At 68.8% G+C, this 55,208-nt stretch carries 57 protein-coding genes and 1 tRNA gene (2 of these 58 cut by a window edge); 36 read left to right on the plus strand and 22 right to left on the minus strand.

Annotated elements, in window-relative coordinates:
- The 8 genes from ACFSVL_RS13665 to ACFSVL_RS13700 form a co-directional block, all read left to right on the plus strand.
- On the plus strand, nt 1-686 hold the 3' portion of the coding sequence (locus ACFSVL_RS13665; RefSeq protein ID WP_378303994.1) for a glycosyltransferase family 2 protein. Its footprint begins 73 nt before the window's first position; 686 of the gene's 759 nt are visible here — the last part of the coding sequence; its start codon lies beyond the left edge, outside the window; the stop codon is at nt 684-686.
- A gap of 11 nt (nt 687-697) precedes the next feature.
- Nucleotides 698-1,135, plus strand: a complete 438-nt coding sequence (locus ACFSVL_RS13670; RefSeq protein ID WP_378303996.1) for a DUF2304 domain-containing protein — start codon at nt 698-700, stop codon at nt 1,133-1,135.
- 44 nt (nt 1,136-1,179) lie between these two features.
- A complete protein-coding gene (locus ACFSVL_RS13675; RefSeq protein WP_378303997.1) occupies nt 1,180-1,656 on the plus strand; it encodes a uridine kinase family protein in 477 nt (158 codons plus the stop codon).
- A gap of 426 nt (nt 1,657-2,082) precedes the next feature.
- The gene (locus tag ACFSVL_RS13680) at nt 2,083-3,765 is read left to right on the plus strand and encodes an ABC transporter substrate-binding protein (RefSeq protein WP_378303999.1); all 1,683 of its coding nucleotides are present in this window, start codon (nt 2,083-2,085) and stop codon (nt 3,763-3,765) included.
- Nucleotides 3,766-3,852: 87 nt separating this feature from the next.
- Complete coding sequence (locus ACFSVL_RS13685; protein WP_378304001.1) at nt 3,853-4,854, plus strand: ABC transporter permease; 1,002 nt, start codon at nt 3,853-3,855, stop codon at nt 4,852-4,854.
- Nucleotides 4,851-5,786 carry an ABC transporter permease gene (locus ACFSVL_RS13690; RefSeq protein WP_378304003.1) on the plus strand — a complete coding sequence of 312 codons (936 nt, stop codon included), beginning with the start codon at nt 4,851-4,853 and terminating at the stop codon, nt 5,784-5,786. The genes ACFSVL_RS13685 and ACFSVL_RS13690 overlap by 4 nt, the downstream gene beginning before the upstream one ends.
- Before the next feature lie 4 nt (nt 5,787-5,790).
- Nucleotides 5,791-6,786, plus strand: a complete 996-nt coding sequence (locus ACFSVL_RS13695) for an ABC transporter ATP-binding protein (protein ID WP_378304005.1) — start codon at nt 5,791-5,793, stop codon at nt 6,784-6,786.
- Complete coding sequence (locus tag ACFSVL_RS13700) at nt 6,783-7,895, plus strand: ABC transporter ATP-binding protein (protein ID WP_378304007.1); 1,113 nt, start codon at nt 6,783-6,785, stop codon at nt 7,893-7,895. Before ACFSVL_RS13695 ends, ACFSVL_RS13700 begins: the two co-directional genes overlap by 4 nt.
- A 61-nt stretch (nt 7,896-7,956) precedes the next feature.
- On the opposite strand, the gene ACFSVL_RS13705 is transcribed toward ACFSVL_RS13700, so the two are convergent.
- Nucleotides 7,957-8,379: a YybH family protein gene (locus tag ACFSVL_RS13705; RefSeq protein ID WP_378304009.1), complete on the minus strand. Its 423-nt coding sequence runs from the start codon at nt 8,377-8,379 to the stop codon at nt 7,957-7,959.
- A gap of 103 nt (nt 8,380-8,482) precedes the next feature.
- On the opposite strand from ACFSVL_RS13705, the gene ACFSVL_RS13710 reads away from it, so the two are divergent.
- The 4 genes from ACFSVL_RS13710 to ACFSVL_RS13725 all read left to right on the plus strand — a co-directional run bounded on the left by ACFSVL_RS13710 (nt 8,483) and on the right by ACFSVL_RS13725 (nt 11,944).
- A complete protein-coding gene (locus ACFSVL_RS13710; protein WP_378304010.1) occupies nt 8,483-8,863 on the plus strand; it encodes a YciI family protein in 381 nt (126 codons plus the stop codon).
- Nucleotides 8,860-10,053: an RNA polymerase sigma factor gene (locus ACFSVL_RS13715; protein WP_378304012.1), complete on the plus strand. Its 1,194-nt coding sequence runs from the start codon at nt 8,860-8,862 to the stop codon at nt 10,051-10,053. Before ACFSVL_RS13710 ends, ACFSVL_RS13715 begins: the two co-directional genes overlap by 4 nt.
- Before the next feature lie 109 nt (nt 10,054-10,162).
- Nucleotides 10,163-10,807, plus strand: coding sequence for a DedA family protein (locus ACFSVL_RS13720; protein ID WP_378304014.1), 645 nt, complete (start codon nt 10,163-10,165; stop codon nt 10,805-10,807).
- Between the two features lie 108 nt (nt 10,808-10,915).
- A complete protein-coding gene (locus ACFSVL_RS13725; protein WP_378304016.1) occupies nt 10,916-11,944 on the plus strand; it encodes an IS630 family transposase in 1,029 nt (342 codons plus the stop codon).
- 216 nt (nt 11,945-12,160) lie between these two features.
- Here the strand turns inward: ACFSVL_RS13725 and ACFSVL_RS13730 are convergent, their stop codons facing one another.
- Nucleotides 12,161-13,060 (minus strand): EamA family transporter, encoded by a 900-nt coding sequence (locus ACFSVL_RS13730; protein ID WP_378304017.1) that lies wholly within the window; start codon nt 13,058-13,060, stop codon nt 12,161-12,163.
- Between the two features lie 86 nt (nt 13,061-13,146).
- Between ACFSVL_RS13730 and ACFSVL_RS13735 the strand changes: the two genes are divergently transcribed.
- On the plus strand, nt 13,147-14,052 hold the full coding sequence (locus ACFSVL_RS13735) for a LysR family transcriptional regulator (protein WP_378304019.1): 906 nt from the start codon (nt 13,147-13,149) through the stop codon (nt 14,050-14,052).
- Here the strand turns inward: ACFSVL_RS13735 and ACFSVL_RS13740 are convergent.
- Nucleotides 14,049-14,603, minus strand: coding sequence for a TetR/AcrR family transcriptional regulator (locus ACFSVL_RS13740; protein ID WP_378304021.1), 555 nt, complete (start codon nt 14,601-14,603; stop codon nt 14,049-14,051). The genes ACFSVL_RS13735 and ACFSVL_RS13740 overlap by 4 nt on opposite strands.
- A gap of 64 nt (nt 14,604-14,667) precedes the next feature.
- Between ACFSVL_RS13740 and ACFSVL_RS13745 the strand changes: the two genes are divergently transcribed.
- Both ACFSVL_RS13745 and ACFSVL_RS13750 read left to right on the plus strand, forming a co-directional pair.
- The gene (locus ACFSVL_RS13745; RefSeq protein WP_378304023.1) at nt 14,668-15,777 is read left to right on the plus strand and encodes a serine hydrolase domain-containing protein; all 1,110 of its coding nucleotides are present in this window, start codon (nt 14,668-14,670) and stop codon (nt 15,775-15,777) included.
- Nucleotides 15,778-15,854: 77 nt separating this feature from the next.
- The gene (locus ACFSVL_RS13750) at nt 15,855-16,772 is read left to right on the plus strand and encodes an SDR family oxidoreductase (protein WP_378304025.1); all 918 of its coding nucleotides are present in this window, start codon (nt 15,855-15,857) and stop codon (nt 16,770-16,772) included.
- A gap of 55 nt (nt 16,773-16,827) precedes the next feature.
- On the opposite strand, the gene ACFSVL_RS13755 is transcribed toward ACFSVL_RS13750, so the two are convergent.
- Both ACFSVL_RS13755 and leuA read right to left on the minus strand, forming a co-directional pair.
- Complete coding sequence (locus ACFSVL_RS13755; protein ID WP_378304027.1) at nt 16,828-17,796, minus strand: helix-turn-helix transcriptional regulator; 969 nt, start codon at nt 17,794-17,796, stop codon at nt 16,828-16,830.
- A gap of 120 nt (nt 17,797-17,916) precedes the next feature.
- The gene (gene leuA, locus ACFSVL_RS13760) at nt 17,917-19,701 is read right to left on the minus strand and encodes a 2-isopropylmalate synthase (protein WP_378304029.1); all 1,785 of its coding nucleotides are present in this window, start codon (nt 19,699-19,701) and stop codon (nt 17,917-17,919) included.
- A gap of 246 nt (nt 19,702-19,947) precedes the next feature.
- Here leuA and ACFSVL_RS13765 point away from each other — a divergent pair, with 246 nt between their 5' ends.
- Entirely contained in the window at nt 19,948-20,325 is a 378-nt protein-coding gene (locus ACFSVL_RS13765; protein ID WP_378304031.1) for a hypothetical protein, read from the plus strand.
- A gap of 7 nt (nt 20,326-20,332) precedes the next feature.
- Here the strand turns inward: ACFSVL_RS13765 and ACFSVL_RS13770 are convergent, their stop codons facing one another.
- The 3 genes from ACFSVL_RS13770 to ACFSVL_RS13780 form a co-directional block, all read right to left on the minus strand.
- Nucleotides 20,333-20,950 carry a hypothetical protein gene (locus tag ACFSVL_RS13770; RefSeq protein ID WP_378304033.1) on the minus strand — a complete coding sequence of 206 codons (618 nt, stop codon included), beginning with the start codon at nt 20,948-20,950 and terminating at the stop codon, nt 20,333-20,335.
- Between the two features lie 70 nt (nt 20,951-21,020).
- Nucleotides 21,021-21,683, minus strand: a complete 663-nt coding sequence (locus tag ACFSVL_RS13775) for a hypothetical protein (RefSeq protein ID WP_378304035.1) — start codon at nt 21,681-21,683, stop codon at nt 21,021-21,023.
- 107 nt (nt 21,684-21,790) lie between these two features.
- Nucleotides 21,791-22,381 (minus strand): nitroreductase family protein, encoded by a 591-nt coding sequence (locus tag ACFSVL_RS13780; protein ID WP_378304036.1) that lies wholly within the window; start codon nt 22,379-22,381, stop codon nt 21,791-21,793.
- A gap of 236 nt (nt 22,382-22,617) precedes the next feature.
- Here ACFSVL_RS13780 and ACFSVL_RS13785 point away from each other — a divergent pair, with 236 nt between their 5' ends.
- Both ACFSVL_RS13785 and ACFSVL_RS13790 read left to right on the plus strand, forming a co-directional pair.
- Nucleotides 22,618-23,883 carry an aspartate kinase gene (locus ACFSVL_RS13785; protein WP_037808437.1) on the plus strand — a complete coding sequence of 422 codons (1,266 nt, stop codon included), beginning with the start codon at nt 22,618-22,620 and terminating at the stop codon, nt 23,881-23,883.
- Nucleotides 23,883-24,923 carry an aspartate-semialdehyde dehydrogenase gene (locus ACFSVL_RS13790; protein ID WP_378304039.1) on the plus strand — a complete coding sequence of 347 codons (1,041 nt, stop codon included), beginning with the start codon at nt 23,883-23,885 and terminating at the stop codon, nt 24,921-24,923. The genes ACFSVL_RS13785 and ACFSVL_RS13790 overlap by 1 nt, the downstream gene beginning before the upstream one ends.
- A 49-nt stretch (nt 24,924-24,972) precedes the next feature.
- Here the strand turns inward: ACFSVL_RS13790 and ACFSVL_RS13795 are convergent, their stop codons facing one another.
- From ACFSVL_RS13795 to ACFSVL_RS13805, 3 genes are all read right to left on the minus strand, one after another.
- Nucleotides 24,973-25,467 carry a hypothetical protein gene (locus tag ACFSVL_RS13795; RefSeq protein WP_378304041.1) on the minus strand — a complete coding sequence of 165 codons (495 nt, stop codon included), beginning with the start codon at nt 25,465-25,467 and terminating at the stop codon, nt 24,973-24,975.
- Nucleotides 25,468-25,524: 57 nt separating this feature from the next.
- On the minus strand, nt 25,525-26,541 hold the full coding sequence (locus tag ACFSVL_RS13800) for a DUF4034 domain-containing protein (protein WP_378304043.1): 1,017 nt from the start codon (nt 26,539-26,541) through the stop codon (nt 25,525-25,527).
- A 96-nt stretch (nt 26,542-26,637) separates the two neighbouring features.
- Nucleotides 26,638-28,080 carry a M48 family metallopeptidase gene (locus ACFSVL_RS13805; protein ID WP_378304045.1) on the minus strand — a complete coding sequence of 481 codons (1,443 nt, stop codon included), beginning with the start codon at nt 28,078-28,080 and terminating at the stop codon, nt 26,638-26,640.
- A gap of 177 nt (nt 28,081-28,257) precedes the next feature.
- On the opposite strand from ACFSVL_RS13805, the gene ACFSVL_RS13810 reads away from it, so the two are divergent.
- Both ACFSVL_RS13810 and ACFSVL_RS13815 read left to right on the plus strand, forming a co-directional pair.
- Nucleotides 28,258-29,448, plus strand: coding sequence for an RtcB family protein (locus tag ACFSVL_RS13810; protein WP_378304046.1), 1,191 nt, complete (start codon nt 28,258-28,260; stop codon nt 29,446-29,448).
- A 58-nt stretch (nt 29,449-29,506) separates the two neighbouring features.
- Nucleotides 29,507-29,884 carry a hypothetical protein gene (locus ACFSVL_RS13815; RefSeq protein ID WP_378304048.1) on the plus strand — a complete coding sequence of 126 codons (378 nt, stop codon included), beginning with the start codon at nt 29,507-29,509 and terminating at the stop codon, nt 29,882-29,884.
- Between the two features lie 156 nt (nt 29,885-30,040).
- On the opposite strand, the gene ACFSVL_RS13820 is transcribed toward ACFSVL_RS13815, so the two are convergent.
- Nucleotides 30,041-31,189 (minus strand): MFS transporter, encoded by a 1,149-nt coding sequence (locus ACFSVL_RS13820; protein ID WP_378304273.1) that lies wholly within the window; start codon nt 31,187-31,189, stop codon nt 30,041-30,043.
- 674 nt (nt 31,190-31,863) lie between these two features.
- On the opposite strand from ACFSVL_RS13820, the gene ACFSVL_RS13825 reads away from it, so the two are divergent.
- Complete coding sequence (locus ACFSVL_RS13825) at nt 31,864-32,421, plus strand: hypothetical protein (RefSeq protein WP_378304050.1); 558 nt, start codon at nt 31,864-31,866, stop codon at nt 32,419-32,421.
- A 96-nt stretch (nt 32,422-32,517) separates the two neighbouring features.
- Here ACFSVL_RS13825 and ACFSVL_RS13830 read toward each other — a convergent pair whose 3' ends face one another.
- Entirely contained in the window at nt 32,518-33,570 is a 1,053-nt protein-coding gene (locus ACFSVL_RS13830; protein ID WP_378304052.1) for an alpha/beta hydrolase, read from the minus strand.
- Between the two features lie 129 nt (nt 33,571-33,699).
- Between ACFSVL_RS13830 and ACFSVL_RS13835 the strand changes: the two genes are divergently transcribed.
- From ACFSVL_RS13835 to ACFSVL_RS13855, 5 genes are all read left to right on the plus strand, one after another.
- Entirely contained in the window at nt 33,700-34,272 is a 573-nt protein-coding gene (locus tag ACFSVL_RS13835; protein ID WP_378304054.1) for an NADPH-dependent FMN reductase, read from the plus strand.
- A gap of 132 nt (nt 34,273-34,404) precedes the next feature.
- Nucleotides 34,405-34,827: an organic hydroperoxide resistance protein gene (locus tag ACFSVL_RS13840; RefSeq protein WP_354747490.1), complete on the plus strand. Its 423-nt coding sequence runs from the start codon at nt 34,405-34,407 to the stop codon at nt 34,825-34,827.
- 25 nt (nt 34,828-34,852) lie between these two features.
- Complete coding sequence (locus ACFSVL_RS13845; RefSeq protein ID WP_378304055.1) at nt 34,853-35,329, plus strand: Dps family protein; 477 nt, start codon at nt 34,853-34,855, stop codon at nt 35,327-35,329.
- A gap of 84 nt (nt 35,330-35,413) precedes the next feature.
- Nucleotides 35,414-36,805, plus strand: a complete 1,392-nt coding sequence (locus tag ACFSVL_RS13850) for a glutamate decarboxylase (RefSeq protein WP_378304057.1) — start codon at nt 35,414-35,416, stop codon at nt 36,803-36,805.
- Between the two features lie 21 nt (nt 36,806-36,826).
- Nucleotides 36,827-37,453, plus strand: a complete 627-nt coding sequence (locus ACFSVL_RS13855) for a TIGR03085 family metal-binding protein (protein ID WP_378304059.1) — start codon at nt 36,827-36,829, stop codon at nt 37,451-37,453.
- A gap of 39 nt (nt 37,454-37,492) precedes the next feature.
- Here the strand turns inward: ACFSVL_RS13855 and ACFSVL_RS13860 are convergent, their stop codons facing one another.
- Nucleotides 37,493-39,340 (minus strand): S9 family peptidase, encoded by a 1,848-nt coding sequence (locus ACFSVL_RS13860; protein ID WP_378304061.1) that lies wholly within the window; start codon nt 39,338-39,340, stop codon nt 37,493-37,495.
- Between the two features lie 39 nt (nt 39,341-39,379).
- Here ACFSVL_RS13860 and ACFSVL_RS13865 point away from each other — a divergent pair, with 39 nt between their 5' ends.
- Nucleotides 39,380-40,123, plus strand: a complete 744-nt coding sequence (locus tag ACFSVL_RS13865; RefSeq protein ID WP_378304063.1) for a methyltransferase domain-containing protein — start codon at nt 39,380-39,382, stop codon at nt 40,121-40,123.
- Between the two features lie 212 nt (nt 40,124-40,335).
- Here the strand turns inward: ACFSVL_RS13865 and ACFSVL_RS13870 are convergent.
- The 3 genes from ACFSVL_RS13870 to ACFSVL_RS13880 form a co-directional block, all read right to left on the minus strand.
- Nucleotides 40,336-40,409 (minus strand) — tRNA-Pro (locus ACFSVL_RS13870).
- A gap of 29 nt (nt 40,410-40,438) precedes the next feature.
- Complete coding sequence (locus tag ACFSVL_RS13875) at nt 40,439-41,356, minus strand: metallophosphoesterase (RefSeq protein WP_449224378.1); 918 nt, start codon at nt 41,354-41,356, stop codon at nt 40,439-40,441.
- A gap of 396 nt (nt 41,357-41,752) precedes the next feature.
- Nucleotides 41,753-43,906, minus strand: coding sequence for a transglycosylase domain-containing protein (locus ACFSVL_RS13880; RefSeq protein ID WP_378304066.1), 2,154 nt, complete (start codon nt 43,904-43,906; stop codon nt 41,753-41,755).
- Nucleotides 43,907-44,242: 336 nt separating this feature from the next.
- Between ACFSVL_RS13880 and ACFSVL_RS13885 the strand changes: the two genes are divergently transcribed.
- Nucleotides 44,243-44,536: a WhiB family transcriptional regulator gene (locus tag ACFSVL_RS13885; RefSeq protein ID WP_020664154.1), complete on the plus strand. Its 294-nt coding sequence runs from the start codon at nt 44,243-44,245 to the stop codon at nt 44,534-44,536.
- Between the two features lie 46 nt (nt 44,537-44,582).
- Here the strand turns inward: ACFSVL_RS13885 and ACFSVL_RS13890 are convergent, their stop codons facing one another.
- Genes ACFSVL_RS13890 through ACFSVL_RS13900 form a run of 3 tightly spaced genes read right to left on the minus strand, consistent with a single transcriptional unit; the run spans nt 44,583 to nt 46,976 of the window.
- Nucleotides 44,583-45,701, minus strand: a complete 1,119-nt coding sequence (locus tag ACFSVL_RS13890) for an ArsA family ATPase (protein WP_378304068.1) — start codon at nt 45,699-45,701, stop codon at nt 44,583-44,585.
- A complete protein-coding gene (locus tag ACFSVL_RS13895) occupies nt 45,701-46,705 on the minus strand; it encodes an ArsA-related P-loop ATPase (RefSeq protein ID WP_378304070.1) in 1,005 nt (334 codons plus the stop codon). The genes ACFSVL_RS13890 and ACFSVL_RS13895 overlap by 1 nt, the downstream gene beginning before the upstream one ends.
- Nucleotides 46,706-46,727: 22 nt before the next feature.
- Nucleotides 46,728-46,976 (minus strand): hypothetical protein, encoded by a 249-nt coding sequence (locus tag ACFSVL_RS13900; protein ID WP_378304072.1) that lies wholly within the window; start codon nt 46,974-46,976, stop codon nt 46,728-46,730.
- 141 nt (nt 46,977-47,117) lie between these two features.
- Here ACFSVL_RS13900 and ACFSVL_RS13905 point away from each other — a divergent pair, with 141 nt between their 5' ends.
- The 7 genes from ACFSVL_RS13905 (at nt 47,118) to ACFSVL_RS13935 (ending at nt 51,573) form a co-directional block, all read left to right on the plus strand.
- Nucleotides 47,118-47,279 (plus strand): DUF4177 domain-containing protein, encoded by a 162-nt coding sequence (locus ACFSVL_RS13905; protein WP_020664158.1) that lies wholly within the window; start codon nt 47,118-47,120, stop codon nt 47,277-47,279.
- A gap of 10 nt (nt 47,280-47,289) precedes the next feature.
- Entirely contained in the window at nt 47,290-47,745 is a 456-nt protein-coding gene (locus ACFSVL_RS13910; protein ID WP_116205785.1) for a RidA family protein, read from the plus strand.
- The gene (locus tag ACFSVL_RS13915; protein ID WP_037808399.1) at nt 47,745-48,374 is read left to right on the plus strand and encodes a hypothetical protein; all 630 of its coding nucleotides are present in this window, start codon (nt 47,745-47,747) and stop codon (nt 48,372-48,374) included. Before ACFSVL_RS13910 ends, ACFSVL_RS13915 begins: the two co-directional genes overlap by 1 nt.
- 38 nt (nt 48,375-48,412) lie before the next feature.
- A complete protein-coding gene (locus ACFSVL_RS13920) occupies nt 48,413-49,597 on the plus strand; it encodes a hypothetical protein (protein WP_378304075.1) in 1,185 nt (394 codons plus the stop codon).
- A gap of 123 nt (nt 49,598-49,720) precedes the next feature.
- Nucleotides 49,721-50,545 (plus strand): NUDIX hydrolase, encoded by an 825-nt coding sequence (locus ACFSVL_RS13925; protein WP_378304076.1) that lies wholly within the window; start codon nt 49,721-49,723, stop codon nt 50,543-50,545.
- On the plus strand, nt 50,546-51,322 hold the full coding sequence (locus tag ACFSVL_RS13930) for an MBL fold metallo-hydrolase (protein ID WP_378304078.1): 777 nt from the start codon (nt 50,546-50,548) through the stop codon (nt 51,320-51,322).
- Nucleotides 51,319-51,573: a glutaredoxin domain-containing protein gene (locus ACFSVL_RS13935; RefSeq protein ID WP_378304079.1), complete on the plus strand. Its 255-nt coding sequence runs from the start codon at nt 51,319-51,321 to the stop codon at nt 51,571-51,573. Before ACFSVL_RS13930 ends, ACFSVL_RS13935 begins: the two co-directional genes overlap by 4 nt.
- Before the next feature lie 495 nt (nt 51,574-52,068).
- Here the strand turns inward: ACFSVL_RS13935 and dnaN are convergent, their stop codons facing one another.
- Both dnaN and ACFSVL_RS13945 read right to left on the minus strand, forming a co-directional pair.
- Entirely contained in the window at nt 52,069-53,142 is a 1,074-nt protein-coding gene (dnaN, locus tag ACFSVL_RS13940) for a DNA polymerase III subunit beta (RefSeq protein WP_378304081.1), read from the minus strand.
- Between the two features lie 202 nt (nt 53,143-53,344).
- On the minus strand, nt 53,345-54,604 hold the full coding sequence (locus ACFSVL_RS13945; RefSeq protein WP_378304083.1) for an MFS transporter: 1,260 nt from the start codon (nt 54,602-54,604) through the stop codon (nt 53,345-53,347).
- A gap of 93 nt (nt 54,605-54,697) precedes the next feature.
- Here ACFSVL_RS13945 and ACFSVL_RS13950 point away from each other — a divergent pair, with 93 nt between their 5' ends.
- Nucleotides 54,698-55,208: the 5' portion of a glycosyltransferase gene (locus ACFSVL_RS13950; protein ID WP_378304085.1), read on the plus strand. The gene runs 632 nt beyond the window's last position; 511 of the gene's 1,143 nt are visible here — the first part of the coding sequence; its start codon is at nt 54,698-54,700; its stop codon lies beyond the right edge, outside the window.

A 55,208-nucleotide genomic window follows, 5' to 3' on the forward strand; every position in this document is an offset into this window, starting at 1 on the left:
AGGACAGCGTTTCGTCGGTGCTCGCCCAGGTCAAGCAGTCCTTGCCCGGGATGGACGTGCTCGTCGTCGACGACGGCTCGCACGACCGCACCGCCGAACTCGCGCGTGCCGCGGGCGCCAAGGTGGCCCGGCTGTCGGTGAACCTCGGCGTTGGCGGCGCGATGCGCACCGGGTTCCGTTATGCCGTCGCGCGCGGTTACGACGCGGTGGTCCAGGTCGACGCCGACGGGCAGCACGATCCCGACGAGGTCGGCGCGCTGCTGCGGCTGCTCGACGAGGGCGCCGACATCGCGATCGGCTCGCGGTTCGCGGGCAAGGGCGCGTACCGGGCCGTCGGTCCGCGCAAGTACGCGATGGTCGTGCTGTCCCTGGTGTTCAGCAAGCTGGCCGGGAACAAGCTCACCGACGTCACGTCCGGGTTCAAGGCGATGGGGCCGCGCGCGATCCGGCTGTTCGCCGCGTACTACCCGGCCGAGTACCTCGGCGACACGGTCGAGGCGCTCGTGATGGCGATCCGGGCGAAGCTCCGGATCGAGGAAACTCCGGTCCTGATGCGGGAGCGGGCGGGCGGCACGCCGAGCCATTCGCCGGTGAAATCCGCCGTGTACCTGGGCCGCGCCGGGCTCGCGCTGCTGCTGGCGCTGGTCCGCCGTCGTCCGTCCGTCGATTCTTCCGACGCCGCGTAGGGAGGTCCCGCATGGCAGGCTGGCGCGTACTGAGCATCGTCATCGCGTGTCTGGTGCTGTTCGTCGTCATCGAGATGATGCGGCGGCGCAAGCTGCGCGAGAAGTACGCCGGCATCTGGCTCGTGGTGGCCATCGGCGTAGTGATCCTCGCCGTGGTGCCGTCGGTCGCGGACTTCGTGGCGCATCTGACCGGCGTCGAAACCCCGTCGAACTTCGTCTTCTTCCTGTCCGGAGTGGTCCTCGCACTGGTTTCGCTGCAGCTGTCGACCGAGGTCGGGCACCTGGAGGAAGAGGTGCGCACCGCGGTCGAGGAGACCGCGTTGCTGCGCTGCGAACTGGAAGACACCCAGCGCGACCTCGAAGCACGCATCGCCGAGCTGGAGAAGCGCACGTCCGCACCCGACAATGTGGACGGCCTGCCCGAAGCGAGCCCAGCACGCGTTCGCTGATCTCCGCGCTGCTCGCCGCTCCGCCCCGGCTCGGCGGCGTCCGGGTGCTCGCCATCGACGGCCCGTCCGGGGCCGGAAAGTCCACTCTCGCCGCCGAAGCGGTCGAAGCACTGGGGCCGCGTGCCGAGCTGGTCAGCACGGACGCATTCGCCACTTGGAACGATCCTGTCGCGTGGTGGCCGCAGCTGGAGACCGGCGTGCTGGGTCCACTGGCGCAAGGTCGTCCCGGGGAGTATCGCCGGATGGACTGGACCTCTGGCACGCCGCAACCGGGCGAGCTGGTGGCCGTCGAGGTGCCCGAGGTGCTGGTGCTGGAAGGCGTGTCGAGCGGACGCCGGGCGGTGCGGTCCCGGCTGTCTCAGCTGTGCTGGATCGAGGGCGGTACTGAGGCTGAACGGTTGTCCAGGGCAGTCGCCCGGGACGGCGAGGAGGCGCGCGCCGAGCTGCGGCGCTGGCAGTTGTTCGAACGCGGCTGGTTCGCGGTCGACGGCACTCGCGAAGCGGCGGACAAGCTGGTCTGAACAACCGGAATCCCGGCTCGACCTCGGTTTGCCACCAGCGAAAACGGCTATTGCGCGGAATGCGCGAGCACTGGAAACTCGAGTACATTCGGGCTGTTTCCGTGCCCTTCCCGGGCAGTGCGGCGAGGGCCCGGACGAGTTCCGGAACATCCACGGCACCCGGAACGGACAACCCGCCCGCTTAGGCCAAGTGGGTGAGCAAACCGCCACTCAACGTACCAAACCGGCGGATTTCGCTACGCAGAGCGCACAATTGCCGACACGTTGCGGTCAATTTGGGCCTTACGTAGCGCGATCGTAACCTCACGTGCTTAAGCGGAGGCCGAGTTGCCGCTAGTGTCACCGAACACACCGATCGCACTGGTCTTCCCGAACTGACCGCCGACGGTGAATTTCGAGACACCGAACATTCCCAAGGGGTGCCAGATGCAGCAATTGCGGCTGACCCGAACACGCCGGGCAGCTCTGATCGGGCTCGCGGGCGCGCTCGCGGTCTCGCTGTCCGCGTGTGCGGAATCGAAGCGCGACGAGGCCGGAGGCGGTGGTTCCGGGGGCACCATGGTCTTCGGCAACACCGGCAACCCGAAGATGTTCGACCCGATCTTCAACGACGAGGGCGAGACCTTCCGGATCACCCGGCAGATGCTGGACACGCTGATCCAGAACAAGCCGGGCACCGCGGACCTGGCCCCGTCGCTCGCCACGAAGTGGACGCCGAGCAACGACGGCAAGACCTGGACCTTCGACCTCAAGCAGGGCGTGAAGTTCAGCGACGGCACCGCGTTCGACGCCAAGGCCGTCTGTTTCAACTTCGATCGCTGGTACAACATGAAGGGCGCCACCGCCCAGAGCCAGATGATCTACTACGGCGACGTCTTCGAGGGCTTCGCGCACAACGAGGGCACCACCAAGGGCCAGCCGGTCTACAAGAGCTGCGAGGCGAAGGACGACCACACCGCGGTTCTGAACCTGAACCGCGCGAAGGGCGCCTTCCCGGCCGCGTTCACGCTGCCGTCGTTCGCGATCCAGAGCCCCACCGCGCTGAAGAAGTACAACGCGGACAACATCACCGGCTCCGGCACGTCGATCACGTACCCGGAGTACGGCTACAAGCACCCGACCGGCACCGGCCCGTTCAAGTTCGAGGGCTGGGACCAGGGCAACGGCCAGATCACCCTGGTGCGCAACGAGACCAGCACGATGCCGCAGCCTGCGAAGCTGGACAAGCTCGTGTTCAAGGTGATCCCGGACGAGAACGCCCGCAAGCAGGCGCTCAAGGCAGGCGACATCAACGGGTACGACTTCCCGGCCCCCGCCGACTACGGGCTGCTGCGCAACGACGGCGAGCAGGTGCTGATCCGCCCGTCGTTCAACGTGCTCTACCTGGGCATCAACCAGAAGGGCCCCAACGGCGACAAGCTCAAGGACCCGCGGGTCCGCAAGGCGCTGGCCTACGGCATCAACCGGGCGCAGTTCGTGAAGTCCAAGCTGGCCGAAGGTTCCGAGGTCGCGACCGAGTTCGTGCCGAAGGCGATCACCGGCTACACCGACGACGTCGCCAAGTACGACTGGGACCAGGCCAAGGCCAAGGACCTGCTGAAGCAGGCCGGCGCCGAGGGCATGACGCTGAAGTTCTACTACCCGACCGAGGTCACCCGGCCCTACATGCCGAACCCGGCCGACACCTACACCGCGATCTCCGAGGACCTGAAGGCCATCGGCATCAACGTGCAGCCGGTCGCCGAGTCGTGGAACGGCGGGTACAAGGACGACGTGCAGCAGAACGGCAAGCAGGACATCCACCTGCTCGGCTGGACCGGTGACTACAACGACGCGGGCAACTTCGTCGGCACCTTCTTCGGCCGCCCGAAGCCGGAATTCGGCTTGGAGGACCAGAGCATCTTCAAGGCGCTCGCCGACGCGGACGCCGCGCCGGCCGGCGACGCGCACGCCAAGGCGTACCAGGAAGCCAACAAGAAGATCATGGAGTACCTGCCGGCCATCCCGATCGCCTACCCGACGCCGGCGATCGTGGTCGGCCCGAAGATCAAGGGCGTGGTCGCCAGCCCGCTCACCGACGAACGCTTCGACAACGTCACGATCGGCTGACGTGCTCCACTGAGCAGCCAGGCCAAGGGCAGGTGCTACCGCGCCTGCCCTTGGCCTCGTTCCCGGGCTGTACACAAAGGACTACTCGTGCTCCGTTTCCTCGTGCGTCGGCTGCTACAAGCGATCCCGACGCTGCTCATCCTGTCCATCCTGGTGTTCGCCTGGTTGCGCTCACTCCCCGGCGGGCCCGCGTCCGCGCTGCTGGGCGACAAGGCGACTCCGGAAAAACTGGCGAACCTGAACCACGTGCTCGGCCTCGACCAGCCGATTTTCGTGCAGTACTTCAAATTCCTCGGCCGGGCGGTCACCGGCGATTTCGGTAATTCGCTCGTGTCGACCCGGCCGGTGATGTCGGAGATCGGCACGTTCCTTCCGGCGACCATCGAACTGGGCGTCTCGGCGATGATCCTCGCCGTGGTGTTCGGGATTTCCTTCGGTTATCTCGGCGCCCGGTTCCGCGGGCAGGTCGTCGACAACGTCATCATCGTGCTGACGCTGGTCGGCGTCGCGGTGCCGATCTTCTTCCTCGGCTACATGATGCAGGACCTGCTTTCCACGCCGCTCGGACTGCCGTCGCAAGGCAGGCAGGCACCCGGCATCAACGCCACCGTCGTCACGCATTTCGCCATTCTCGACGGAATCATGACCGGCGAATGGGACGCGGTCTGGGACGCGATCAAGCACCTCATTCTTCCCGCCCTCGCGCTCGCGACGATTCCGCTCGCGGTGATCACCCGGATCACCCGCGCGTCGGTGCTCGACGTGTTCAACGAGGACTTCATCCGCACCGCGAACTCGAAGGGCCTCACCCAGCCCGTGGTCCGCCAGCGGCACGTGCTGCGCAACGCCCTGCTGCCGGTGGTCACCACGATCGGCCTGCAGACCGGCGCGCTGCTCGGCGGCGCCGTGCTGACCGAGCGCGTGTTCAACTTCCGCGGCCTCGGTTTCCTTCTCGCCGAAGGGATCGACAAGCGGGACTACCCGCGGCTGCAGGCGCTGCTCCTCCTCGGGGCACTGGTCTACGTGCTCGTGAACATGCTCGTGGATATTTCCTACGGGCTCATCGACCCGAGGGTGCGTGTGCGGTGAACACTCTGCTGAACAAGAAGAAAGAGCCGATCGACAAGCTCGCCGCGGCGTCGGCGGGCGGGCGGAGCCTCGGCGCCGAGGCGGTGCGCCGGATGCTGCGCAGCCCGGTGGCGATCGTCGGCGGCGTGATCACCCTGCTGTTCCTGCTGCTGGCCATTTTCGCGCCGCTGCTCGCGCCGAAGGACCCGCAGGTCCGGTATCTGCAGGACAAGGTCATCCTCGGCCGCGGCATCATTCCGGGCGCACAGCCCGGTTTCCCGCTCGGCGTCGACGACTTCGGCCGCGACTTCCTGTCCCGGCTGCTGATCGGCGCACAGCAGACGCTGCTGGTCGGCGTGCTCGCCACGGTGATCGGTGTGCTCATCGGCGCGCTGATCGGCGGGCTCGCGGGCGCGTTCGGCGGCTGGGTCGACACCGTCCTCATGCGAGTGGTCGACGTGCTGCTGGCGTTTCCCTCGCTGCTGCTGGCGATTTCGATCGCGGCGATGTTCGCGAAGCCGAGCCAGTGGACGGTGATCATCGCGGTGTCGATCATCGGCGTGCCGATTTTCGCCCGGCTGCTGCGCGGTTCGATGCTCGCCCAGCGCGAGGCGGACCACGTGCTGGCGGCGACGTCGCTCGGCGTGAAGCGGACGACGATCGTGTTCCGGCACATGCTGCCGAACTCGCTCGGCCCGGTGATCGTGCAGGCGACGCTGACCCTGGCGACCGCGATCCTGGAGGCCGCGGCGCTGTCCTTCCTCGGTCTCGGCGACCCGGACCCGACCCGCGCGGAGTGGGGATTGATGCTGGGCAACGCTTCCCAGCACTTCCTCGACATCCGGCCCGAACTGGCGTACTACCCGGCGATCGCGATCATCATCGTGGCGCTCGGGTTCACGCTGCTCGGCGAGTCCCTCCGCGAAGCCCTCGACCCGAAGAACCGGCGGTGACCCCGTGGCACTTCTCGAAGTCCGCGACCTGAAGGTCGTGTTCCAGCGCCGCGGCGAACGTCCGTTCACCGCGGTCGACGGCGTGAGTTTCGACGTCGAACCCGGCCAGACGGTCGGACTGGTCGGCGAGTCCGGCTGCGGCAAGTCGGTGACCTCGCTCGCGATCATGCGGCTGCTCGCCAAGCGCGGCAACACCGTCAGCGGATCGGTGCGCTTCGAGGGCACCGACCTGCTGACCCTGTCCGACCGCGACATGCGCGACCGGCGCGGCCGCGATCTCGGCATGGTGTTCCAGGACCCGCTGTCCTCGCTGAACCCGGTCATCCCGATCGGGCTGCAGATCACCGAGGTGCTGGAGCGCCACCGCGACATGCCGCGCAAGAAGGCGCGGATCGAAGCGGCGGAACTGCTCGACAAGGTCGGCATTCCCGACCCGACACGGCGGCTTTCCGAGTACCCGCACCAGCTTTCCGGCGGGATGCGGCAGCGCGCGCTGATCGCGATCGCGCTGGCGTGCCGTCCCCGGCTGCTCATCGCGGACGAGCCGACCACCGCGCTCGACGTGACGATCCAGGCGCAGATCCTCGCCCTGCTGCGGGAACTGGTGCAGGACACCGGAACCGCGCTGGTGATGATCACGCACGACCTCGGCGTCGTCGCCGGGCTCTGCGACGAGGTCAACGTGCTCTACGGCGGCCGGATCGTGGAGCGCCAGGAACGGCATTCGCTGTTCGCCCAGCCGCGGCATCCGTACACGCACGGCCTGCTGGCCTCGATCCCGCGGCTCGACGAGGGTCGCGGCGAGAAGCTGGTGCCGATCCGCGGTTCGGTGGCCGACAACATCCCGTGGGACGGCGGATGCGCGTTCGCGCCGCGCTGCCCGAACGCGGTGGCCGCCTGCCTGGAGAATTCGCCGGAGCTGGTTGCGGACCGGAACGGCTTGCTGCGCTGCCACAACCCGGTGCAACCCGCCGTGGCGGCAGGAGGAGGGACCCGATGACGGTGGCGAACACCGAAGAGGTGCTGCTCGAGGTCACCGATCTCAAGGTGCACTTCCCGATCAAGCGCGGCATCGTCGTGGACCGCACGGTGGGCCACGTGTTCGCGGTGGACGGGGTCGACCTGTCGATCCGCCGCGGCGAAACCTACGGCCTGGTCGGCGAATCCGGCTGCGGCAAGTCGACGCTCGGCCGCGCGATCCTGCGGCTCAACGAGCCGACCGGCGGCAAGGTCGTGTTCGACGGCACCGACGTCGCCCACCTCAAGGGCGAGCAGCTGCGCAAGGCGCGGCGGCGGATGCAGATGGTGTTCCAGGACCCGATGTCGAGCCTGGACCCGCGCCAGTCGGTCGAGTCGATCCTCGTCGAGGGCATGCGCGCGCACGGCCTGGACAAGGACAAGGAGTCCACCGCGAAGCGGCTGCGCGAACTGCTGAGCGCGGTCGGCCTTCCGGAGACCTCGCTGCGGAAGTACCCGCACGAGTTCTCCGGCGGGCAGCGCCAGCGCATCGGCATCGCGCGGGCGCTGTCGGTGCAGCCGGACCTGATCGTCGCCGACGAGCCGGTGTCCGCATTGGACGTTTCGGTGCAGGCGCAGGTGGTGAACCTGCTGGAGGATCTGCAGGAAGAGCTCGGTCTCACGTACGTGGTGATCGCGCACGACCTCGCGGTGGTCCGGCACATCTCCGACCGGATCGGCGTGATGTACCTCGGCGCGCTGGTCGAGGAGACGACGTCGGAGGAGCTGTACCAGAATCCGCTGCATCCCTACACGCGGGCGCTGCTGTCGGCGATCCCGGTGCCGGACCCGGTGGTGGAGGACAGCCGCGAGCAGATCCTGCTCGCCGGCGACCTCCCGTCGCCGGCCAATCCTCCGTCGGGCTGCCGCTTCCACACGCGGTGCCCGTGGAAGCAGGACAGCCTGTGCACCACCGATCGCCCGCAGCTGCGCGAGATCGGCGACGGGCACCGGGTGGCCTGCCACTTCGCGGAGGACATCCGCGACGGGCGGATCCAGCCGCACAAGGTCGACGTTGAGCTGGTCGACGCCGGGGCGCTGAACCCGGACCTTGGCCCGCCGGATGTCGGCTCGGCTGCTGAGATTCTCTGAGTCGTCCGTGAGGGGAACCCAGAGGGAATCAGATTCCCTCTGGGTTCCCCTCACGGCTTTTTCAGGGCTGAAGATCGACGGCAGCGCGGAACGAACCGTCCATGTGGAACGGCGTCGAGCTGTGCTCGTGCGAGATCAGCCAGCCGTTTTCCCGCCGCTGCAAGGCAAACGTGCTGCGGAACCAGAGAGTGAACGATTCGCTCGCGCCCATCGGGGTCGCGGTCAGCTTGGTCAGCGCCGTCACCACTGCCAGCTCGCCGGACACGGTGATCTCCTCGTCGTGGTGGGTGCGGGAAATCGGGCCGTCGAAGGTGCTGAACCACTGCGTGATGAACTCCGCGGAAGCACCGGTCGTGGCCAGCGGCGGGGCGAGGTCGAACCGGACCGCCTTGTCGGCGTAGCAGGCGACGAGCCGCTGCGGGTCCTTCGCGTGCGTCGCGGCGGTGTGCTCGGCCAGCAGGTCGCGGATCTCGTTCTCGGACATTTTGTGGTCTCCTTCTCCTCAGGCGGTGCGTTCGTCCGGGACGTCGAAGCCGCCCGCGCGGCTTCGACATCTGGGGTGGAAAAACTTTTCGAGGAGGCTTCCGATGAAGTATCTGGTCCTGATCTACGGCAACCCGGCGTCGCGCGCGGCCTGGGCGGGGATGACCGACGAGCAGAAGGCCGAGGGCCTGCGCGCCTACCAGCGGTTCCACGAGGAGCTGGAAGGCACCGGCGAGCGGATCGTGTCCGAACGGCTTGCCGCGCCGGAACAGACCAAACAGGTCCACGTCCAGCCGGACGGGGTGAGCACCACCGACGGCCCGTTCGCCGAGATCAAGGAACAGCTCGCCGGCTTCTACCTGCTGGAGTGCGCTTCCGAGGCCCGCGCGCTGGAGATCGCCGCGAAGATCCCGGAGGCTCCGTTCGCGACGATCGAGGTCCGGCCCGTGATGGGCCTGACCGGCGACGTGGACTTCGAGCTGTGATCGACGGCCTCCTGCGCGACCTCATCCCGCAGGTGCTGACCGCGCTCGTGCGCCGCTACGGCGATTTCGGCAAATGCGAGGACGCCGTGCAGGAGGCCTTGCTCGCCGCCGCCGTGCAATGGCCGCGCGACGGTGTTCCGGACAATCCGAAGGCCTGGCTCATCACGACGGCCTCGCGCCGGCGAATCGAGATGTGGCGCAACGAAGCCGCTCGCATCCGTCGCGAGGAGACGGTGGCCGCGCTGGAACCGCCGTCCTTCGAGCTTGTGCCGCAGCAGGACGACACCCTCACGCTGCTCTTGCTCTGCTGCCATCCCGCGTTGACCCGGCCAGCACAAGTTGCCCTGACCTTGCGCGCCGTCGGCGGCCTCACCACCGCCGAGATCGCGCGGGCGTACCTGGTCCCGGAACCGACGATCGGCCAGCGGATCAGCCGGGCGAAACAGAAACTGCGCGGCGCGGATTTCGCCCTGCCGCCCAAAGATGAGCTGCCGGCACGCGTCGCCGCGGTGTTGCAGGTGCTGTATCTCGTGTTCACCGAAGGCCACACCGCCAGCTCCGGCAGCGCGGTGAACCGCGTCGAGTTGACCGCCGAAGCCATCCGGCTGGCCCGGCAACTGCACGCCCTGCTGCCCGCCGACGGCGAGGTCGCCGGACTCCTCGCGCTCATGCTGCTCACCGACGCGCGCCGCCCCGCCCGCACTGGCCGCGACGGAATCCCCGTGCCGCTGGCCGAACAAGACCGTGCGCGGTGGGACACGTCCGCGATCGCCGAAGGCAGCGCGCTCATCGAACACGCGCTGGCCACCACGCAAGTCGGCCCGTACCAACTGCAAGCCGCGATCGCCGCCGTCCACGACGAAGCCGAGACCGCGGACGCCACCGACTGGCCGCAGATCCTGCTGCTGTACGACCTTCTCCAGCAGATCGCGCCGGGTCCGATGGTCACGCTCAACCGCCTGGTCGCGCTGGCCCGCGTCGAAGGCCCGGCGCACGCACTGGCCGAATTGGACGCGACCGATGTGGACCATTACCGCGCCGACGTGGTCCGCGCCCATCTCCTGGAACTCTCCGGCGATCCCGAGGGTGCCCGCACCTGCTACGCCCGGGCCGCCCAGCGCACCTTGAGCCTGCCGGAACGGGAGTACCTGGAATCGCGCGCTTTGCCTGGTATGTCGGAAAAACCCTGAAAAACCCCTGCCCGAAGACGGACCCCACCCCCGACTCCAGGTGGACGCGAGGACGCCCGCGCCGCCGGTACCCTGCGGGGACCTGGCACGAAACACAAGGGGGTTGGCAGTGAACATCGACCACGTGCTGGAGGCGATCCCTCCGCTCTCGGTCTACCTTCTGGTGGGCTTGGTGGTGATGGTCGAAAGCCTGGGCATCCCGCTGCCAGGGGAGATCGTGCTGGTGAGCGCCGCGCTGCTGGCGTCGTCGCACAGCGGGCTGAATCCGCTGTGGATCGGCGTGCTGGCCACCGCGGGCGCGATCATCGGCGACAGCATCGGCTACCTGATCGGCCGCAAGGGCGGCAAACGGCTGTTCGCGTGGGCGGGCCGGAAGTTCCCCAAGCATTTCGGCCCGGAACACATCGCGAGCGCCGAGAAGATGTTCCACAAACGCGGAATGTGGGCGGTGTTCTTCGGCCGGTTCGTCGCGGTGCTGCGCATTCTGGCCGGCCCGCTCGCGGGATCGCTCAACATGCACTACCCGCGCTTCCTGATCGCGAACGCACTGGGCGGAATCGTGTGGGCGGGCGGAACGACGGCGCTCATCTACTACCTCGGCGTGGTCGCCGACAAGTGGCTGAAGGGCTTCCAGTGGGCAGGCCTCGGCGCGGCGCTGGTGATCGGCGTGGTGGTCACGCTGGTGCTGAAGAAGCGCATGACCCGCCACGCGGCGGCGGAGTCGGAGGCGGCGAAGGACGACGCGGTCGCCTGACCCGGGTCCCGATCGGATTCCCCCGGCGAGTCTTCGGACTCAGTGCCAGGGACTTATTGATCCGTAACTCAAATCTGTCGTAGTCGTTGACGGTGCATGATGGTCACTGTGACGGACCCGCGACGGCTTTCCGGTGAGGCGCAGGAGGATCTGCGCAGGCGGGTGGTGGCCGCGGTGGGGTCGGGCCGGTCCCAGGCCGAGGTGGCCGCGGTGTTCGGGGTGTCGTCGCGGTCGGTGTCGCGGTGGATGAAGGCGTTGCGGGACAACGGCGACAAGGGGTTGGCGTCCGGGAAACGGGGGCGGCGTCCGGAGGAGCAGAAGGCGCTCACCGTCAGGCAGCAGGCCCGGCTCAAGCGGGCGGTGCTGGGGAAGTTTCCGGATCAGCTGGCGTTGCCGGGGCTGGTGTGGACCCGCGGCCAGGTGGGCGAGCTGGTCTGCCGCTGGTTCGGCATCAGGCTGTCGCGGGTGACGATCGGCAAGTACCTGCGCGGCTGGGGGCTCTCGCCGCAGAAGCCGGTGCGCCGGGCCTATGAGCAGGACCCCGGGGCGGTGCGGTGCTGGCTGGAGGAGACCTATCCGGCCATCTCGGCCCGGGCCCGCCGCGAGGGCGGGGCGGTGCTGTGGCTGGACCAGACCGGGTTGCGGTCGGACAACGCGGTCGGCGCGAGCTGGGCGCCGGTCGGGCGGACCCCGGTGATCGGCAAGCCCGGCGTCCGGTTCGGGGCCAACGCGATGGCCGCGATCAGCAACAAGGGCGAGTTGTACTTCACCGTCTACCACGGCAGCCTGACCACCGAGATCATGACCGGATTCCTCGACCGGCTCACCCGCCACCTGGACCGCAGGATCCACCTCGTCGCCGACCGGCACCCCGTGCACCGGTCCAGAGCGGTCCGCGACTGGATCACCGAGCGGGCCGACCGGATCGAGTTGCACTTCCTGCCCGGCTACAGCCCCGAACTCAACCCCGTGGAACTGCTCAACGGCGACACCAAACACCATGTCGCACAAACCAATCCCGGCGACAAACACGAACTCGCCACCGAAGCCCGCACCCACCTGCGCCGCCGCCAGAACCAACCCGACCGGGTCAAAGCCTTCTTCGGCAAAGAAGAAGTCCGCTACGCCGCCGAGTAACACGACAAGTTTGCCTTACGGACCAATAAGGCGGCGTCGTCGCGGGCCGCTGACTGTCCATAAAGGACTTCAATGCCGCCGAAATGCCCGATTGGTGCCCGTTTGTTCGTTCAGGTGACGCGCCCAATGTGGCATTGGGTGCGTCACATGCACCCCCGCCTTAAGCCCCCGGCGAGTCTTCGGACTTGCCGGGGGGTGTTCTGTATCCGGGCCCTCTCACACCGGCAACAGTTCCTCCGGCGTCACCGCCGGCTTCCGCCGCAACGAGCCCAGCAGCACCCCGCCGATCACCACCGCCGCGGCGATCAGGGTCAGGGCCGTCGGCACCTCGCCGAGGAGGAAGAACGACGCGGTCAGCCCGACCACCGGCACCAGCAGCGAGAACGGCGCGACGACGCCCGCCGGGTTGCGGCGCATCAGCGTCGTCCAGATGCCGGACCCCACGACCGTCCCGAAGATGACCACGTACGCCAGCCCCGCGACGCCGATCAGCCCGGTCTTCGTGCCGAGCGTCGTCAGCGAGTGCCAGGCGGCTCCCGGGCCCTCGAAGATCCCCGACAGCGCCAGCATCGGCAGCGGCGGCACGACCGACATCCACAGCGTCAGGTGCAGCGGGTTGTCCGGCTCCGCGCGGCGCATGCTCAGGTTGCCGACCGCCCAGCTCAGCGCGGCCAGCAGGGTCAGCAGCAACGGCACCAGCGCGGCGTTGGCGGACTGCTGCCAGGCGATCGCCGTCATGCCCGCGACGGCGAGCAGGATCCCGGCCAGTTGCCGTCCGGAGACGCGTTCCCGCAGCAGCACCGCGCCGAGCAGCACGGTGAACGGGGCCGACGCCTGCAGCACCAGCGACGCGAGCCCGGTCGGCATGCCCAGGTCCAAGGCGACGAACAGGAACGCGAACTGCCCGGTGCCGAACCCGAGGCCGTAGCCGAGCAGGTAGCGCAGCTTCACCCGCGGCCGCGGCACAAGAAAGATCGTCGGGATCGCGATCAGCAGGAACCGCAGCGCGCCCGCGAACATCGGCGGGAACTGGCCGAGCGTGGCGTGGATCGCGATGAAGTTGAGGCCCCACAAGACGGCGACGAACACGGCGAGCAGACGGTCTCGGATGGCCATGCGTCAACTGTGCCTAGTCAAACTTTGAAGGACCAGCGAGAATAACTGTACTGACTGTGAAGCAGTGCTTCACATACACTGCCCGGATGGATCTGGGCAGGCTTCGGACGCTGCGCGAGTTCGCCGATCGGGGCAGCGTCACCGCCGCCGCGCAGGCGTTGCACTGCACGCCGTCGGCGATCTCACAGCAGTTGCGCGCGTTGCAGGCGGAGGTCGGTATCGCGCTCACCGAACCGGCTGGTCGCGGCCTCCGGCTCACTGACGCCGGCCGCGCTCTCGTCGCGCGCGCCGACGACGTGCTGGCCGCGCTGGACCGAGCCGAGTCGGAGCTGGACACCTACCGCAGCGCCCCGCGCGGACGCGTGCGGATCGCGATCTTCCAGTCCGCCGGGCTGATGCTCCTGCCTGGTCTGCTGCGGCGCATCGACCAGCACGAAAACCTCGAGGTCGACGTCCGCGACGTCGATATGGTCCCGCCGCAACTGCCCGGCCTGGTCGCCGATTACGACGTCGTCGTCGCGCACCGCGACGAGCACGCGGCCGAGTTCGACACCGAACGGCTCGACGTCGTCCCGCTGCTGCGCGAACCGCTGGACGTCGCGCTCCCGGTCGGCCACCGTCTCGCCCGCAACCGCCGCGTCGGGCTGGCCGATCTCGCCGACGAACGCTGGATCTCGGTCGACCACGGCTTCCCGGTCGACGACGTCCTCCGCTCGCTGACCGTGCGGACCGGCGTGCGACCGCAGATCGTCCAGCGGATCAACGACTTCCGGATCACCGAACGGCTGGTCGCCGCCGGGCACGGGATCGCGCTGATGCCCCGGTACACAATGGACACTCGGCGCGGCAGCGGCCTGGTCGGCCGCCCGCTGGCCGGAATCCGCGCGGCGCGGCTGGTGGAGGTGGTGTGCCGCACCGGCGCGGCGAACCGTCCCGCGGTCGCGACGGTGATCGACGAGATGCGCGCCGAGGTCGCCGCCCTCACGACCTAACTGGGTTCCCTGGCGGGCAGCCCGCGCAGCAACGTGTCCAGGAACAGCTCGAACCGAGGCGCGTCCGGTCCGAGGTCGAGCGGATTCTCCCGCACGGCAAGCCAGCTCACCGTGCACGTGATGAAGATGTACCAGCTCTGCTCGGCCATCTCCGGCCGTACACCGGCATTGGTGAACGCGGCGACCACCTCGGCATGCAGCCGTCCGAACGAATCCGCGTTGTGCCGATGCGGCCGGGACAGCCGGGTCGCATAGCCAGGCACCGCGAGGAACTGGTCGTGCATCGCCCACGCCACCTGCGCGAGCCACGGCCGCCAAGACCGGCGCGGCGGCCCTTCTCGCGGAAGCACCCGCTCGAGCACGACCTCGCTCACCAGGTCGAACAGCGCGTCCCGATTGGCGACCCAGCGGTAGAGCGCGCCGTGCGTCACCCCGAGCCGCGTCGCCAGCTCACGCATCGTCAACGTGTCGAGATTTCCGGCGGACAGCGCCGCGTCGACGATCCGCTCGCGATCGAGCTGTGCGGGACGGCCGGGCCGCGGTCGGGTCATAGCTCGGGACTCTACCCAGACCGGGTTAATGACCAGTGGTCACAAATAGGCGTATGGTCGTGGCATGGCAGACATCAAGGGCACTGTGCGGCCCGGTTTCGAACAGGTGCGTGACACGTTCGCGGCGGTCGCCGACGGCTCCGCCCAGCTGGTGGCGTACCACCACGGCGAACGAGTAGTCGACTTGTGGACCGGCGACGACATCGACGAAGACTCGTTGCTCGGCGCGTACTCGGCGACGAAAGGCGCGGCACATCTGATCGTCGCGCTGCTCGTCCAGGACGGAGTGCTGGAGCTTGACCAGCGGGTGCGTCACTACTGGCCGGAGTTCGCGGCCGACGTCACCCTGCGGGAACTCCTGGCGCACCGAGCTGGACTGGTCGGCACCGACGAGGGGTTCAGCCGCGCCGAACTCGCGGACGACCGGGTCGTCGCGGAACGCCTGGCCCGGCAACGCCCCTTCTGGCGGCCGGGAAGCACGTTCGGCTACCACGCACTGGTCGTCGGCGCGCTCAGCGGCGAGGTCGTGCGCCGGGCTACCGGCCGCACCATCCAGGAACACTTCGCCGACCGCGTCCGCGATCCGTACACAGTGGACTTCCATCTCGGCCTGCCCGCCGAACTGGAGCCGCGGTTTGTCAGCGCGCAGCCGATGATCCAGACTCCCGAACGGCAACTCGCGCTGCCCGCCGCGAACAGCCTGTCGGGCATCGCGTTCAACCGGCACCACCCCGACGGCCCGGAGGTGTGGGAACTCCCGAACCTCCCGGACGTCCGGCGGCTCGGCCCGGCATCGTTCGGCGGGGTCGCCTCCGCCCGCGGCTTGGCCCGGATGTACGCCGCCGCGATCAGCTCGCTGGACGGCGAACCGCCCCTGCTGAAGCCGGAAACCGCCGCCGAGTTCGCGCAAATCCAGTCCATCGGCCACGACGTCGTTTTGGGCGACCACAAGGCGTTCGGCATCGGGTTTCACGCCACCGCCGAGCGTTACCCGGAGCTGGGCCAGGGCAGCTTCGGACACAGCGGCGCGGGCGGCCAGCAGGCATTCGCCGACCCCCGGAACGGCATCGCCTACGGCTACACCCGCCGCCGGATCCCGTTCCCCGCCGCGGCCGCTCCGGAGAACGAGCCGCTGATCAGCGCGTTGTACTCGGCGCTTAGGCCCGCGGCCTAGATTTCGCGAACCCGGACAGAGGATGTCAGGGTTAGCCCGCACGCTGGTGGTCCACCGACAGAAAAGAGGACAACCGAATGAGCGGGGAACTGGCCGGCAAGGTCGCGCTCGTGGCGGGCGGCACGCGCGGGGCGAGCCGGGCGATCGCGGTCGAGCTGGGCCGGGCCGGGGCGTACGTGTACGTCACCGGCCGCACGACGCGCGCCGGGCGGTCCGAAGTGGACCGTCCGGAGACCATTGAGGACACCCTGGAACGGATCGAAGCGGCTGGCGGCAAGGGAAGCGCGCTGCGGGTCGACCACCTGGTGAGCGAGGAGGTCGCCACGCTCGCACAACGGATCGACGAGGCACGCGGCGGGCTCGACATCCTGGTCGACGGGATTTGGGGCGGCGACCGCTACCTGGAATGGGGCAAACCGATCTGGGAGCACTCGCTGGACAACAGCTTGCGGATGATGCGGCTGTCCCTCGACGCCCACCTGATCACCAGCCACCACCTGTTTCCGCTGGTCATCCGCCGCGCGGGCGGGCTCGTGATCGAGCTGACCGACGGCACCGCCGAGTACAACGCGAAGTACCGCGAAGGCACCTCGCTGCCGTACTACCTGGCCAAGGCGGCGATCAACGTCCTGGCCGTCGGCGAGGCCGCCGAGCTGAAGGCGCACGACTGCACCGCGATCGCGTTCACGCCCGGCTGGCTGCGTTCGGAGGCGATGCTGGAGCTCTTCGAGGTCACCGAGGAAAACTGGCGGGACGCGACCGTCCGCGAGCCGCACTTCGTGATCTCGGAGTCGCCGGCCTTCTCCGGCCGCACGGTCGTCGCCCTCGCCGCCGACGCGGACCGGCACCGGTGGACCGGGCAGACCGTTTCCAGCGGACAGCTGGCGAAGGTCTACGAGATCGACGACGTGGACGGCAGCCGTCCGGACGCGTGGCGGTACATCGACGAGGTCCAGGAACCCGGAAAACCCGCCGACGCCAGCGGCTACCGCTGATCCCGACTGTCCGTGAGGGGAACCCTCAGGGACTCTGATTCCCTCAGGGTTCCCTTCACGGACGGTTGCGGTCAGCCAGCGCCTGACCGAACTCCGCGACTGCGGTGCGGACTTCTGGCGGGGTCAGCACCTCGATGCCGGGGCCGAGGGAAACCAGCTGTCCGACAGCGACTTCCTTGCTCTCCATGGCAAACTCGGCCTCGGCCCACCCGTCGTCGTCCTTCGGGCCGAGCGACACCAGCACCTCATACACGTACTCCGGCCCGAAAACCCGCCGCAACGCACCCGCCGCGGACCGGTCGAGCCGGGCCGTCACCTTCAACGGCAGCGGCATCTTCTCGAACTCCGCCGAAGACGCCCGCCACCAGTCGGCGAGCGAGAATTCTTCCGGCCGCACAAAGGTTTCCCCGGTTTCGGCGACCGCCTCCAGCCGGGAGACACGATACGTCCGCAGATCGTCGCCGACCCGTGCCACCAGGTACCAAACCCCGGCCTTCAACACGAGCCCGAACGGATCGAGCGTCCGCCGGGTGACCTTGTCGCGCCGCCGGTACCGCACGTCGAGCTGCCGCTGCGCCCACACCGCTTTCGCGACCGCAGGCAACGCGGCCGTGTCGTCCGGCGAACTGAACCAGGCCGACGCGTCGAGATGAAAGCGCCCGGCGACAGTCCGGGCCTGCTCCTGCAACTGCTGCGGAAGGCTCGCCGACACTTTCGCGTGCGCGGCCGCCACCGCGGTGCCGAGACCGAGCCCGGCCAGCGCGTCCGGCACGTCGAGGGCCAGCAGCGCGACGGCCTCCCGCGAGGTGAGGCCGTCGAGCTTCGAACGCCAGCCGTCGACGAGCCGGATGCCGCCGTACCGCCCTGGTTCACTCCAGAGCGGCACGCCGGCTTCGCGCAACGCGGCGAGATCGCGCCGCAGCGTCCGCTCGGTCACGCCCAGCTCGTCCGCCAGCTCCCCGACGGTGCCCGCGCGTTTGCGGTGCAGCGTGAACAGCAACGCAACCAGCCGCTCAGCCCGCATGCTCACCTCCCGCCCGGCCCGGAACGCCCCAATGTGGCATTGGGTGCGTCAGATGCACCCAATGTGGCGTTCGGTGCGTCGCATGCACCCAATGCCACATTGGGGCGCATCAGGCGCAGGTCAGCGGTTCGCCCGGTTGACCGCGCTCACCACGGCACGCAGTGAAGCGGTGACGATCGACGGGTCGACGCCGATGCCCCAGAACACGCGGTCGGAGATCGCGCACTCGATGTAGGACGCGGCACGCGAGTCGTCGCCAGGGCTCAGCGTGTGCTCGCTGTAGTCCAGGAGCCGCAGGTCATAGCCCACAGTGGACAGTGCGTCGAAGAACGCGGCGATCGGCCCGTTGCCGCGGCCGGTGATCTCGTGCTCGTCGCCCTCGACCTTCACCGTGGCCTCGAGGTCGTACTCGCCGCCGCCGTTGTCGGTCACCCGCTGCTTGATCAGCTCCAGCGGGGTCTTCGACTCCAGGTACTCGGCCGAGAACGCGCGCCACATGGTGGCCGGGTCGACCTCGCCGCCCTCGGTGTCGGTGTAGGCCTGGATGACCTTCGAGAACTCGATCTGCAGCCGGCGCGGCAGGTCCAGCTGGTGCTCGGCCTTCATGATGTAGGCGACGCCGCCCTTGCCGGACTGCGAGTTCACCCGGATCACGGCCTCGTAGGTGCGGCCGACGTCCTTCGGGTCGATCGGCAGGTACGGGACCTCCCACGGGTGCTCGTCGATCGGGACCCCCCGCTTGTCCGCGGCGTCCTTCATCGCGTCGAGGCCCTTGTTGATCGCGTCCTGGTGGCTGCCGGAGAAGGCGGTGAACACCAGGTCGCCGCCCCACGGCGAGCGTTCCGGGACCGGCAGCTGGTTGCAGTATTCGACGGTCCGCTTGATCTCGTCCATGTCGGAGAAGTCGATCTGCGGGTCGATGCCCTGGCTGTAGAGGTTCATGCCCAGCGCGACCAGGTCGACGTTGCCGGTGCGCTCGCCGTTGCCGAACAGGCAGCCCTCGATCCGGTCCGCGCCTGCCTGGTAGCCCAGTTCGGCGGCGGCGATGCCGGTGCCGCGGTCGTTGTGCGGGTGCAGCGACAGGATCACCGAATCGCGGCGCTCCAGGTTGCGGCTCATCCACTCGATCGAGTCGGCGTAGACGTTCGGCGTCGCCATCTCGACGGTCGCCGGCAGGTTCAGGATCACCGGCTTCTCCGGCGTCGGCTGCCAGATCTCGGTGACCGCGTTGCACACCTCGAGCGCGTAGGACAGCTCGGTGCCGGTGTAGGACTCGGGCGAGTACTGGAACCGGAAGTCGGTGTCCGGCTGCTTCGCCGCCAGCTCGACCACCATTTCGGCGGCCTGCGTCGCGATCTTCTTGATGCCCTCGCGCTCCTCGCGGAACACCACGCGGCGCTGCAGGATCGAGGTCGAGTTGTAGATGTGGACGATCGCCCGGGGCGCGCCCTCGAGTGCCTGGAAGGTGCGCTCGATCAGCTCGGGGCGGCACTGGGTCAGCACCTGGATGTGCACGTCGTCGGGGATCGCGCCCTCGTCGATGATCTCGCGCACGAAGTCGAAGTCGGTCTGCGAGGCGGCCGGGAAGCCGACCTCGATCTCCTTGTAGCCCATGCGGACCAGCAGGTCGAAGAACTTGCGCTTGCGCGCGGGCGACATCGGGTCGATCAGCGCCTGGTTGCCGTCGCGCAGGTCGACCGCACACCACAGCGGCGCGCGCTCGATGCGCTTGTCCGGCCAGGTGCGGTCGGGTACGTCGATGTTCTCGACTACGTCGTACCAGGGGCGGTAGCGGTGCACCGGCATGGACGTGCCGCGCTGCGGGTTCCACGAGGGCTGTCCGGCGGGCGCGGGACGAGAGGGCGTGCGCAGACGGGAGTTGGTGGTACGAGGATCGGTGCTCATCGCGGGAAAAATCTCCTGACGGGATCGGTGCGGACGACCGGCACCACAAAGCCCCGCGACGAGGAGCCGGTCAGATCAGGCCCCGTCGCGGCAGCGAAGCAGGAGTTCACGCGCCACGGGGTTCACTGTAACCACCCGGCACCGCGATTGGAAAGCCGCCCGCCGCGATCGAACTGTTACGTCGGGTGGCTGATACCTGTTACTAGCGGGTAGCGAGCCGCGAGGCGACGTGCCAGACTGCCCGGCATGGGCGAGCACGCTGAAGAGGCGCAGGAAACCGAGGCGAAGCCGCGTCCCCAGCGCACCCCGGTGGACTGGCGGCGCACCCGCGAGCGGACGGTGTCGTTTATCGCGTCCCTCGTGCGCTGGGCCGGGCTGCTTTTCGCCGCGGTCTTGGTGCTGCACGTGATTTTCGTCATCGGCGAGGCCAACCAGGGCAACGGAATCGTCTCGTTCGTCCGCAGCTGGGCCGACGGCCTGTCGCTCGGCTTCAAGGACCTGTTCACGCCGAGCGACGCGAAGCTGCGAGTCCTGGTGAACTACGGCATCGCGGCGGTGTTCTGGCTGATCGTGTCGGGCATCCTGGCGAAGATCATCCGGCGGGTCGGCGGCGCTGGCGCCTGACCGGTCGTCACGGCTGCCAGACGATCGGGTGTTCCCGGTAGTCCGTGCCCTTCGCCAGCCAAGCGAAGCTGTTGTCGTCGTACTTAGCGCCGGTCACCGTCGCTCCGGGGAAGACCAGTTCCATCTCGCAGCCGCCGTAGGCCGCACCCTTGGCCGTGAAGTCGAGGGTGCTGTCGCTGTGGCACTTCGGTGCGTCAACGGGCAGGCTCATCCAGCCTTCGGAACCGTCCTTGAGAAGCCCGCTGACGCCGATCACGTGGGCGGCGGAGAAGTCGTCGCCGGTCTCGTTCGACACGGTGTACTGGACGTAGAACGGCACCAGCCCGGCGAGGTCGTCGCCGAGGTTCATCTTGGCTACTTCCGCCTCGGTGCCCCGGTCGATGCGGGTCACCGTGATGCCGACCGCGCCGACTGGCGAGGAGTCGGTCGTGAACGGCACAAGGGCTTTCTCGCCGATTTTGAGCTTCGTACCCGGCTTGGTGTAGTCGATCTTCTTCCGCGCGGGCGCGCTGGTCGAGACGGGGGCCGAGGTCAGGGTCGGCGGCGGCGCGTCGGGCACGCTCGAACACGCGGACAGCGCGAACGCCGACACTGCTACCAAGACGATCGGTCTTCTGCCGGACATCAGTTCCCCCAGGACGCGAAAAGGGGCGCCAGTCCTCGACTGACGCCCCCGCGGCGGTCTCGCGCCCAGCTTACTGCCAGGTCACCGCTTCCTTGCCGTAGTCGGTCTCCGGAGCCAGGTCCCGGTGCGTGCTAGCGCTGTAGCTAGCCCCCTTCACCTCCGCGCCGGACGGGGCCAGCGCCAGCACGCAGCTGGTGAACGACGCCCCCTTCGTGGTGAACGTCTTGTCCGCGTTCTCGCTGTCGCACTTCTCGAACTTGCCGATCACCGTCACGTGCGGGCCCTTGGTGCCGTCCGCGAGCAGGCCGTTCATCAAGCCAAGCGAGGCGTACGCGAAGTCCGAGCCGGTCTCGTTCGTCACCTTGACCTGGATGTAGTACGGCGTCATCCCCTTGGCCCGGTCGCCCAGCTTGAGCGGGGCCAGGTCGGCCTCGACGCCCTTGTCGATCCCGGTCACCGTCACCCCGAGCGCGCCGGTGTTGCTCTTCGACTTGAACGGCACCACGGCCTTCTCGCCGATCTTCAGCTTCGTGCCCTGCTTCGTGTACTCGGCGGAAGAGGCGCTGCCCCCCTCGGCGGGCGCGGCGCTGGACGAGGGCGCGCTCGCCGAGGAAGCGGCCGGCGTCTCGATCGGCGGGGTCGGTGCCTTGTCGTCCGAGCTGGAGCAGCCAGTCAGAGCAAGCGCCAACGTCGCAGCGGAAATCGCCGTCACAACCGGCAGGCCAGTACGCATCTCGTCACTCCTTGAGGGATATTCCACCGATTCATTGGTCTGACCGGTTTGGTGTCCATCAGACCTCATGGGCGAGATGCCGGTTCCCTTGAATGGTTACGAAACGGTCACAGTGCCGGGGTGCCCCATCGGTCGCCGAACGCGAACTCCGCGAGCGGCAGTCGCTGCCGAGGGGCGAGTTCGCGTTCGATCCGGCGCGGATCCTCGAGTACGGACGGGTCGGCGGGCGATCCGACGGCGATCGCGACCCGAGCCACTGCGGCCTCCGGCAGGCTGAACTCCGCGTGGACCGCGTCCGGAGAGAAGCCGGCCATCTGGTGGGCAATCAGGCCAAGCTCGACTGCCTGCAGCACGAGGTTCTCGGTCGCGAGACCAAGCCCGTAGTCGGTGTAGGGCACCTCGCCCTTCTCGTTAGTGGTGACCATCACGCCGATCAGCAACGCGCTCGCCCGGAACGCCCACGCCTGGTTCCCGGAGTTCAGTGTCGCGAGGATCCGCGGGAACACCGGATCGCCTCGGCGGCCGACGAGATAGCGGGCCGGCTGGGTGTTGCCGAAAGACGGCGCCCACCTGGCGGCTTCGAGCAATGCGGTCAGCTGGGCGTCGGTGATCTCGGCGGTCTCGTCGTAGGCGCGTGGGCTCCAACGCTCGGTGATGAGCGGCGCGACGGGGACGGCGGTCTCGGCTGGTTTGCGCATGCGGCGAACGTAGTACGCCAAAGGAGTGCTCTCCGTCACTCCGGCGGAAGGGCTTCGAGCTTTCCCCTGGCGTCAAGGAAAATTTACTTCCAAATGGTCCGAGCGGGCCGTGGCGGACCACTCGATGGGGTGGCGAGCGCCGTTCGCGCCGGTAGGCTCTTCTCCAAATGAAGGGCCGTGGGCGCTCCTCGGTGCCCTCCAAGGAGTACGCCCCGGCCCGTCAAGGAGGTTCGGGCGTGGCCCTCGTGGTCCAGAAGTACGGCGGATCGTCGCTGGAAAGTGCCGACCGGATCAAGCGCGTGGCAGAACGGATCGTCGCGACCAAGAAGGCGGGCAACGACGTGGTCGTCGTGTGCTCGGCGATGGGCGACACCACTGATGAGCTGCTCGATCTGGCGCAGCAAGTGAACCCGGCGCCGCCGGAGCGGGAAATGGACATGCTGCTCACCGCCGGTGAGCGCATCTCGAATTCATTGGTCGCGATGGCCATTTCCGCACAGGGCGCGCAAGCCTGGTCGTTCACCGGTTCCCAAGCGGGCGTGGTCACCACCTCGGTGCACGGCAACGCGCGCATCATCGACGTCACGCCGAGCCGCGTCACCGAGGCGCTGGAGCAGGGATACGTCGCGCTGGTGGCCGGTTTCCAAGGCGTGGCACAGGACACCAAGGACATCACGACGCTCGGCCGGGGCGGTTCCGACACCACCGCGGTGGCGCTGGCCGCCGCGCTGAACGCGGATGTCTGCGAGATCTATTCCGATGTGGACGGTGTGTATTCGGCCGACCCGCGCATCGTGCCGGACGCCAAAAAGCTCGACACCATCCCGTATGAGGAGATGCTGGAACTCGCGGCGAGCGGATCGAAGATCCTGCACCTGCGGTCGGTCGAGTACGCGCGCCGCTACGGCGTGCCGATCCGAGTCCGTTCTTCTTACAGCGACAAGCCGGGCACCACGGTGGCCGGATCGATCGAGGAGATCCCCGTGGAACAAGCGCTGATCACCGGTGTGGCACACGACCGCTCGGAGGCGAAGATCACCGTGACCGGCGTGCCGGACCACGCCGGCGCGGCGGGCAAGATCTTCCGGGTCGTCGCGGACGCCGAGATCGACATCGACATGGTGCTGCAGAACGTGTCCAGCACGTCGTCCGGCCGCACCGACATCACCTTCACGCTGTCGAAGGCCAACGGGGCCAAGGCGGTCAAGGAACTCGAGAAGATCAAGGCGGAGATCGGCTTCGAGTCGGTGCTGTACGACGACCACGTCGGCAAGGTGTCGCTCGTCGGGGCGGGCATGCGCTCGCACCCCGGCGTCACCGCGACGTTCTGCGAGGCGCTGGCCAACGCGGGCGTCAACATCGAAATCATCAACACCTCGGAGATCCGCATTTCGGTGCTGATCCGCGACGCGCAGCTGGACGAGGCCGTGCGCGCGATCCACGAGGCGTTCGAACTGGGCGGCGACGAGGAAGCCGTCGTCTACGCGGGGAGTGGTCGCTGATGGGGCAGGGTCTTCGCGTCGGGGTGGTCGGGGCGACCGGCCAGGTCGGCGCCGTGATGCGCAAGCTGCTCGACGAACGGAACTTCCCGATCGAGCAGATCCGGTACTTCGCCTCGGCCCGCTCGGCGGGACGCACGTTGCCGTGGCGCGACGGGGAAATCACCGTCGAGGACACCGCGACCGCTGATCTGTCCGGTTTGGACATCGCGCTGTTCTCCGCCGGTGGCGCGACTTCTCGCGAGCAGGCGCCGCGGTTCGCCGAGGCGGGCGCGATCGTGGTCGACAACTCGTCGGCGTTCCGCCGCGACCCGGACGTGCCGCTGGTCGTCAGCGAGGTGAACCCGGAGGCGATCAAGGATGCGCGCAAGGGGATCATCGCGAACCCCAACTGCACCACGATGGCCGCGATGCCGGTCCTCAAGCCGCTGCACGACGAAGCCGGCCTGGTGCGGATCATCGCGAGCACCTACCAGGCGGTGTCCGGCAGCGGTCTGGCCGGCGTCGACGAGCTGGCCGCGCAGGTGAACGCGGTCGCCACGCGCGCGGCGTCGCTCACCCACGACGGTTCGGCGGTCGAATTCCCGGCCCCGGCCAAGTACGTCGCGCCGATCGCGTTCAACGTCCTGCCGATGGCCGGGTCCATTGTGGACGACGGCACCTTCGAGACGGACGAGGAACAGAAGCTGCGCAACGAAAGCCGGAAGATCCTGGGCATCCCGGAGCTTCTGGTGTCCGGTACCTGCGTGCGGGTGCCGGTGTTCACCGGGCACTCGCTGTCGGTGAACGTCGAATTCGAGCGGCCGCTGTCGGTCGAGCGGGCGACGGAACTGCTGTCGACCGCGCCGGGCGTGCAGCTGGCGGACGTGCCGACGCCGCTGCAGGCCGCCGGCATCGACCCGAGCCTGGTCGGCCGCATCCGCACCGACCCGGGCGTCCCGGACGGTCGCGGGCTGGCGCTGTTCGTTTCCGCCGACAACCTCCGCAAGGGGGCGGCGCTGAACACGGTGCAGATCGCCGAACTGGTGGCGCAGAACCGCTGATTTTCTCTGCGAAAACTGCCCGGTCCCTTGTCCAGGGGCCGGGCAGTTTTCACTTCTTCTTCTGCCGCGGCTTGATCGGCTTCAGCCCGAACGCGGCCCGGAGTTCCGGCTTCTGCAGGGGCCGCAGCACGGCCTGGATCAGGAACCCCCACAGGATCAGCCCGACCGGTGCGCCCCCGGCACCGGAGCTGGTGGCGAAGGTCAGAATCAGGCCGAGCAGCAGCATCGCGATGAACCCGCACTCCAGCCAGATCAGCGTGAGCATGACCTTGCGCTGCCGCTTGCCCAGCAGAACGGCACACACCACCAGCGCGATGGTCAGCGCCGCGTTGATCGCCATGATCGCCACCGGCAGGGCCACCGCGTCCGAGGTGCCGCCAAGACTGAGCAGGAACCCGACGAACGCGACGAGCGCCAGGTAGAGCACGGCCTGGCCGCTGATCGCCAAGCGCATCGTCCGGATTCCGCGCAGCACCTCCTGCTCCGCGTTCGGTCCGGACGCGGGCATCGGCTGGTAAGGGCTGGACGGGTACACCGCGGACACCACCTCAGGTTCGGGAACCGGGTCAGGAGAGCACCGGTCGTCCGGGACCGGTCCCCGCTACCTGGCCAGCCGGCAGGCGCGGCTCCGGATCTTCCGGAACTCGTGCACGGAGCCGAACGCGTTGTAGGACCACACAAAGCCGTCCGCGTGCGCGCCCAGGCGGCGGAACTGCTCGATCGCTTCCTCGCCGCGCTTCAGTTCCACCAGCGCGCGGGCGGCGAACGCGCGGCTGTCCCGGGCCTCCGGGGCGTCCCGGCCCTCGCCGTCGAGCCAGGGCAGCAACGTGTCGAGCGCTTGCTCGACCCGCTTGTCCTGCCACGGGTTCTTGACATCCGAGGCCCACATTTCAAACGCCGCCGCCAAGGGCAGCCACGCCAGCTTCGGATGCTTCGCCGCGCCTTCCTCGGCGAACTCCCACATCAGCTCGTGCGAGCCGAACCACTTCGCGCACCAGTACTGCATCGCGCGGCTGTGCGCGGCGACGTTCAGCGGGTCGCGTGCCATCACGCCAGCCCAGATTTCGCGGAAATCGTCGCGCGAGTACTGGCGGCCCATCGCGATCGAGCACCGCTTCCCCCATGGCGTCGGGTCGTCCGGGGCGAGTTCCGCGGCGATCTGGCAGGCCTCGTCGGCCTGTTCGAGGACGCGCTGGAAACCGGCGAATTGCTCTCTGCTGACGTTGCTCGCCCGCTGCGCGGTCCGGATCTGCCAGGCCACATTCGTAAGCGAGTCCGCATGGACGATGGCGGCGTCCGGGTCGTCGGGCCGGGCGGTGCGCCAGGCTTTCAACGCGGTGTCGTCATCGGCCGCGACCTTCGAAAGGACACTCACCGCGGTACCGCGCCGGTCCCAATCCGTGCCGATTCCGGCCAGCAGGTCGGCGCCCGGCTGCCATTCTCCGGCCAGATAGGCGTCTCGTGCGGCGCGAACCGGGTCGGCCAGCACCTGGTCGTCGGTAATCTCGTCGTCCGCGGGCAGTCCGAAGCGGGCGGCGTCCGTCTGCTTGATCGGCGGGGTGAGGTAGCGGGCCAGGTCCTCCTGGCCGAGTGTGTCCATGAATTCGAAAGTGCTCATTCCGCGCTGCTTCGCGTCCTTCGCGACCGCCTTCATCATCCGGCGATATTTCGGAACGGTGTACAGCTTGATAAGTCCTAGCAAGGGGTTTTCCTCTCAGGAGTGAACCGGGGCGAGCAACGCGCGGAGCGGAGCGGTGTCCCCGTCGATCGCCGCGTCGATGGCGGGATCCAGTTCGGTGGCATACGGTTCGGCTAGCACCAGCTTCGCTGGACCAGACCAAGACAGTTCCCAGTGCGCCGCATCGGCTTTGGCAAGCTGCGTGTGCACCACAATGGACAGTCGACTGTGGACCTGCGGACGGTAAAACTCGCGCTTCGCCCGTGCCTTGGCTTCCGGCGGCGCGGTGAGGTCGGCGATGTCCTCAAGGCGTCCGGCGTCGAGCAGATCGAGCAGGTCGTCGAGGCTGCGGCTGCGGAGAATTCTCAGCGCCTCAACCTGATTCGAGTTGCGCATTCCGACGTCGACCAGGCTGGCCCAGTCGAGCCTCTTCTTCGATGACGCTTCCTCGGTGAAGCCGGTCGCCAGTACGGAGTCGAGCAGCGTCATTCCGTTACGGAGGAGATCCGTCGCCGGTCGCTCGCCGCCGGGTGGCACGGGGATGGCCGGAGCGGCTTCGAGCAGCGCGATCCGTTCGGACGTCGGCGGGTGACTGTCGTACTTCGATTCTGGCTCCGAGGACGGATTTTCCCGCAGGGGAGCGAATTCCCCCGCGCGTTTCCCGTCGGTGAGCAGCAGTTGGTAGCCCTCGGTCATCCGCTCCGGCAGATAACCCGCGGTCCAGCCGATCGCCGCGTACTGGTGCAGGAAGAGCCGCCACGCCGTGTCGAGCACTTCGGCCTCGCGCAACGCGGTGGTCGCGGCCGTGGTGCCCGCGACCCGTGCGGAATCGGTGTCCGCGGTGAGTTCCCGTTCCCGGTTTACTCGCATCGAGACCCGGAAGTACATCGCGGCGTAAACGCTGAAGACGGGCCGCAGCAACCAGGCCGACCGGTGGAGTCCATTCAGGACCCGCCCGATCGTCTGCTGTCCGCGGTAGGTCGCACCGGCGAACCGGGTGTGCCGATTGCTGTAGTGCCCCAGTTCGTGCCCGAGAATGGCGCGGATCTGGCTGACGCTCAGCCCGGCGAAAAGCTGCGCGCCGATGAGCATCCGGCGCCGCCGCACGCGCAGCCCCATCCAGTGCGTCTCCTCGTACACCGCCGCGTTGACGTGGGGAACCAGATAAATCTCATCCGGCGGCCGGGTGCCGACCTCGCTGGCGAGTTCGCGAACGGTCGCCCACAGCCCGGGCTGTTCCGCAGGCGTGACGGGCACGCCCACCACGTCGTCGTCGCGGGTCCGCTCGAACGTCAGCAGGGCGCTGAACAGCACAAACAGTGCCGGACCCACGAACACGCCGAGCCGCACCGCGGAGAACGGACTACGCTGGAACGCGGCGACTTCCAGCCAGATCAGCAGTCCGGCGACGACGAGCATCAGCACCGGGAACCCGGCCAGCAACAAGACAGCGAGCAACGCCCGCGACGAGTTCTTCATCGAAAAACGGAATCCTCCCCAAGACCGGCACCCTGGGCGAACCGGTCGTCCGAGCCCGATATCGACGCCAGCGCCGTTTTCGTTTCACTCGTGCCACGGCGCCGGAAAACCCGTTGTCGCCAGCGGCGCGGTGCCGGATGCTGACTGGGCAAACTCCGGTCTGAGAAAGGGAAAGTCATGTACACGGCGGTGGACGGCGCGCGGGTTCCGATTCGGATGTGGGCAGACCCCGCGTCGGTCGAAGACCAGGCGATGCGTCAGCTGCGCAACGTCGCCAACCTGCCGTGGGTGCACGGCGTCGCGGTGATGCCCGACGTCCACTACGGCAAGGGCGCGACGGTCGGCAGCGTCATCGCCATGCGCGACGCCGTGTCCCCGGCGGCGGTCGGCGTCGACATCGGCTGCGGGATGAGCGCGGTGCGGACCTCGCTCACCGCGAGCGACCTGCCGGACGACCTCGGCAAGCTGCGCAAGCGGATCGAATCGGCGGTGCCGGTCGGGTTCGGCCTGCACAAGACGCCGGTCAACACCGCGAAGGTGCACGGCGTCGGCGGCTGGGACACGTTCTGGAAGTCGTTCGGCGACCTGCACGAGGGCGTCCAGGACCTGCACGACCGGGCGGCGCGGCAGATCGGCAGCCTCGGCGGCGGCAACCACTTCATCGAGGTCTGCCTCGAACAGGGCGGAGCCGACGAGGGCCGGGTCTGGCTGATGCTGCATTCGGGCTCGCGCAACATCGGCAAGGAACTCGCTGAGCGGCACATGTCGATTGCGCGGAAGCTGCCGCACAACCGGGACCTGCCGGACCCCGACCTGTCGGTGTTCGTCGCCAACACGCCGGAGATGCAGGCGTACCGGCGAGACCTGTTCTGGGCACAGGACTACGCGGCACGGAACCGGGCGACGATGGTCGCGCTGGTGAAGCTCGCGGTCGCGGAAGTCGTACCCGGAACCACGTTCGACGACGCGATCAGCTGCCACCATAACTATGTCGCCGAGGAAACCTACGACGGCGTCGACCTGCTCGTCACCCGCAAGGGCGCGATCCGGGCCGGCTCCGGCGACCTCGGGATCATCCCCGGCAGCATGGGAACGGGCTCGTACATCGTGCGCGGACTGGGCAACACCGCGTCGTTCGAATCCGCGTCCCACGGCGCCGGACGGCGGATGTCGCGGACGAAGGCCCGCAAGACGTTCTCCGCCGCCGATCTCGCGGCGCAGACCGAGGGCGTGGAATGCCGCAAGGACACCGGGGTCGTCGACGAGATCCCGGCCGCGTACAAGGACATCGAGACGGTGATCAAGGCACAGACCGACCTGGTCGAGGTAGTCGCGCACCTCAAGCAGGTCGTGTGCGTGAAGGGCTGAGACGGTCCCGCGGGCGAACTGGGGTGGTTCGCCCGCGGGACCCGCTAGGCTGAGGTGCATGAAGAACTGGGGGATCGCCGTCGCCTTGGCCGCGGCCGCGACACTGCTCGCCGGATGCGACCAGGTTGATTCGGCGGTCAATCAGGCGAATTCGGCGGTGGACAAGGTCTCCGCGTGCAGCGAGGCGCTCGGCTTGGCCGACCTGAACCCGTTGGTGGACGGCGAAAAGCTCAAAGCCCGCGCGCAGGACAAGGAAAAACGCCTCCGCGAACTGGCGGCGGACGTCAAGGAGGAGGACGTCAAGAACGCCCTGCTCGGCATGGCCGACTCGTACGTCCAGGTCCAGAAGGAACGCATCGAGGACGCCGGCGTGATCGCCCGGTGGACGAAGCGGAATCTGGAAAAGCTGGACGGGCTTCGGAAGGCCTGCACCTGACCCACCCCCTGCGCTGGCTGCCTGGCGGTCGCTAGCGTGCCCCCAATGTGGCATTGGGTGCGTTCCACGCACCGAACGCCACATTGGGTGCGTTCAGCGCAACCAACGCCACATTGGGGTCGCTGAGCAGCAGCCGACCCAGCCGCCTGCCCCAGTTCAGCGACGTGCCCGAACCGCCGCAGCCAGCGAAGGCATCCGCGCCGAAGGCCGCCGCAGCGACCACACCAGCCCCAGCGCCGCCAGCGCCAACCCGCCCAACCCCGCGGCCGCGAACCCCCACGCCGGGCTCGAATGGTCGATCGCGAACCCGACCACCGGACTCCCCGCGGCCAGCCCGAGCCGGGTCGACGCGTCCTGCAGCCCCATCGCCTCTCCCCGGACAGCGGGCGGCGCGAGCGCGCTCACCGCCTCCGTGGTGGCCGCCAGTGTCGGGGCGCAGACCAGGTTCGTCGGGATCAGCAGGAGCATCAGCAGCCACCACGGCTGCGTCGCCAGCCCGACCGGGATCACCAGCAGCGCCAGCAGCAGCATCAGCATTCCCTGCGGCAGCGACTTGCGCACCGCGCCGTGCACGATGCCGCCGATCATCGACGCCGCGCACATCACCGCGATGACCAGGCCGGTCCAGCCGACGTCACCGTGTGCGCGCAGCGCGGCCAGCGTCGCGACCTCCGTGCCGACCAGGCAGAACAGCGTTCCGGCGGCGATCAGCAGGGTCGCCAGCAGCCGTCCGGTCAGCCACGACCGCAGTGGCGGCCGCGCGGTGCCGGTCGGGGCCAGTTCGTCCTCGTTCCGGATCGGCGGGTTGAGCAGGAAGATCAGCAGCGCGGTGATGCCGAAGATGGTGCCGATGCCGCTCAGCGTCAGCGTCGCCGACAGCGACGAGATCGCCGCGATCCCGGCCGCCGGGCCGATCATGAACGACGCCTCGACCAGGATCGTGTCCAGCGAGTACGCCGCGCGGCGCTGTTCGGCGGGCACGAGCGCGGCCAGGATCTGCCGCGCCAGCGAACCGGCGGGCACTGACAGCACACCGGCCGGCAGCGCGCACACCACCAGCGCCGCGTACGAAAGATGAGGTGCCGCGAACCAGAACGCGGTGGACGACAGCCCGCACACCGCGACGACCGGGCGCAGCCCGTACCGGTCGATGGTGCGCCCGATCATCGGCGCGCCCAGCGCCATGCCCAGCGTGACGGCCGCGCCGACGATGCCCGCCGCGCCGTAGCCCCTGCCCAGGCCGCTGACGACGTACAGCGTCAGCGTCACGCCGGTCATCGTCATGGGCACCCGTGCGAAGAACATCAGCACCATCGACGGGCGGACTCCGGGGACGCTCAGGACGCGGCGATACGGCTGAAAAGGCACGTACCCCATGAGAGCAAGAGTTGGTACGAGCGTGCAACTTCTTTTCGTCACACCCGGCCAGGGGTTGACCGGTGCCCCGGCCGGGTGTCGCGCAGGCGTTCGGCGGGGCCGGAAAATGCGTACGCGACCTGGGTGCTAACTTCATCGGCAACGCGAAAAAGCATTATTCCCGTGGATGAGTGAACAGTTTTTCATATTTCTGCGCCGACCTTGGAGTTTTCCGGTCGAAGCGGCAGGGATTTCCGGGAAAAGGCGGAGCGGACCCGAATGCGGGCGGCGGTGCGTGCGTGGGGGACACCCACGGTTGGACGAGCGAGATCCCGCATCCCGACGGGGTGATGAAGGTAATCGATCACGAACTGCCCCCGTGTGAGTGAGCAATGCCGCCATTCGGGCAATCCGGCTACTATGAGTCAGATTCAGGTCCCGGGGTCTGTCATTGTCGGGGGACGCGCAAGCCATCCACGTTAATCAATTGCGGGCCGGTTCCCGGCCGTTGGATTCGGCACGTAAGGGTTAGAAAAGCTCCCTATCCGGTGATCGGCTGGTGTTGGGCCGACACGGCGGGTATCGATTTACCCGTCAGGTCCCAGAGGCCAGGGAGGTAAAGAATGAAAGGCAAGATCGGGCGGATCATCGCTGTGGTCGCCGCCGGCAGTCTGCTGGCCGTCGGCACTTCGGGGATGGCCTCCGCGAGCCCGGCGGGAGGCAAGGGCTCCTCGGCCACGCAAGCCGTCGCCGCACAAGTACTGCAGATGCGTGACGACCTGACCAAGGTGGCCTACGCGGGCGATGTCGCGAAGACGAGGGCGGACCTCGACCGGCTCAGCCCGGTGCTCGCCGACATCGCGGCGGGCAAGCGGTACCAGGTCCAATCCGAGACCCAGCAAATCTCGTCGGCGGCGAAGGTCCGCGCGGACGAGTCCAACCGGCTCCTCGGCGACCCGACGGCGACGCCGCGGCAGATCCCGCCGTTGCCGATCCCGCCGCTGCCGGACCTGCCCGGACCGCTGAAGGCGGTGAGCGACCTGGTCAAGGGCCTGCTCGCCGCGGTCACCAGCCTGCTCGGCGGCCTGCTCGGCGGGGCGGCGGTGCCACCGCTTCCGGTGCCGACGCCGCCACTGCCCGCACCGCCGGTGCCTGCCCCGGTGCCCGTGCCGGGGACCTGACCGGGAGGAGAAAAGGCCCGGAGCCTGGTGCGGTTCGCCGCGCCAGGCTCCGTTCCATGTCCGGCCTCGTGAGCCGGTGCTAACCGGCATAAACACTCACGAGCGGTTGGCGAGCCCCACCCGCAGCGCACCGGCCATCTCGGCGAGCGCCTCCCGGAACCGCGTCCCGACCCCGGCGAAGTTGAGGAAGCCGTGGATCAGGTCGGCCTGCCTGCTGAGGGCTACCGGAACCCCCGCCGCACGCAGCTTTTCCGCGTACGCCTCGCCTTCGTCGCGCAGCGGATCGAAGCCCGCGGTCACGATGTAGGCCGGCGGGAGTCCACTGTGGTCAGACGCGAGCAGCGGCGACATCCGGGGATCCGCCTTGTCGACGCCCTCAGGCGCGTAATGCCCCTCGAACCACACCATCGCCTCGTCGGTGAGGAAGAGGTCCTCGCCGAACAGTTCGCGGGACCGGCGTCGCGTGGTGAAGTCGACCGCCGGGTAGATCAGCAGCTGGAACGCGGGTGCCGGGCCGCCGCGCCGGGTCGCCTCCAGCGCGACGACGGCGGACAGGTTGCCGCCCGCGCTGTCGCCGCCGACCGCGATCCGGTCCGGGTCCGCGCCGAGTTCGGCCGCCTTGGCGTGCGCGTAGTCGAATGCGGCCAGCGCGTCGTCCACCGGACCGGGGAACGGGCTTTCCGGCGCGAGCCGGTACTCCACCGACAGCACCCGGACCCCGGCGTGTTTCGCGAGGTAGCGGGCGGCGTTGTCGTGCGTAGCCCGGCTGCCGATGACCCATCCGCCGCCGTGGAAGAACACCAGCAGCGGGGACGGTTCGGGCAGTCCGGCCGGGGTGTAGAGGGTGGCGTCGAGGGCCGCGTCGCCGGACGGGATGGCGACGTCGCGGGTCGCGACGGGCTCGATCCGCTTGCCGTTGACCAGGTGCTGACCCAGTTCCAGCATTACGCGGGACCGCTCGACCGACCCGTTGACCAGCGCCGCACCCGAGAGCTTTTGCAGGCGCAGCAGCAGTTGGGCGTCGAGGGCCAGTTCCTGGCCGTCCAGCCGCAGCGGCGCTCCGGCGATCAGTCTGCGCACCGGCCGGGGCAGCCAGAACAACACCTGCGCGGCGGCAGCCTGGGCGCGGACCTGCAGCGGAATGGCCATCGTTCCTCCTCGAACGCCGGATAAGCCGAGGTTACTTGTCAGTAGGTACGTTGGTCCAGTCGGTGTGTGACTCAGGCCTCCGTCTCAGATCCTGGTCCTCTACTTAGGTCGAGGGGTTAGCCTCGACCTGTGACTTCCGCGAAAACGGTCCGGGTACTCGGCATTGGTGGCTCCCTGCGAGAGGGCTCGCAATCCGAACGCGCGTTGCGTATCGCGCTCGCCGCCGCCGAAGCACGCGGCGTCGTGACCGAGCTGATCCCCGGTCCCGAGCTGGTCCTGCCGTTCTACGACACCGCCATCGCGGAGCGGGACGAACGCGCGCGGAAGCTCATCGAGGGCATCCGCCGGGCGGACGGGCTCATCGTCGTCTCGCCCGGCTACCACGGCGGGCTGTCTGGCCTGGTCAAGAACGCCCTGGACTACGTCGAAGACCTCCGCGAGGACACCCGCCCCTACCTCGACGGCCGCGCGGTGGGTCTCGCCGCCGTCGCGTACGGCTGGCAGGCCGCGGTCACCACGCTCGAACAGCTCCGCACGATCACGCACGCGCTGCGCGGCTGGGCCACTCCGCTGGGTGGTTCCATCAACTCCGCCGAGACGAAGTTCGACGAGGGCGGCGGCGCGTCCGACGAGAAGAGCGTCCGCACGCTGCGGCTCATCGGTGAGCAGGTCGCGGAGCACGCACTGCTTCGCGCGCGCTGACGTTTCGCCTCCCCGCATCCCGGTTATTCCTGGGGTGATGACTGCCATGCCGGGGCACTGTTCCGCGAATGCGGAGTGTTGAACTCATTGAGACGCTGACTCCGGAGGCGTCCCGACGAGGAGGTAACACGCATGGCCGAGCCGATCTACACCGCCGTCGCGACCGCGCGAGGAGAAGGCCGCAACGGCGACGTGACGTCCTCGGACGGCGTGATCGACGAGTCGCTGGCGATCCCCAAGGAGATGGGCGGTCCCGGCGGGGACAAAACCAACCCGGAGCAGCTGTTCGCCGCGGGGTACTCCGCGTGTTTCCTGAGCGCGCTGCAGGCAGTGGCCCGGCAGGCGAAGGTCGCGCTGCCGGCGGCGACGGTCACCGGATCGGTGAGCGTCTTCAAGAAGGACGTCGGGTTCCAGCTCGGCGTGCGGCTCGACGTGTCGCTGCCCGGCTTGGCGAAGGCCGACGCGGACCAGCTGGTCGAGCAGGCCCACCAGGTCTGCCCGTACTCCAACGCGACCCGCGGCAACATCGAGGTGGAGCTGACCACCACCGTCTGACAAAGACTGAGGAGGGACACCCGAGATGACTACTTCCCCCATCAAGAGCCCGCTGTCCGACGCGGACAAGGAGATCACCGGCAACGCGCTGCAGGCGACGCTGACCGACCTGATCGACCTCTCGCTCATCGCGAAGCAGGCGCACTGGAACGTGGTGGGCCAGAACTTCCGCAGCGCGCACCTTCAGCTCGACGAGCTGGTGTCGACCGCGCGGCAGTATGTCGACGAGGTGGCCGAGCGCGCCGCCGCGATCGGGGTTTCGCCCAACGGCAAGGCGAAAACCGTCGTGGCGACCTCCGGTGCGCCGGAGTACCCGGACAACTGGCAGTCCGTCGACTCGACCATCGCCGCGATCGTCGACACGCTCGCGACGCTGATCGAACGGCTCCGCAAGCGCATCGACGAGACCGACAAGAGCGACCTCGTGACGCAGGATCTGCTCATCGAGATCACCCGCGCGCTGGAAGAGGCGCACTGGATGTGGCAGGCGCAGCAAGCCTGACCGCGCTCTCCGGAGAAAAGCCGTCCGCCCTTGTCGCGGGCGGCTTTCCCGCATCCGGAGGCCGGCGCGGGTAGGTTCGCAGCCATGGTGCTGCATCAGGGGAAACAAGATCGGGCAGACCGGAAGACCGGCACGAATCCGTTGTACGCCGGGAGCAATCCGGCGCTCGCCGCGGACTTCACCATGCCGCGCGACCGGCTCCGGGACGATTCGCTGCCGCCGGACACCGCGCTGCAGCTGGTGCGCGACGAGCTGATGCTCGACGGCAACGCGCGGCTCAACCTCGCCACGTTCGTCACGACGTGGATGGAACCGCAGGCGCGCGAGCTGATGGCCGAATGCGTCGACAAGAACATGATCGACAAGGACGAGTATCCGCAGACCGCCGAACTCGAACGGCGCTGTGTCAACATTCTCGCCGATCTGTGGCACGCGCCCGATCCGACCGACATCATGGGCTGCTCGACCACGGGATCGTCCGAGGCCTGCATGCTCGCCGGCATGGCGTTGAAGCGGCGCTGGGCGAAGCTGGGCCGCACCGGGAAGCCGAACCTGGTGATGGGCATCAATGTCCAGGTGTGCTGGGAAAAATTCTGCGAATACTGGGAAGTCGAGCCGCGCCTGGTGCCGATGGAGGGCGATCGGTATCACCTGTCGGCGGAAGAAGCGGTGAAGCTCTGCGACGAGAACACCATCGGCGTCGTCGCGATCCTCGGGTCCACCTTCGACGGTAGCTACGAGCCGGTCGCCGAGGTCGCGGCCGCCCTCGACGCGCTTCAGGAGCGGACCGGCTGGGACATCCCCGTGCACGTCGACGGCGCGTCCGGCGCGATGATCGCCCCGTTCCTCGACGAGGACCTGGAGTGGGACTTCCGGCTGCCGCGCGTCGCGTCGATCAACACTTCCGGGCACAAATACGGCCTCGTCTACCCCGGCGTCGGCTGGGTCGTCTGGCGCGATAAGGCAGCGCTGCCGGAAGAGCTGGTCTTCAACGTCAACTACCTAGGCGGCGATATGCCGACCTTCGCACTCAACTTCTCCCGCCCTGGCTCGGAAGTCGCCGCGCAGTACTACACCTTCGTCCGGCTGGGCCGCGAAGGTTTCCGTGCGGTGCAACAAGCTTCGCGCGACGTGGCGATGTATCTGGCCGACGAGATCTCGAAGCTGGGGCCATTCGAACTGCTCACCCACGGCGACCAGCTGCCGGTGTTCGCCTTCACCACCGGCTCGGACGTCACCGCGTTCGACGTCTTCGACGTTTCCCGCCGCCTCCGCGAACGCGGCTGGCTCGTGCCCGCGTACACGTTCCCGGACAACCGCACCGACCTGGCGGTTCTGCGCGTCGTCGTCCGCAACGGCTTCACCCACGACCTGGCGGACCTGCTGCTCGGCGACCTGAAGCGCGTGCTGCCGGAGCTGAGCCGCCAGCCGTCCCCGCAGCACGATCCCGCCACATCGACCGGCTTCCATCACTAACTGGCGAGTAACCTGGCTGGTATGGGCCTAGCCAAGGATGAACGCCAAGCGCTGAGCGACCTCTTCGAGCAGCTCGGCCCGGACGCCCCGACGCTGTGCGAAGGCTGGCAGACGCGGGACCTGGCCGCGCACCTGGTCGTACGGGAACACCGGCCGGACGCGATGCCCGGGATCGTGGTGCCCGCGCTGGCCGGCCACACGCAGAAGGTGCAGGACGGCGTCGCGGCGCGCCCGTGGGACGACCTGGTCGCCCAGGTGCGCCGAGGCCCGTCCCGCTTCTGGCCGACCTCGATCGGCCCGGTGGACGAGGCGACGAACAGTGCTGAGTTCTTGGTGCACCACGAGGATGTCCGTCGGGCACAACCGGAGTGGACCCCACGCCCACCCGACCCTTCGCGAGACAGCGCGGCCTGGCGGCTGGCCACCCGGACGGCGAAGCTGAACCTGCGCAAGTCACCGGTCGGGGTGGTCCTGCGGACCCCGGACGGCCAGTCGGCTTCGGTGAAGTCCGGGGCTCCAGTGGTGACTGTGGTGGGCGAGCCGGTGGAACTACTGCTGTTCGTCTTTGGGCGGGATGCGGTGCAGGTGTCTTACGAGGGTGACGATGCCGCGGTGGAGCGGTTGAAGGGCGCTAAGCGCGGGCTGTGAGGCCGGGCCGCCCAGGAAACCCCTGGACAGCCCGAACCCTCAGCGCATCCCCAGCGCCCGCAAGGCGAAGTACACCTCGATGGACGTCTGCTTGATCGTCTCCGCGATCACCAGCGATCCGTGCCCCGCGTCGTAGCGGTAGAACTCGTGGGGCGCGTCGCGCTTGGCGAGGCGGTCCAGGTAGTTCTCGATCTGCCGGATCGGGCAGCGGGGGTCGTTGTCGCCGGCCAGGATCAGCACCGGCGCGGCCACCGCGTCCACGTACGTCAGCGGCGAGCATTCGCGGTACACCGCCGGCACGTCTTCCGGGGCGCCGCCGAACAACGCGCGGTCGAACGAGCGCAACTGCTCCATCTCGTCCTCGTAGGCGGCCACATAGTCGGCCACCGGCACGCCCGCGACTCCGGCCGCCCATCGCGTCGGCTGGGTGCCCAGTGCCAGCAGGGTCAAGTATCCGCCCCACGAAGCGCCGTTCACCACGCACTTGTCCTTATCGGACAGTCCACTTTCGACAGCCCAGTCGTGCACCGCCGCGACGTCCTCCAGTTCGGTCAGGCCCGGGCGGCCTTCGATGGCGTCCCGCCAGGCCGAGCCGTAACCGGTGGAGCCGCGGTAGTTCACCTCGACCACGGCGAATCCGGCGTCCAGCCAGGTCGCACGGTAGGCGGAGAAGCGGTCCTCGTCGGCCGCGTGCGGGCCGCCGTGCAGTGAGAACACCGTGGGCAGCGGGCCTTCGGGGGCGTCTGCCGGGCGGGAAACCAGCGCGTGGATCCGGCCGCCGATGCCTTCCACGAACGCGTCGGTGACCGGTGCCGAACCCGGTGCGCGCTCGCCCGGAGGCGTCAGCAGTACGGCGTCAGTGCCGTCGGTCGCGCGGGCGCGGACCGCGGCTGGTTCCGCGGCGCTGGACCACGAGTACTCGATGGTCCCGTCCGGTCGCACGCCCGCGCCGCCGATCCGGCCAGCCGGAGTGTCCACTGCGGACAGTTCGCCGGTGTCAAGGTCGTAGCGGTACAACGAACTGCGCGCCTCGTGGAAGTGCACGACCAGCAACGCGCGCGCGTCCGGATACCAGTCCGCGACGACCTCGCCGGGCAGATCGATTCGCAGTTCGGTTTCGGTGTCCGCCCGCACGTCCCACACGAGCAGTTCCTCACGACCGCGGCGTTCGTGCAGGACCAGCACACGCTGGTCGCCGGGCAGCGGCGAGAACTCCAGTGCCTGCAAGCCTTTTCCTTCGCCGTCCCACTTCTCGGCGACGGTGGCGAACCCGTCGGTGGACAGCACCCGCAACGCCGGATGCCGCGAATCCCCATGCTCGGAATGGGAAATGGCGAGCAGGCTTTCGTCGCGGGACATCGACGCGATTCCAGCGTCGTCCGCGTGCTGATAAAAACGTTCGGTAACGCCGTCGATTTTCGCGAAAAGCTCGCTGCCGTCATCGGTGGAGACGCCGGCCGCGATCACGCGGTTGCCGATCTCCAGCCCGGCCGGATATCCGTCGTGAATATCGGGCAGGGCCTTGACGGCGGCGGAACTGTCGCCGTTGAACGGCTGGCTGCGCCAAGACCCGAATTCGTCGCCGTCGGTGTCGTCGAACCACCAGATGGCCGTCCCGTCGGGGGCGGGGGTCGCGTGCAGGGTGCCGTTGGGCCGGTTGGTGACGCGCCGGTGACTGTCGGTGGCCCGGTCCCACGCGTAAACCTCCCATACGCCACTGGCGTTGGAGACGTACACGTTGGCGTCGGGCGCGTCGCGGGCCCACTCGGGCACCGAGATGCGCGGCGCGTGGAACCGCGCCAGCCAGCGCTTTTCGGTTTCGGCGTCGTCGAACAGGCGGTCCGGGACCACCGCGGGCGGATTTTGGTTGCCTGACTGCGTGCTCACCCCTCGATCCTGCCACCTCTCACCCGTACTCTGTGCGGGGTGCTGGAGGGTTACGCGCCGGGCTATGCCCACGACGCGCTGTCAATGATGAACACGCGCACAGCGAGTGACCGCGCCGCGTTCGCCCAACCGCTCTTCACCCCCGGCGCAAGAGTCCTGGACCTAGGCTGCGGCCAAGGCTCCATCACCACCGCCTTAGCCCCCGCCTGCCACGTAATAGGCATAGACATCCACCACCCATTACTCCCGGCCGCATCCACAGTGGACTACGTCAACGCATCCGCCTACGCCCTCCCTTTCGCGGCGGCGTCAGTGGATATTGTTTTTTCGCACGCACTCTTCGAGCACCTGGCAAACCCGCTAGCAGCCTTGGCCGAAATTCGACGAGTACTCCGCCCCGGCGGGCACTTGGCTCTATCCACCTCGGATTGGAGCCGGGCGAAAATCCGCCCCAGAACCGCAAACGTAGACGCCGCCCTGCGCGGCCACTACCTGTTACGCCGCCGCCACGGCGGCGACCCCTTCTGCGGCCGCACCATAGCCGCCAAACTAGCCACCGCGGGCTTCACCAACATCACCGAACGCTCGCGCTACCGGGAAGACCTGACCTACCGAGCCTTGGCAACCTACGTAGAAGCCCGCCTAGCCGCAGCCCTAGCCGAACCCCCGGCCAAAGACCACGACCAACTAACGTCCGCCGCCCGCTCCGCCTGGTCCTGGACCCGCACCACCGCAATCGGTGACTTCCACCAATGCTGGCAAGAACTAACCGCCACCCGCTAACCCGGTAGGGGTCGTGAGTGCTAATCCCGGTTCTAACCGGCATAGACACTCACGAGGGCCAACCACCCCGAGAACCGCACCCGACGCACCTTCGGGGGTCCAGGGGGCGTGCCCCCTGGCGGGGGTCTGGGGGTCCGACCCCCAGAGGGCACAACGTAGTGAGGGCCTTGTGTCTGCGCTTTCTGCAGACACAAGGCCCTCACACTCACCAGTCGGGGTGGCGGGATTTGAACCCACGACCTCCTCGACCCGAACGAGGCACGCTACCAAGCTGCGCCACACCCCGAGGTACTGCTTAGCGGGTCGAGAGTAAGTCTAGCGGACGGGTTTCGCGGCTTTACGCGGGGCTGGTTTGCGAGGGTCGGACGCCCCGGAACCACGCGGGACCAGCGTCAACAGGCTCGCTTCCGGCGGGCAGGCGAAGCGGGCGGGGGCGTACGGGGAGGTGCCGAGTCCGGCGGAGACGTGCAGCCACATGCGGGCTCCCCAGCGGGAGGCGCCGCGGGCGCGGCTGCGGTCGAGTTCGCAGTTGGTGATGATCGCGCCGTAGCCGGGGATGCGAAGCTGGCCGCCGTGGGTGTGGCCGGCGAGGACGAGGTCGTAACCGTCGGTGGCGAAGGTGTCGAGGACGCGCGGTTCCGGCGAGTGCGTGACGCCGAGGCGGACGGCCGCGGTGGTGTCGGCGGGTCCGGCGATGTCGGAGTAGCGGTCGCGGTGCAGGTGCGGGTCGTCGACTCCGGCGGCGAAGACGGCGCGGCCGCCGACGTCGACGGTGCGGCGGACGTGTGTGAGGTCGACCCAGCCGTGTTCGACGAAGGCGGCGCGGAGGTCGCGCCAGGGCAGTTGGGTGCCGTGGATGCGCTTCTTTTTGCCGCGGGGCATGAGGTAGCGCGCGGGGTTCTTGGGCTTGGGCGCGTAGTAGTCGTTGCTGCCGAAGACGAACAGCCCCGGCCGGTCCAGCAGGGGCCCGAGCGCGCGGAGCACGGACGGGACCGCGGTGCGGTGGGAGAGGTTGTCGCCGGTGTTGACGACGAGGTCCGGGTTGAGTTCGTCGAGCGCGGCGACCCACCGTTGTTTGGCCTGGTGGCCGGGGAGCATGTGCAGGTCGGAGACGTGCAGGATGGTGAACGGCCGGGTGCCGGGCGCGAGCACGGGCAGCTCGGCGGTCCGCAGCGTCCAGCGGCGTCGTTCGATTCCGACGGCGTAACCGAGGGTGGCGGCCCCGAGGGCGATGGTCCCTACGGCAAACCGCTTCGCGGTGCCCCCGGGCGGATTGGCGTTACCGAGCGTGCTCACATGTTCGAGGATACGTGTTCGATCGGGTCGTCCGCTGTGGCCGGTGACGCTTGGCGCAGGGGGAAGGTCTCACCGGCGTCTTCTCGACAGCCCAACACCGGGCGTCGTTGAATCGAAGGGGACTAGTCCGACGGAGATGCGGAGCCCGGCGGTGGCAATCGCGTTTCTCTTTTGCTGGCGGTGCTGGCGGCGTTCCCGTGGCGCCGGAGGATGGAACCCTGGGCGCTGAGCGCGATCGTGCGGCTTTTCCGGATAGCGCGCAAAGGATGACACTGAGCCCGGACAAGCGAAACGGGGCGGGAGATCGCGTCTCCCGCCCCGTTTTCCCCGGATTCAGTTGGTGTACGCCGGATCCTCCGGCGGCAGCGGGGCGACCGGCTGGTCCTTCATGATGTTCGTCATCGCACCGAACCACGTCTGCGCGGGCGTCTTGCCACCGAACATGTTGCCCGTGCCGCAGGTGTACACGTTGCCGACGCCGCCGTAACAGAGACCGCCGTTCCCGCCTTCCGGACGGAACACCATGGCCGCACCGGCCATCTGCGGCGTACCGGCCACGAAGGTCGCCGAACCGTTGTTCTGGGTCGTGCCCGTCTTGCCGACGAGCGGACGGTTCCAGCCGACCGCTCCGGCCGCGGCGGAGGACGTGCCGCCGGGCTGGTCGTCCTTGCTCATGCCGACCGCCATCGTGTTCGCGAGGCCTTCCGGCACGACCTGCTCGCACGGGGCTTCCTTGATCGGCACCGGTTTGCCGTCGCGGTCGGTCACCCCCGCCAGCGGCGTCGGCGGGCACCATTTGCCGCCGCTCAGGATGGTCGCGGCGACGTTCGCCAGTTCCAGGCCGCTCGTCGGGCTGAAGCCCAGGGTGAACGCACCCGTGCCGGGATAGTTCGGCTTGGGGCCGTAAGCCTGTGCCTGGCTCTGGTTCTTGCCCGATTCGTTCGACTTCGGGTCGACGCGGCCGCCGCCGGGGTTGCTGGCCATGGTGTCGCGCATGCCGAGCTTGGTCGCCATGTCGATGCCGGGACCGGTGCTGCCGATCTTGTCCTCCAGCGCCACGAACGCGGTGTTCGGCGAGGTCGCCAGCGCCATCTGCAAAGTAAGCGACTCAGGGGAGGTTTTGCTGGCGTTGCCGACGCAGTACCAGCGAGAGTTCAGCGGCGGACCGGTCGGCGGACAGTGGTTGCCACCACCGGTGAAGACGTGCGACGTATAGCCGCTGCCGACCGGGATATTGCTGTAAATCCCGGCGACGTGCTGGTTCATCGCCGCCGCGGTGGTGAAGATCTTGTAGCTCGACCCCGCGCCGCCGGTGTTGAACACGCCGGACGGGAGCGCGTACGTCGTCTGTCCCTGATCCGCGTCGATGCCGTAGTCCCGGTTCGCCGCGAGCGCCACTACTTCATGCCGGTCCTTGCCGGGCCGGATCAGCGAAAGCGTGTTCGCGACGTTCTTCTGGGTTTTGCTCACCTGGGTTTCGGCCGAGGCCTTCGCCTCGTGGTTGGCCCGCTCGTCCAGCGTCGTCTTGATCGTGTACCCGCCGGTATAGAGCTGGTCCTCCGTCATCCCGGACTTGATCAAATAGTCCTCGACGTACTGGCAGAAGAACCCGTTCTCCGGGCCCGCGCCGGTGCAGTTCGCGGGCGGCTTCGTCGGGGTGTCCGGAACCACGCCGAGCGGCGAGGCCTTGAACTTCTCCGCGTCCGCCTTCGCCAGCTTCTGGTTGCTGACCATCCGGTCGAGCACCAGGTTGCGCCGCTTGGTCGCCTTGTCCGGGTGGTTCCACGGGTCGAAGACGATCGGGTTGTTCACGATGCCCGCGAGCAGCGCCGCCTGCGGCACGGTCAGGTTCTCCGGCGTGGTGTTGAAGTAGGCGTGCGCGGCCGCTCCGACCCCGTAGATCTGCCGGGAGAACTCGACGATGTTGAGGTAGCCCGCGAGGATCTGGTCCTTCGAGAGCTTGGTCTCGAGGTTGATCGCGATCCGGGCTTCCTTGAGCTTGCGCGACAGCGACTGCTCCTGCGCCTTCGCCTGCCCGTTCTTGTCGGTCCGGTAGACGACGTTGATCAGGTAGTTCTTCACGTACTGCTGCGTGATCGTCGAGGCGCCCTGGGTGTCCCCGCCCGCGGTGTTGGAGACGGCGGCGCGCAGCGTCCGGCCCCAGTTCACCCCGTGGTGCTCGTAGAACGCCTTGTCCTCGGCCGACAGCAGCGCCCACTTCAGCGCCGGGTTGATCTGGTCCGGGCGGACCGGGATCCGGTACTGCTTGTACAGCGTCGCGATCGGCTTGCCGCCGGAGTCGGTGACGGTCGTCACCAGCGGCGGCGGGATGTCGGCGAGGTCGGAAGACGTCTTGTCGACCGTTTCGCTCGCCTGGTTGGACACGACCCCCGCGGCGCCCACCACCGGGAACATGATCCCGGCGACCAGCACCCCCGCCAGCAGGCACAGGCCGATGAGCTTGAACAGACCATCCGTTTTGCGCACGAAAGCCAGGGTACTGAAGGCCCGTGCCGTCCCCGTGACCTCACGTCCGCGCGCCCCTCGGGCGATCATTAACGGGACCCCGTGTCGTGACCTCAGGTAACGGAATGCATGCTAGGTCTCGACGGAGGGAACCGAGGGACCCTACAGTCCGTCAACGTCTCACGTAGATGCCGACAGATGGAGCAGCCCAGGTGGGAGCCTGGCTGGTCCGGACAGCGGCAGCGGCACCGGGGAGGTGCCGTCACCGACGTGCGGCGCAGTGGGAAACGCTCGCGGGGGTGGGAGCGGGAGCTTCGCCTTCGCTGGTGCCATACACCAGATGAGGGAGCTGGGGGTATGCAAACCAATCAGGTTGGCTGGCGGGTCGACGCCTCGTGCCGGGACGCTGATCCCGACGGGTTGTTCGTGCGGGGCGCCGAACAGAACAGGGCGAAAGCCGTGTGCATGGGGTGCCCGGTGCGCACCGAGTGCCTCGCCGAGGCACTCGACGGCCGGATCAATTTCGGGGTCTGGGGCGGGATGACGGAACGGGAGCGGCGTGCCCTGCTGCGCCGTCGCCCGGACGTGACCAGCTGGACTGACCTGCTCGAAGCGGCCAAGCGAGACGCACTGGCCGCCGCGGCGGGCTGAAAACCTACTCGTGAGTGGCTGCGCCGGTTAGAACCGGCGCAGCCACTCACGACGTCAGCTTCACTCCGATGTCGCGCAGGCCCTCGAGGTCGTGCACGTCACCGGCGAGTGCGGGCACCCGGGTCAGCGGCACTTCCGGATGCGCGCGGGTGAAGCGCGCGAGCAGGCGGTTTTCGCGTTCGGCCAGCGCGACACGGTCGGCGTGCAGCCGCAGCACGGCCTCGGCCAGCGGCGCGTTCTGCACCGACTCGGCGGCGGTCAGCGCTTCGGTCGCGGACAGCGGCGCGAGCACCGGATGCGTGCGGTTGGCCACCAGACCGGCCAGCGGCATCGACTCGCCGGCCAGCCGCTCCACGAAGTAGGACGCCTCGCGCAGCGCGTCCGGCTCCGGTGCGGCCACCACCAGGAACGACGTGCCCGACGACCGCAGCAGCTCGGCGGTCTTGCGCGCGCGTTCGCGGAAACCGCCGAACATGCTGTCGAAGGCCTGCATGAACGCCGAGGCGTCGGCGAGCAACTGTCCGCCGATGATCGTCGACACGGCCTTCGCGAACATCGAGAACCCGGCGCTGACCACCTTGCGCAGGCCCCAGCCGCCCGCCTTCGCCGGTCCGGTGAGCAGCCGGATCATCCGGCCGTCGAGCGCGGTGGACAGCCGAGTCGGCGCGTCGAGGAAGTCGAGCGCGGACCGGCTCGGCGGCGTGTCGACGATGATCAGATCCCATTCGTCGGTCGCCGCGAGCTGGCCGAGCTTCTCCATCGCCATGTACTCCTGCGTGCCGGAGAACGACGTGGAAATGGTCTGGTAGAAGGGGTTTTGCAGCAGCTGCTCGGCCCGTTCCGGTCCGGCGTGCACGCGCACCATGTCGTCGAACGTGCGCCGCATGTCGAGCATCATCGCCCACAGTTCGCCCTTGGGCTCGAAGCCCTCGACCTGCACCTGCTTCGGATGATTGCCCAGTTCGCGCAGGCCGAGCGCCTGCGCGAGCCTGCGCGCCGGGTCGATCGTGAGCACCACGGTCTGCCTGCCGCGTTCGGCGGCCCGCAGCGCGAGCGCGGCCGCGGTGGTGGTCTTGCCGACGCCGCCGGAGCCGCAGCACACGATCACGCGGCTGGCCGGGTCGTCGAGGAGGGCGTCCACGTCGAGCGCCGTGTCGGCGGGCATCAGCGCACCCCCTGTTCCTGCAGCGTTTCGGCGAGTTCGTAGAGCGCGGCGACATCGACGCCGTCGGTGAGATCCGGCAGCTCCAGCGTCGGCAGATCGGCCTCGGCGAGCTGTTCGCGAGCCCGCTGCTCGGCGGCGACGCGGACGGCGTGCTCCACGGTTTCCTCCACGAGCGCGTCGAGCGTCGCCTCCGGCAGGTTCAGCCCAGCGGACGCGAGGCCGGAACGCACCCGGTCAGCGTCCACCCGGCCGTCGGCGGCCGCGGTCACCGAGCGCGCGGGCAGCCGCGGCGGCCGGACCCGGTTCACCAGCACCGCGCCCGGCCGCAGGTCGGCACCGTCCAGCTCGGCCACCGCCTCGACGGTCTCGCGCACCGGCATCTCCTCCAGCAGCGTGGTGAGGTGCACGGCGGTCTCGCCGGAGTGCAGCAGCCGCACGACGCCGTCGGCCTGGCCGCGGATCGGGCCGGTCTTGGCGAGGTCGGTCAGCGCCTTGGTGACGTCGAGGAACTTCACCACGCGTCCGGTCGGCGGGGCGTCGACCACGACCGCGTCGTACGTGTGGCGGCCGTCGGATTCGGTGCGCCCGACGCATTCCTTGATCTTCCCGGTGAGCAGGACGTCGCGCAGACCCGGCGCGAGCGTGGTGGCGAACTCGATCGCGCCCATCCGGCGCAGCGTCCGCCCGGCGAACCCGAGGTTGTAGAACATCTCGAAGTATTCGAGCAGCGCCGCTTCGACGTCGATGTGCAGCGCGCGCAGCTCGCCGCCCCCGGGGACCGACGCGATCCGCTGTTCCGCGTACGGCAGCGGTTCGGTGTCGAAGAGCTGCGCGATGCCCTGGCGGCCTTCGACCTCGATCAGCAGCACCCGGCGGCCGTCGCGGGCGAGCGCGAGACCCAGCGCCGCGGCGAGCGTGGTCTTGCCGGTTCCGCCCTTGCCAGTGACGAAATGCAGCCGGGCCCTGGCAAGCTCGTCGGTCCAGCCGGCGGAGGGTGTGGTCACATCCTCAACACTAAACCGGTGCTCAGCTGGCCAGCATCATGACGCTGACCGCAGCGGCGACCACCGCGACGACGATCCAGGTCACCAAGCCGGGCAGCACGGTCAGCGTGAGCACTGCCACCACGACCAGCACGGTGAGGGTGACCGCGCCCGCGATGACCACCTGGCCCGAATCGTTCACCCGGTCCCGCGTTTTGGCCATCACGGCCAGCACGAGCGGCAGGCCGGCCACGGCGAGCAGCACGGTCGCGACGATCCGCCAGGTCTCCACGTGCCCACGCTAGCGAGCGACGATCGGATGTGAAGTGGCCCACACTCACCGGGTGTGGCCAGGCGCTCCCCTGGACGGGTGACGGGCTTTCGGCGGCGGCGGTCCGGAGGGGCCTTGCCCGCTTGGTTACGCTCCCGAGTCATGAGTGCGACCAAATGGGAGTACGCCACCGTCCCGTTGCTGATCCACGCGACGAAGCAGATCCTCGACCAGTGGGGCGAGGACGGCTGGGAGCTGGTGACCGTGCTGCCCAACCCGAGCGGCGAACAGCACGTCGCGTACCTGAAGCGGCCGAAGAGCTGAGGGGGCGGCGTTGACCTGGAGCGACCGGCTCGCCGAACTCGGAATCGAACTGCCCGGAGTCGCCGCACCGCTGGCCGCGTACGTGCCGGCCGTGCGCACCGGCTCGCACGTCTATACCTCCGGCCAGCTGCCTTTCGTCGACGGCGCGCTCGCCGCGACCGGGAAGGTCGGCGGCGAGGTCAGCCCGGAGGAAGCCAAGGGCCACGCCCGCACGGCGACGCTGAACGCGCTGGCCGCGGTGCACGCCCTCGTCGGCATTGACTCTGTTGTCCGGATTGTCAAGGTGGTCGGGTTCGTCGCCTCCGCGGAGGGCTTCACCGGCCAGCCCGCGGTCGTGAACGGGGCGTCCGAGCTGCTCGGCGAGATCTTCGGCGACGCCGGGGTGCACGCGCGGTCGGCGGTCGGCGTCGCGGAGCTTCCGATCGCGTCGCCGGTGGAAGTCGAACTGATCGTGGAGGTGGAGTGATGGACCCCGACATCGAACAGTCCCTGCACGAACTGCTGCTGCGGCTCGCGGGCCGCACGCCGGACCAGCTGCTGTGGCGGTTCCGTGACTGGCTCGGCGAAGGCGCGATGGGGACGCTCGCGCGGACCCTGCCGAGGTCTTTGCTCAAGCACAGGATCGATTTGGACCAGGCGGAGTACCGCCTGCTCGTGGCCGGTCTGATCCCGCACGGCGCCGACTGGCACCAGGTGAGTTCCACCCTGGGGGTAGACGACGTCACCGAGACCAGGTACACATTCACGCAGAGTGCGCCCGAATGGGTGAACTCCGTCGACTCTGTGTCCGTCTTGCTCCACGCGACGTTGCGTGGACGCGCGGATGTGGGGGAAGTACGGCAGAGCTGGCGGCGCCTCGGCGCTTCCGGCGAGGGCGGGGCGAAGCGAGTCCTGCTGGTGACGGCGACCGCGGGACAGCCCCGGCTCACCGGTGAACTGCAGCGGGTGCTGCGGGTCATGGGGGACGAGGAGCCCAGCGTCGAGGTCATCCCGCCGCGCTTCGACCTTCCCGGGTACCACCGGGCCGCGCTCGCCGAGTCCGAGCTGGTCTGCGTAGGCGCCGCGGGCGCCGGTCATCGACTTGTCGCCGCTTAACGCTCGTTGCCGCCAGGCGAGCTGGGAGGAGCAGAGCCATGGTGGAGGTTCACGACGGCCCGATGGACGGGTTCTCGGTGCCCCTGCGCCTGCATAACTTGTTGCTGGCCCTGGCGGGCCGCATCGACGACAGCGCGCTCACCGAAGCGCGAGAACTGATCGCCAGGGCCCACATCGACGAGGCGGTGGAACTCACCACCGGCACGTTGATCGCGGGCCGGATCCCGGTGAGCGAGGCCGAACAGCGCGAGCTGGCGCTGGTGCTCGAGATGAGCCGCTCGGACGCGACCCTCGCGAACGACCTGCTGGTCGAGGACCACGAGCCGATGCACACGCACCGGTTCACGGGCGACAACCAGCCCGAGTTCGGTCTCGCCGAGGCACTCGACCGCACCCTGCAGGTGCTGCCGGACGTGCGTTCCGTGCACGCGGTGTGGCGCAACACCCCGGCGGGCAGCGTGCCGGGCGCGCTGCCGCAGCGGGTCGTGCTGGTCGAGCTGGGTCCCGAGGGCAATCCGCCCGCGGTCGCGTTCCGCGTCGACACCGCGCTGCGCCGGGCGGGCATCCGCTCGGTCGTCGAGGTGAGCGGCCCGGGGATCCCGCAGTCGGACTACCACCAGGCCGCGGGTGCCGTCGCGAGCCCGGTGTGGGTCACCGGCAGCACCCATTCGGCCCCGGACTACCGGCCGGAACCGACGCCGCAGCGCAGCGCCCCGGCGCCCGCTCCGGCTCCGGTGCCCGAGCCGGTGTCGGAAGCGCCGAGCAGGCACGGACACCGTCAGCCCGAACCGGAGCCGGTGGCCGCCGCCGAGCCGGTGGTGCCGGTCGCGCCCGTGGTGCCGATCGTGCAGGCCGTGCCCGCACAGCCGGTCGCGATGCCGGAGCCGGCTCCCGAGCCAGCCGCGACGGAGCGGCCGCGGACGGCCGGGTCGGAGACGCGCGCCGAGCGCACGTCGGACCTGACGCCGTCCGAGGTGGCGCAGCTGCGTCGCGCGCTGGCCGAGGATCCGGAGAAGGGCCGCGAGATCGCCGCGGGCAAGCCGAGCATGCACGAGGTGGTCGAGCTGCCCGCGCTGGACCTGGACGATCCGAGCCTGTCCGAACGCGACCGCGCGCTGCTGCGCGAGCTGCACGAGGAGCTGGCCGAGCGCGAGCGTGCCGAGGCGGCCCGGTTGCGGCTCAACGGCGCGTCCCGTTCCGGCGGGGACCAGCACTGGTCCTGAGCGTCTGTTTTGGTGCAGGGCCCCTTGCGGAGATCTCCGCAAGGGGCCCTGCACTGTTTTCCCGCGTCGCGAGGTGACACAAGTAATCCGCGACGCGTACGGATTGCGAGGTATGTTGCCCGGGTGGAACGGCCGCGTGAATTCGTTTTCGACATCCCCGCCCGTCCCGGCATCGCGATCCGGGACAACGCGGATGGCCCGCCGGCGACCCCGAAAGACGCCGCCACGGTGATCCTGCTGCGGGACACTTCGGACGGCGTGGAGGTCTTCCTCCAGCACCGGGTGATGGGCATGGCGTTCGCCGGCGGGATGACGGTGTTTCCCGGCGGCGGGGTGGATCCGCGCGACGCCGACGCGTCCGTGGCCTGGGCCGGGCCGCCGCCGTCGTGGTGGGCCGAGCAGTTCACCTGCGACGAAAGCCTCGCCCGCGCACTCGTGTGCGCCGCGGTGCGGGAGACCTTCGAGGAGTCCGGTGTGCTGCTGGCCGGGACTGAGGACGCGGTGGTCGCCGACGTCGCGCCGTATCACGAAGCGCGAAAAGCCTTGGAATCACGGGAAATCTCGCTCGCGGGCTTCCTCGCCGACGCCGGGCTCACCTTGCGCGCGGACCTGCTGCACCCGTACGCGCACTGGGTCACGCCGCCGCAGGAACAGCGTCGCTACGACACCCGGTTCTTCGTCGCGAAGCTCCCCGAAGGCCAGCGCGCGGACGGCGCGACGTCCGAAGCAGCTGCCGCCGGCTGGCAGCCACCCGCCGAGGCAGTCGCGGACGCGCGAGAAGGCCGTCGCACGCTGATGCCGCCGACCTGGCTGACCCTCGTCGAACTCGCCGAGTTCTCCGAGGCCGATGCGGTGCTCGCTGAGCCGCGCGAGATCGTTAAAACGGTGCCGACCCTTGTCCGGGACGGCGAGAACATCCGCGTTGTCCTCGATACTTCGGAGTCCTGAGTGACCGCTCCTGCTTATGGCGTGCTGCGCCGCGTTTCCGAGACCGCGTCGGTGCTGTTGGAGAACAACCCGTCCACGATGACGTTGGAGGGCACCAACACCTGGGTACTGCGCGCTGCCGACGCTGAGGCCTCGGTTGTCGTCGACCCCGGCTACCACGACCTGGACCACCTGGAGAAGCTCGCCGCGGTCGGCCCCGTCGAGCTGATCCTGCTGACGCACCACCACCCGGATCACGCCGAAGGCGCACCGTGGTTCGCATCCAAAACGGACGCCCCAGTACGAGCCTTCGACGCTTCCCTCTGCATCGGCGCCGACCCTTTCGCCGACGGGGACACCTTTACGGCGGGCGGCCTGGACTTCAGCGTCCTGCACACCCCCGGCCACACCGACGATTCGGTGTCGCTGCTGGTAGCAGGCCAAATCCTGACCGGAGACACCATCCTCGGCCGGGGCACCACGGTCCTGCACGACCTCGGCGACTACCTGCGCTCGCTGCGCAAACTGATCGCTCTCCCCGCTGGCACCCCCGGCCTGCCCGGCCACGGCCCGGAACTGCCCGATCTGCCCGCGACCGCCCGGGAGTACTTGGCGCATCGGGAACAGCGCCTGGATCAGGTGCGTTCCGCCTTGCGAACCCTCGGCGAAGACGCAACGCCGCGGCAGGTGGTGGAGGTCGTGTACGCCGACGTCGACCGCGCGCTGTGGGCTCCCGCCGAGGCGAGCGTGCGAGCGCAACTGGACTACCTACGGGCTTCTTCGGAGGACGGACAATGAGCAACGTCGAGGTCGAGTTCTACTGGCGACCAGGCTGCGGCTTCTGCTCGGCCCTGCGCAGGCCGCTGATGGACAGCGGCCTGCCGGTACGGGAAATCAACATCTGGGAAGAACCCGGAGCAGCCGAACGAGTCCGCGCGGTAGCGAACGGCAACGAGACGGTGCCGACGGTGATCATCGGATCGACCGCACTCGTCAACCCGACGTTCGACGAGGTCAAGGCCGCGGTGGCGGCGGAGACGGCTGCCTGAAGACGGCTTTTTGGCGCACTGGACGGCCCGGCGGCCGAGGTTGCCTCGGGCTTCGACGGCGCGGGTTCGTACCTCTCCGCGCGGGAGGGTTCCGACGGCATAGGCCTGTGCCGCTCCGCGCGAGACGGCTCCTGTGGCGCAGGCTCGCTCCGCGCGAGACGGCTCTTGCGGCGCAGGCTCGCTCCGCGCCCGGGCGGGCTCCACGGTGCAAGCCCATGCCGCTCTGCGGGCAGACAGCTCCAACGTCACCGGCCCGCGCTGCTCCGCGGGCAGGCTCGCTCCACCGCGCAACTCCTTGCCACTCCCCGGACGCGAGCGTCCGCGCACGACGCATGAAGGCGGCTAGCTCGTCGCCACACGCCCGCCTCGATAGGACCTCGCCTACCAGCTGACTCGGTCGAGACTTCAGCCCGACGAAGCCCGCCGTCGTGCGGCCGAACTGTGCCGTCTCCGATCCGCACCCAGCGCGGCGCGAACCGGACTGGCCGCAGCCGTTCAGCGAGGCAGCATCGGCATCAGGTAGTACCTCAATCCCACCTCCCGTCCGTCCTCGTCCGCGGGCGTCAGGACGCACGCTCGCAACCCCGGCTGGATCGCCAGCCGGACTCGTTCTCCGGAGAACGGGGCGAGTGCGTCCAGGAAGTACCGGGCCTGGAAGGACGGGGACGTCCGCCCGCCGCAAATGTTTGCCTTGAGGTGTTCTTCTGCTTCGCCGGTGTCTTGCCTCGCGCTGGCAAGGCGGACGTGCGCGTCGCCGACTTCCAGGGTCAGGACTCGGCGATCCTCGGAGTACACGCCGACTCGGCGTACGGCGGCGGCCAGTTCGTCGGCGCCTAACTCCACCTCGGTGTCGACCGCGTCGGATGGGATCGCGTCTGCGGAGAGGAAGCCCGCGTCCAGGACTGCGGTGGTGACGGTGCCGCCGGGCCAGCTCAGGGCGAAGTGGCTGGTGTCGGCGTGCAGTCCCATGGCACCGGAGCTGTGGCGGGCGGCTTCGGTTAGCAAGGTGGCTGGGACCAGGACGTCGATGGGTTCTCGGACCTCCCGTAGTGGCAAGCGGGCAACGGCCATTCGGTAGCGGTCCGAGGCGGTCAGGCGCAGCTCGTCGCCGATTGATTGCACGCGTACGCCGGTGAAGATCGGCAGCGGATCGTCCTTCGACGCGGTGCCGGCGACGGTGCGCAGGGCGGTACCTAGAGCTGTTCCGTCTACTTTGGACAGCAGGGGTGGCGGTTCGGGATCATGGTGCAGGTCGCGGTCGAGCAGGGGCAGGGCGAAGCGGGCATTGTCCGTTCGGATCGCGAGGCGGGTTCCTTCGACGGCTAGCCGGACCTGGTCGACGTCCAGCATGCGGACCGTTTCGGCGAAGGGGGCGGCTGGCACCACGACCTCGCCGTCGAGGTGTGTGGTCGCGGGGCAGGAGAACTGGACGGCCAGGTCGCGGTCGTTGCCGGACACCACGAGACCGTCCGCCCGTGCTCGCAATCGCAGCCGGGCTTGCCGCGACAGGAGGCGGGCCGCGGCGGTCGCGACCGCCGCTAGCGGCCGCACGAAGGAAGTGAGATCCATGCCACGCAACGTAGCGGCGGGCACCGACAAAAAACGCCACGGAAGCCGCTGAGCTGGGGAAATGTGGGGCTACGGGCGGTAGGCGGGGCAGTCGGCGCGGTTTCGTGAGGCAACCGCTTGGCTGGCAGCCCCAGCGAGGGCGTGATCGTCAACCGTGGGCGCGGAAGCCAGCACGGTTCCACGAAACAGCTCCGCGAACCGCTTACCTGGCAGCCCCAACAAGGGCCCCATCATCAACCGCAGGCGAAGCAGCCCGCACGGTCCCCCGCAGCAGCCACACCACAACAGCCATCGCGACCCCAGCCACCCCCGCAGCCAGGAAAGCCGCGCCGGTGCCGGAGTGTTCGACCAGGTACCCGCTCACCGACTGCCCAGCCGCCAGTCCCAGCGTGACCGCAGTCAGCACCCAGCCGAACGCCTCAGCCGCAGTGCCGCGCGGCGCGACAACCTCGATCGCCGCGGAATGCGTCGTCGACTGAGGCGTGATCATCGCTCCGGCCAGCAGCATCAGCAAAGCCAACGCCCACAGACTCGACGGAAGGGCAAGCAGTGCAACAAAAGCCCCGAAACCGCCCAGCAGGACCGGCAGGCGCAGGGCGAGCCGTCGCGGCCACGGGTGCAGGCTGTAGGCCACGCCGAACGCCACCGAACTCAACGACCAAGCGGACAACAGCAAACCGCTGAGCGAGGGGTGGCCGGATTCCGTTGCGGCGGCGGGAACGGCGACCTCCACGAACCCGATCACCATGCCGAAACCGAGTGCGGCCAACGCGAGCGTGCGCATCCCGGGGCTGGCGAGCGCGCCGAGCAAGGGCGTTTTCGACTTCGGTGCCGGACCCCACGCGCGCACGGTCGGGTTCAGCGCGAACAGCACCGCGCCGGTGACCATGGTGGCCGTGCCGATGACCATGCCGGTGCCCGGCCACGGCGCGGTGATCAGCAGGCCCGCGATGCCGGGGCCGAGGATGAAGAAGACCTCCATGCTGATCGCCTCGTAGGACAGCGCGGCGTTGCGCGCCGGTCCTTCCGGCAGGATTTTCGTCCACAGCGCTCGCGACGCGGAGCCGACCATCGGTTCCGCGAGGCCGGTCACGGCGGCCAGCGAGATCAGCACGTACGTCGGCAGGTGCGCCTCGATCGCGATCGCCAGCCCGGCCATCGACAGCGCGAGCACCGCGGCGGTGATCAGCAGCGGACGGCTGGGGCCGAACCGGTCGATGAGCCTGCCCTGCACGACCGCGCCCACCGAGACCCCGGCGAGCGAACTCGCCGAGACCAGCCCGGCCACGGCGAACGAACCCGTTTCGCGCTGCACGTAGAGCAGCGCGGAAATGCCGATCATCGCGATCGGGAGCCGGGCCAGGATCGACGCGATCGCCGGGCCGCGCGAGCCGGGGGCGGTCAGCGCGGCTCGGTAGTCGGCGAGCGTGGTGCGGCCTTCGGAGTGGGCAGACTGGGACACGCGTACGAGTATGGCGAAATTGGTACGGAGGTACCAGTAATTTTCCTGGTCATCTTGGTCACGCCCGATCGGGCCAGTCAGTACGCTCGCGCGATGCGGCTGATGTTCTCCTCCGGGGCCGGGTACAGCCATATCGCGCCGATGCTGCCGCTCGCTCGGGCCGCCCGAGCCGCCGGTGATGAGGTCGCGTTCGTGACCGGGCCGGAAGCCATGGGGTACTTGGAAAACACTGGCCTGCAAGCCGTGTCGGTGGGGCAGTCGAGCGGCCCTTCCGCTGCGGCCGCGATGTGGCAGCGGGCCCGCGAGGAGATGGCCGGGATGACCGCGGACGAGCGGCTCTCCCACCTGGTCGCCGAGTACATGGTCGGTTTCGGGGCGGCCGCGCGGCTTGACGACATGGTCGAGTTCGTCCGCGACTGGCGGCCGGATCTCGTCGTCGCCAACCTTGCCGAACGCGCTGCCGTGATGGCCGCGTGCCTGGTCGGAGTGCCGTATGCGATGCACGCGATCGGTCCGCCGAAGTCTGCCGCGACGATGGCGCGGGCCTGGGAAGTCGCCGACGGCCTGGTCCGCGAGCGCGGCCTCGACGGGTTGCCGCCGCGCG

Source organism: Amycolatopsis silviterrae (genome assembly GCF_042684085.1).
Classification (GTDB): Bacteria; Actinomycetota; Actinomycetes; order Mycobacteriales; family Pseudonocardiaceae; genus Amycolatopsis; species Amycolatopsis silviterrae.

Coding starts and splice junctions, on each gene's coding strand:
- ACFSVL_RS13670 (WP_378303996.1), top strand. CDS start 698: ATGGCAGGCTGGCGCGTACTGAGCATCGTCATCGCGTGTCTGGTGCTG.
- ACFSVL_RS13680 (WP_378303999.1), top strand. CDS start 2,083: ATGCAGCAATTGCGGCTGACCCGAACACGCCGGGCAGCTCTGATCGGG.
- ACFSVL_RS13700 (WP_378304007.1), top strand. CDS start 6,783: ATGACGGTGGCGAACACCGAAGAGGTGCTGCTCGAGGTCACCGATCTC.
- ACFSVL_RS13705 (WP_378304009.1), bottom strand. CDS start 8,379: ATGTCCGAGAACGAGATCCGCGACCTGCTGGCCGAGCACACCGCCGCG.
- ACFSVL_RS13710 (WP_378304010.1), top strand. CDS start 8,483: ATGAAGTATCTGGTCCTGATCTACGGCAACCCGGCGTCGCGCGCGGCC.
- ACFSVL_RS13730 (WP_378304017.1), bottom strand. CDS start 13,060: ATGGCCATCCGAGACCGTCTGCTCGCCGTGTTCGTCGCCGTCTTGTGG.
- ACFSVL_RS13735 (WP_378304019.1), top strand. CDS start 13,147: ATGGATCTGGGCAGGCTTCGGACGCTGCGCGAGTTCGCCGATCGGGGC.
- ACFSVL_RS13740 (WP_378304021.1), bottom strand. CDS start 14,603: ATGACCCGACCGCGGCCCGGCCGTCCCGCACAGCTCGATCGCGAGCGG.
- ACFSVL_RS13745 (WP_378304023.1), top strand. CDS start 14,668: ATGGCAGACATCAAGGGCACTGTGCGGCCCGGTTTCGAACAGGTGCGT.
- ACFSVL_RS13750 (WP_378304025.1), top strand. CDS start 15,855: ATGAGCGGGGAACTGGCCGGCAAGGTCGCGCTCGTGGCGGGCGGCACG.
- ACFSVL_RS13755 (WP_378304027.1), bottom strand. CDS start 17,796: ATGCGGGCTGAGCGGCTGGTTGCGTTGCTGTTCACGCTGCACCGCAAA.
- leuA (WP_378304029.1), bottom strand. CDS start 19,701: ATGAGCACCGATCCTCGTACCACCAACTCCCGTCTGCGCACGCCCTCT.
- ACFSVL_RS13765 (WP_378304031.1), top strand. CDS start 19,948: ATGGGCGAGCACGCTGAAGAGGCGCAGGAAACCGAGGCGAAGCCGCGT.
- ACFSVL_RS13770 (WP_378304033.1), bottom strand. CDS start 20,950: ATGTCCGGCAGAAGACCGATCGTCTTGGTAGCAGTGTCGGCGTTCGCG.
- ACFSVL_RS13775 (WP_378304035.1), bottom strand. CDS start 21,683: ATGCGTACTGGCCTGCCGGTTGTGACGGCGATTTCCGCTGCGACGTTG.
- ACFSVL_RS13780 (WP_378304036.1), bottom strand. CDS start 22,381: ATGCGCAAACCAGCCGAGACCGCCGTCCCCGTCGCGCCGCTCATCACC.
- ACFSVL_RS13790 (WP_378304039.1), top strand. CDS start 23,883: ATGGGGCAGGGTCTTCGCGTCGGGGTGGTCGGGGCGACCGGCCAGGTC.
- ACFSVL_RS13800 (WP_378304043.1), bottom strand. CDS start 26,541: ATGAGCACTTTCGAATTCATGGACACACTCGGCCAGGAGGACCTGGCC.
- ACFSVL_RS13805 (WP_378304045.1), bottom strand. CDS start 28,080: ATGAAGAACTCGTCGCGGGCGTTGCTCGCTGTCTTGTTGCTGGCCGGG.
- ACFSVL_RS13810 (WP_378304046.1), top strand. CDS start 28,258: ATGTACACGGCGGTGGACGGCGCGCGGGTTCCGATTCGGATGTGGGCA.
- ACFSVL_RS13815 (WP_378304048.1), top strand. CDS start 29,507: ATGAAGAACTGGGGGATCGCCGTCGCCTTGGCCGCGGCCGCGACACTG.
- ACFSVL_RS13820 (WP_378304273.1), bottom strand. CDS start 31,189: ATGTTCTTCGCACGGGTGCCCATGACGATGACCGGCGTGACGCTGACG.
- ACFSVL_RS13825 (WP_378304050.1), top strand. CDS start 31,864: ATGAAAGGCAAGATCGGGCGGATCATCGCTGTGGTCGCCGCCGGCAGT.
- ACFSVL_RS13830 (WP_378304052.1), bottom strand. CDS start 33,570: ATGGCCATTCCGCTGCAGGTCCGCGCCCAGGCTGCCGCCGCGCAGGTG.
- ACFSVL_RS13840 (WP_354747490.1), top strand. CDS start 34,405: ATGGCCGAGCCGATCTACACCGCCGTCGCGACCGCGCGAGGAGAAGGC.
- ACFSVL_RS13845 (WP_378304055.1), top strand. CDS start 34,853: ATGACTACTTCCCCCATCAAGAGCCCGCTGTCCGACGCGGACAAGGAG.
- ACFSVL_RS13850 (WP_378304057.1), top strand. CDS start 35,414: ATGGTGCTGCATCAGGGGAAACAAGATCGGGCAGACCGGAAGACCGGC.
- ACFSVL_RS13855 (WP_378304059.1), top strand. CDS start 36,827: ATGGGCCTAGCCAAGGATGAACGCCAAGCGCTGAGCGACCTCTTCGAG.
- ACFSVL_RS13885 (WP_020664154.1), top strand. CDS start 44,243: ATGCAAACCAATCAGGTTGGCTGGCGGGTCGACGCCTCGTGCCGGGAC.
- ACFSVL_RS13890 (WP_378304068.1), bottom strand. CDS start 45,701: ATGCCCGCCGACACGGCGCTCGACGTGGACGCCCTCCTCGACGACCCG.
- ACFSVL_RS13905 (WP_020664158.1), top strand. CDS start 47,118: ATGAGTGCGACCAAATGGGAGTACGCCACCGTCCCGTTGCTGATCCAC.
- ACFSVL_RS13915 (WP_037808399.1), top strand. CDS start 47,745: ATGGACCCCGACATCGAACAGTCCCTGCACGAACTGCTGCTGCGGCTC.
- ACFSVL_RS13920 (WP_378304075.1), top strand. CDS start 48,413: ATGGTGGAGGTTCACGACGGCCCGATGGACGGGTTCTCGGTGCCCCTG.
- ACFSVL_RS13935 (WP_378304079.1), top strand. CDS start 51,319: ATGAGCAACGTCGAGGTCGAGTTCTACTGGCGACCAGGCTGCGGCTTC.
- dnaN (WP_378304081.1), bottom strand. CDS start 53,142: ATGGATCTCACTTCCTTCGTGCGGCCGCTAGCGGCGGTCGCGACCGCC.